The sequence below is a fragment of the Shewanella psychrotolerans genome, assembly GCF_019457595.1.
Classification (GTDB): Bacteria; Pseudomonadota; Gammaproteobacteria; order Enterobacterales; family Shewanellaceae; genus Shewanella; species Shewanella psychrotolerans.
Genome location: NZ_CP080419.1, coordinates 4,094,681 through 4,152,351, shown reverse-complemented (window position 1 = coordinate 4,152,351; position 57,671 = coordinate 4,094,681). Strand labels below are relative to the sequence as shown.

The window sequence follows — 57,671 nt, the reverse complement described above, 5'->3', positions numbered from 1 at the left end:
TCGCTCACTTGCATATGTAAGAAAAAGCGCTCGCGGACATGATCGAGCAACATAATCAACATTACTGCGCCACGCATGATATCAATGCTATTGATCCTCGCTGTACGCTGAGGTGTTTGTGGATGCTGAGCCGATGCACCATGGACACTGTGCGAAAGACTAGAACTCATATTTTACACTCACTTTGAAATTGCGTGGTTCACCTGGTACGGCCCATAGGGCTGAATAACTGTTTGCGATATAGACTTCATCAAGGAGGTTGTCGATATTAACGCCAAGGCTTAAGTTGTCATTAAGGTAGGTGTTGGCAAATAGTCCCACTAATTGATAAAAAGGAAGTTCAAAGCTAGGCATCGCAGAGTCGCCCAAGCGTGAATCAACATAGCGCCAACTTAATCCGATATGGCCATCGATATCGAATTCATTTAGATCTTGTTTTAGTACTAGGCTCGCTGTCTGTTCGGGAACATTAACTAGGGGGCTTCCTGCGGGAATTAACACGCCCCAATCGACATTTAAGGTATCGTTTGCCGTGCGAGTGTTTAAATAGGCATAGGAAACTTGCGCTTGTAAATAATCGCTAATGTCGGCGGCTAAATCGAGTTCAACCCCTGTGCTTTTTGCTTCACCTAGCGTGGCGGAGAAGCCGACGTTAACTGGGTCTGAGGTTAAGATATTGCTCTTTTTAGCATCAAAAATTGCAATGCTGCCATTAATCGGTAATTGATTCAGCCAATGGCCGTTGAACTTCATTCCGATTTCAGTCGATAGACTCTCTTCTGGGTCGAAAGGCATGCCAGCATAGTCAGTTCCGGATAGCGGTAAAAAGCCTTCAGAGTAAGACGCGTAGAAACTGAGGTCATTAGACCACTGATACACTAAGCCAATTTTAGGACTCACTCGACTGTCGGTTTTCTCAGATAGCGTATCTTTGACTAATTCACTGATATCTTGCTCATAGTGATCAAATCTCAATCCTAAATGTAGTTTCCATTGTTCGGTTAAATCCATTTGATCTTGAATGTAAGCGCCCCATGCTTTTTGAGTTTCCTTGTCCTCATACAGCAAGCTTACGTCTGGCTGAGGGCCACCATACTGAGGATCAAATATATCGATGGCATATTCGCCTTTCTTGCCTCGATAGCGATAGAGTCCTGTTTTGAGTTTATAGTGATAAGCATCGGCCCCGAGCAGCAAATTATGGTTAATAACCCCTGTATCCACCATGCCACTTAGTTCCAAGCGCACAGAGTTATCTGCAGATGAATAATCTCGATAGCGGTGCTGTCTGGTCAGTGTTCTGCCATCATCGAATAACGATTGGCGTCCTTTTGCCAACTCCGCATCGGAAGAAAATCCTTTTAATGATGAGTCTCGATAGTTATAGCCAGCGACGAATGACCATTGGTCATTAAGCTGGTAGTCATACGTTAGTTGGTGACCCATAGCCTTGACCACAGTAGGGCCGTCATTGGGTTCGCCTAAGTAACGGGAGCGCGGCAGCGTATTAATATTGTTATCGAGTACAATAAAACCGCGATCGAATAGCTGTTCTTGCTTGAGATACTCAACCTCGTAGAGAAGGGAGGCTTTGTCAGATAATTGCCACCTTACTGAGGGGGTGACGATTTTTTTGTCGCTAAATACGTGATCTCGAAAGCTATCATATTCTTGCCAAGCACCGTTTATACGAAATGCCAGAGCATTGGTTAACCCTGAAGTAAAATCGCCTTCTAAGCGATATTGATCGAAGTTTCCCCCTGTGGCTTTGAGATAACCGCTCGTTTGGTATTGAGGTTTCTTTGTGACGATATTGACGGTTCCACCAGGTTCTGAACGACCGTACAGTGCCGAACCTGGCCCCTTTAGTATTTCGACATAGGCCACATTAGATAGATCGCGGTGCCCACTGAATCCTCGGCCACCGTTAAAACCGTTAATTAAATACCCCGATGGCATATTTTCATTACCTGGAAATCCTCGTAACGAAAAACTGTCCCATAATCCGCCACCATTATTTTGCCGCGCCACACTTGCGGAGTAATCGAGAACGTCTTGAAATCGGGTTAAGCCGGCATCGTTGATCAGTTGCTGATCTAGCACACTGATTGCTTGGGGTAGCTGTTCGCTGGAAACATTGCCTCGATAGGCTTGGCGATAGTGGATAGTTAAGCGTTCGATTGACTCGTCCACATTATTATTGGTTTGAGTCGATTCCCCAGCAAGAACCGTTAAATTTGGGGTAAGTGTCAGTAAGGCGCTCATAAATAGTATGGCGCGCTTAGTTGTAGCAAAGAAAGTCATTTCCACTCCGAAAAACAAGCAAAAGCGTCTTAGTCCAGCCAAGGCGCTAGAATATAATTAATAAATAAAATGAAATGCTTATGCTGTTATCGGTGGGGCCCGACTATTGAAGAAAAAGCGGAATGGTCGGTTATAGGTAATAGCGGTAAACTCAGCAGGAACAAACTGTTGCTGAGTTAAGTGGAAATTAAAAGGGGTACTCGTTATCGCGTTCTGATGCAGGTGCTGATGAATACAAAGCACACACTGATCGGTAGGCTTTTCTTTTAAATGAACAACGCTGTGGATCGATGTGGCTAAAGACAACAGCACCATCACGGCAATAAGCCATAATGTAATACTTCGTCTTGATTGCGTCACATGAGCCAAAAAATTGCTTCCTTAGGTAATTAAGCCGACGATTATATAGTAGTTATAGTCAAAAATAACTAGATTTATATGAATCTCGCAGAAGAGCCCGTCGCCTTCTGCCGTTGATTATAAGTCGTATAGATGACGCTTTGATTTCATTACTTTCAAAGCGTCTGGCATAATGAACAGGCTAATTTTTCAAACATAGAGCTAACGTGACCGAACAACTAAACCCAAGCCCTATCACTGGGATTTTTTTTAATAACCAATATCCTTCACTCGAAGCCATTTGTGAGCGCTGGGGTCTAGTGTTTGATAAGGACTCCTTGTTTGAATTGGTATTTGAGCATGATTGTCTGGTACTCAATAAGCGCGATGAACCTAAGTTAAAAGGTATCGTGGTGGATTTTGTTTCTGGGGCTGTCGCTCATCGACGCAAGTTTGGTGGTGGCCGAGGTCAATCAATTGCCAAAGCCGTTGGTTTAAAGCAGGGAGTTTGCCCAAGTGTGGTCGATGGTACTGCGGGTTTAGGTCGCGACGCCTTTGTGCTGGCAAGCCTTGGTTGCAGTGTCACTATGGTTGAGCGTAACCCTGTGGTTGCAGCCTTACTTGAAGATGGTTTGCGCCGCGCTTATCAAGATGTCGACATTGGCTCATGGATGCAAGAGCGGATGCATTTAGTTCATGGCTCAAGCTTAACTGCATTGGCAGATGTCGGCCATCAGGTCGATGTGGTGTATTTAGATCCCATGTATCCCCATCGTGAAAAGTCAGCCTTAGTGAAAAAAGAGATGCGGGTGTTTCAGTCATTAGTTGGCGCCGACCTAGACGCCGATGGGTTGCTTGCGCCAGCCATGGCGTTAGCCAGCAAACGCGTGGTAGTCAAACGTCCCGATTACGCCGAAGACTTAGACGGCGTCAAACCCAGTACGGTTATCGCTACTAAGAAAAACCGCTTCGATGTCTATGTGAAAGCAGCGATGAAAAGTGGTTAGTGTTTAAGGCATTAGGGGTCAGTCCAGCCTGTCGCTGAACCCATATGATGACATAAAAATGGCTTTTGTAATTATAATACAAAAGCCATTTTCTTTTATATAAGCATGTTGGGTTGGTAATAACCCATATGTGGACTGTAGTCGCAATAGCAAAAAATACCAGTGACGCGATGCAGGCTAGTGCACCAGAAATACCGTTGTCGACAATTTTTTTACACATCAATTGCAATACTAACCCCATCTTAGAACTGTAAAAGTCTATTCCATTTTTATTCACTAGTTCTGAAATCAGTAAGTTCCTATATCTATAAGAAATATTACCAGGCTTATCATAGATGATGTCAATAAAGAAATTGCTTACATATCGTATTCAGATGCATATGACAACGCTCATTCTTTTATGTGCTGTATACTTCGGAACTGTGATGAATTATCCCGTACTGAAGACTATTTTTAATTTGAGTTCGGACGTTTCCAATTCTATCTTCCCTTATACTGCCCCGATATTACTTATTTGTGCGTTTGCCATTATATTTTCGGCTTTTGCTTGGCCTTATGTGTTTAAGCCATTTATATGCTTTGTGGTTCTGACCTCTGCTGGTGCTTTGTACGCAGCGGTAAATTTCCAAACCATGTTTGATTCAACAATGATGGAAAGCGTGTTTGAGTCTAATTCTTCAGAAATTTTGTTCTACCTTAACTTTAGGTCTGTCTTCTATCTGTTTGTTTTTGGTATTTTACCGTGCATTTTTATCGCCGCTGTGCGCATCAAGCCGTATCGGATTTGGAAGCATGCTCTTATCGCTCGTGTAGGTATTGTATTCGTTGCGGTAGTAGGTATCGGTCTTGTCACAGAGACTTGCTATAAGGATTATGTGTCCGTAGGTCGCAATAATAGCTATTTGAGCAAGATGGTTAACCCTGCACATATTTTCAATGGTGCTAAATATCTGAAGAAAACTTATTTCGAAACGAAGTTGGCTTACCAAACGCTGGGAACGGACGCGAAAGTGGCTGAAGTTGAAAATGGCAAACCAACCTTGATGGTCGTCGTTTTAGGTGAAGCAGCACGTGCTATGAATTTTACTTACAACGGATATGACCGAGATACCGATCCGTACACAAAAAATATGAACTTAATTGTCTTTCAGAATGTGTCTTCGTGTGGCTCTTACACAGCTTTGTCCGTTCCGTGTATGTTCTCCAATATGACTCGCAATTCTTATAGTAAACCCCGCGCGGCTGCTCAGGATAATGTACTCAACGTACTTCAACACGCAGGAGTTGATGTTATGTGGATTGATAATGATGGTGGCGATAAAGGTGTTGCTAAAAATCTAACTTACATTGCCATCGATCCATCGCTAAAAAATGACGATTGTAACGGTTCAACTTGTTTTGATGTTGCCATGCTTAAAGATGCCAAACAGTTTATCGATGATGGTTCTCATAACAAGTTGTTGGTTCTGCATACGATAGGTAGTCATGGGCCTACCTATTGGCAACGCTATCCAGATGCTCAAGCACCGTTCCAACCTGCATGTAACCGTAGTGACATTGAAAACTGTAACGACAAGCAAATCGTTAATGCTTACGACAATACACTGGTGTATACCGACTATGTCTTATCCCAAGTGATTGATGAACTGAAAAGCGTGTCGAACGACTATAACGTCATGATGACTTATATCTCTGATCATGGTGAATCACTGGGTGAAGGTGGGCTGTACTTGCACGGTACACCTTATGCGATAGCACCGAAGGAGCAAACACAAGTGCCTTGGTTAATGTGGATGCCAGAAGAGTATGCTCAGCAAAAAGAGCTAAGTACTCAATGTCTTAAAGAAAAAGCACAGAAAGACACATTATCACACGATAACTTATTTCATAGCTTGCTTGGGGTGTATGGCGTTCAGACAGAAGTTCAAGATTCAGAACTGGATATCACATACAGTTGCCGCTTAGATTCATAACCATTTGATAGAGTACCGTAAACATGCAACAAGAAATCATCATTAAACGTGAAGGTATTCATCGTATTATTTATACCTTTGTCCATAGCTTTAACGGCTTCAAATGGCTTTGTAAAAACGAAGCGGCCTTCCAACAAGAACTAATGCTTTTTGTACCGTTATCAGCGTTTGCATTTTGGCTGGATTTATCGGCTATGCATACCTTATTAGTTATGTTAGGCATGGTGTCAGTGCTGTTTGCCGAAATGGTGAATACCGCAATTGAGGCTGTGGTTGACCGAGTAGGGTTGGAGTATCACATGTTATCAGGCGTAGCTAAGAATATCGGCTCCGCTTTAGTACTATTGAGCATGATTTGTTCTCTGGCTATTTGGGGAACGGTTCTATGGTTGCGCTAATTTCAACGCAGAGCAATGACGATTCAAGACTAAGAATGGGCACATTACTGCCAGTGCTGTGCTTTGCTTTGATTGATTTAATATTGTTGAGTGCTTCGCGATTGATGCTTTCGTTATGGCAGAGTGAGCGTGCGTTTGCCTCTGTTGACTCTGGCCAAATTTTTTTCGGTGGTTTTCGCATTGATATTTCGGCAGTGTGTTATTTGCTGGTACCAGCATTGTTGTTGATAATGCTGGCAACGCTGCTAAAAGTGACTCACCACCTTCGCCTACCTCTAAAAGTTTACTTAGTGGGAGGCAGCATGTTGTTTTTGTTCTTTGAACTGATTACTCCCACGTTCATTCTTGAATATGACTTGCGTCCAAACCGACTGTTTATCGATTATCTAGTCTACCCAAAAGAAGTCTTTTCGATGCTGATTTCGGGTTACAAAATCGAAATTTTAGTCACCGTAGCAGGATTATTCATCGCAGCCCGATTGTTGAGTAAAGTGTTCGATATTGTTTGGCCTACAGAGACCAAAGGGTCGCTCTTACAGCAAGTAGGGATGCAACTTGCTGTTGCTTGCCTTCTTATTCTAGGCGCTCGTGGTACGTTAGAGCATCGCCCGATAAACTCCTCATTAGTGGCATTTTCAACGGATCACTTGTTAAATGATCTCAGCCTAAATTCTGCTTATTCAGTCGCCTTTGCGTGGAAACAAACAAAAAATGAAATGTCGAGCGCTGAATTTTATGGCGCTCTGGACCAAGATGAGCTGCTTGAGCAAGTTCGTAGCACTTTACAAAATCCACATGCTGATTTCTCTGATCCTCTTGTTCCAACGAAAACGATGCATACCGCTAGTTTTCCCAATCGTAAGAAGAATTTAGTTATTTTGTTGCAAGAGAGCTTGGGAGCGAGATACGTAGGAAAATTGGGAGGATTGCCACTGACTCCTAACCTAGACAAAATCATGGATGAGGGATGGAACTTTACCCGCTTATACGCGACAGGTACGCGTTCTGTCAGAGGGATTGAAGCTGTTGTGACTGGCTTTACCCCAACCCCAGCACGCGCTGTTGTTAAGCTGGGTAAATCTCAACAAAACTTTTTTACTTTAGCCAGTTTTCTTGGTGAGCAGGGATATCACACACAGTTCATTTACGGTGGTGAAGCGCATTTCGATAATATGAAGACATTCTTTTTAGGTAATGGTTTTCAAGATATTGTTCAAGGTAGTGATTTCGACAAAATTGATTTTAACGGTTCTTGGGGCGCATCTGACGAAGATTTGTATGATCAAGCGGATAAAGAGTTCGCCGAGCTACATAAACAAGGTAAGCCATTCTTTAGTCTTGTATTTACGTCGTCAAATCATGCTCCGTACGATTATCCCGATGGCAAAATTTCACAGTACGACAGTCAAAAACAAACTCGTAATAATGCCGCTAAATATTCTGATTATGCTTTGGGACAATTTGTTGAAAAGGCAAAACAATCGGAATACTGGAAAGATACGATATTCGTGGTCGTTGCTGATCATGATTCCCGTGTATCTGGTGCGAGTTTAGTCCCCGTTGGTCACTTCCATATCCCTGCTGTTATTTTTGGCAATGGTGTGGAGCATAGAGAGGATGCTCGGCTAGCAAGCCAGATTGATCTTGCCCCAACACTCCTGTCACTGATAGGAGCTTCTGGTGAGCACCCAATGCTGGGTAACGACTTCACTAAGCCATTAGATGATTCTCAATTGAGAGCAATGCTGCAATATGATAAGAACTTTGCGTATATTAAAAATGGCAAGGCGGTAATTTTTCAACCAGATAAAACACCAAAAACTTTCTTGGTCGATGGTAAGAAACTTATAGCGACTCAGCTTGATCAAGCACTGACCAAGGAAGCGCATGCCCATGCTAATTTTGGTAGTATGGCTTATCGAAAGGGATGGTATTCCTATGTTGATAAATAATAGTGAATATAAAGGCCTTTGAAATAGTGATTCATTTATGATCCGAACAAAAGCTTCGGGTCAAATTGTTTAAAAAGACTATTCCTATCTATACATAATATCTACACGTGTAATGATGAGCTGCGTGAGTATTTTAGGCCTATCAAGATCACTGAGAGCTAAGCATATAACCATCCGATATGCATAAGACAAAGAACGAGTTGATATGAACAAAGTGTTAATAGTAGAAGACAATAGGGAAGTTGCCGGGATCTTGTTTGACTACTTCGAAAGTGAGGAAGTTGAACTTGATTATGCCGATAATGGAGAGCTCGGTCTTAAACTCGCTTTAGAAATCGAATTTGATGCCATCATCTTGGATCTTATGCTTCCACGCATGGACGGTTTAACGGTCTGTGAGAAGCTTAGAGAGGCAGGGAATGAAACTCCAGTACTGATGTTAACCGCATTGGATAGCCGGAATGATATGTTAAATGGCTTCAATTATGGGGCTGATGATTACTTAACTAAACCTTTTGACCTTGAGATTTTAGAAGCACGTTTAAGTGCATTGATAAAACGCTACAGACGAACCGTAGCCGATACATTCTTGGAGTTTGGTAGTTTACGGATAGATCAAAAAACACATCAAGCTTATCGTGACGGCATTAAGCTTCTGTTAAACCCCACAACGTATTCAATTGTAGAGCTACTTTGTCAACGCGCTCCTGACATTGTCACTCGCAATGAAATTATCAATATGCTTTGGCAAGAAAATGAACCTAATAGCGACATATTACGCAGTCATATCTATCAGTTGCGAGTCCAGTTAGATAAGCCATTTGCTACCGCCATGTTGATTACGGTTCCCAAGGTTGGTTTTCGATTGGAGAACGTATAATGAAAAAAGCTAACTTTGCCAGCACTCGTACTTTAACAAGCCAGTTAGCGATCTTTTTTACGATTGTCGCCCTTGTGATGGGTTTAGTCAGCTATATGATTTTTTTTGCAGCTTTACAGTGGTCTGAAGATAAAGTTGGCGAGCGTCGAATAGAAATAGATAAGAATGAAGCAATACAGCGATTTATGGATGGAGAAAATGGTGAGATTTCCATAGACGTTCTTACTAGTGCATATAACGATATTAGTTTGGTTCCTTCAAGGTACCATAAGTACTTTGAAGGCAGAGATTCTTATGTTGGTGAAGTCGGATATGGAACCGAATCACTCATGCTTTACTTTGGTTACTACACGAATAACGGAGAAAGAAAACCCGTCATATTGCTATCTGATATCAATCAAATTGAATTTGGTGAATATGAAGCAGTGTATGCCAGTCTCATAGTGATCACTAGTATAGCTGGGCTACTGCTTGTCTTTGGACTATTGTTGAATCGTTTAACACAACGCCTGATAACTCCCATTAATCATTTGATAGAGCAATTAACCGAACAACGCGGCAATAGCGCCCATGTGTTTGATATTCCACTAGGTGGTGCCAGTGAATTTCAGATCTTAGCGGATCAGCTCAATCAATATCGTCATGACATTCATACTTTGTTAAAACGTGAACAAGCGTTTGCCCGTTATGCTAGCCATGAATTGAGAACTCCCTTAACCATAGTGAAAGGCGCAAGTAAATTGTTAGAGCGAAAGGTGTCTGAAGAATTTCAAAAGAGACAGGTCGTTCGTATCAATGAAGCTACGTTACAGATGACCACGATGGTTGATGCATTGTTAGGGCTTGTGCGCTATGAACGTAGTGAAGATGAAACCGTTGAAAGAAAGGTAAGCAAAGACGAATTTGAGAACATCATTGAACTCAACAGTGCTCAGGCAAAAGATAAAAATATCGATGTTGAACTGACTTTCCTCCAAAGCCCATCGAGCAAAGCTGCGCCAGCCGTGCTTAACATTGTGGTAGGAAACTTATTGAGGAACGCAATCGCCGCAACTTCGGAGGGAACAATAACCCTAGAAGTATCCGCAGACTCATTAGCTATTAGGGATAATGGTTCGGGTCTAAATGAAGCACCTAACCAAGATGGACATGGGTTAGGATTACTCATCGTTGAAGATTTATGTCGCAGATATCATTGGAGCTTCTCAATTCGTAACCGCTCTACTTCGGGGTGTGAAGCATTAATAACTTTTCAGTAATCTTTAAACTTGTAATAAAAGTACATGCCATAACCATGGGCTGGAAAGGGTTACTCTTATTTGTCAGTTTATGCTTTCAGCGACACAGCCTGTTTATAAGCGATTACGATGCCCATTTGGGGGGATTTGTCTTTCAAGTCGGTATGGAGAAAGTTCGCTTAACATAGTAGACTTTATGGTCACTTGTCTGATTAAGCTAACGAGATTGTCATGAGATTTTTTGTTGATGTTCATGCACATACAATCGCTTCAACTCACGCCTATAGTACCTTGCATGATTACCTCGCTGTCGCCAAAGCAAAAGGGATTAAGTTATTCGCTATTACCGATCATGGTCCCGATATGGCTGATGCACCCCACTTTTGGCACTTTGTAAATATGCGTGTTTGGCCAAGGGTTATTGATGGTATTGGCGTGCTACGAGGTATCGAAGCCAATATTAAGAATGTCGATGGCGAGATTGATTTCTTTGGTGATTATTTACGAGAGCTAGATATCGTGTTGGCAGGCTTTCATGAGCCGGTTTTTCCACCTTCAACCAAAGAGGCGCACACAAACGCATTAATCAACTGTATTGAGAGTGGCGACGTCGATATTATCAGTCATCCGGGTAATCCCGCTTACCCTATTGATATTAAAAGGGTTGCTAAAGCAGCGGCTAAACATCATGTGGCCCTTGAGATAAATAATTCCTCCTTCTTAACCTCTAGAAAGGGCAGCATCCATAACTGCACTGAAATCGTGAATGCGGTAAAAGAGGCTGGTGGGTTATTGGTGATGGGCTCTGATTCCCATATTGCGTTTAGTCTAGGTGAGTTTGATAAAGCCGTTGAGTTAATTCAAACGGTTGATTTTCCGATTGAACGCATACTCAATCGTAGCCCCGAAGCCTTGCTAAGTTTTCTGTCGGCAAGAGGGCATAAAGCTTTGGATGACTATTCGCTCTTGGTGGAATGAGAAGGTGCTTAGTGGAGATTAGCTCAGGTGATATTTTTCGATCATGTTGGCTGCTCAAATAACGGAAATAAATTGGGTATGCTAATCCCCCTCATTTTGGGTTTGGGGCCGTAGCGGTAAAATTTCGCGCCAGTACGTTGGGGTTGCGGCTAATTGATGGTTGCTGTCATTGGTCATCTTAAACTTGTGCAGCCTTAGCCACCATGCCTTGCTGTTTCATGCTTTGAGCAATCGTTTTGACATTGGATACCACCGTTTTCGGTCAGTTCCCTGCGCGTTTTTGGCAACTAACTCAAGGCGAATGGATGCGCGCCCTGAGTTGTTTTCATTGCGGCTGATGTCAGGGGGATTAATTTGAAGGGCTGTTATTCGACTGGCGAAATGCTGCTGACTAGTCCAGAATCATAACTCTATGATTTTTTAATTATTAGGTTCTTATGAATTGGTCTTTGGAATATAAGAAAGCCGCTAAGTGGAGTGGTTATACACTGCTGGTTGGCTTAGTCATTAGTGCTGCTGTGGCGCTGTTGATCCGAGACAATAATTCAACCAAGATCAATAAAGCACTCCAATCGGCTTCTGAGCAAATTAGCCATAATGTCTTAGAGCGCATTACCTTATATCAATATGGTCTTCGCGGTGCGCGAGGCATGATTGTGACCGCTGGTGAAAATGAGGTCACGCGAGAGGCCTTTATTCGTTACAGTTTAACTCGTGATGTGGATAAAGAGTTTCCTGGTGCTCGTGGTTTTGGTTTTATTCGCCGAGTATCTCCTAAGGAGGAGCCCTCATTTATTGCGCAAGCACAGCAAGATGGTTGGCCTGACTTTGCTATTCGCCAGCTAAGTGCTCACAACGATGAGCGTTATGTTATCCAATATATCGAGCCAGTAGAGCGGAATCGTTCAGCCGTTGGTCTCGATATAGGTTCAGAAAAGCATCGTCGAGACGCCGCCACTGCAGCACTGCTTTCGGGGGAAGTGCGTTTAACTGGGCCGATTACCTTAGTGCAAGTGACGGGGAAGCCGCTACAATCCTTTTTGATTTTGATGCCCATTTATCGCAGTGGTTCGACACCTTCAACCATAGAAGCACGAAAAGCGGAGGGCTTTGGTTGGAGCTATGCGCCTCTGGTAACGAATGAAGTGTTAGCAGGGTTAGAGTTAACTTTGCAAACCACCAAGCTAAATCTTATCGATGTAACTCAAGCTGATGATCCCATTAACTTCTTTGAGACTCACGAGGCAGATAGTCGACCATTATCTCATTTTAAGCACATAGTAAATGAGGAGATCTTTGGCCGAAAATGGCAGTTTGAGGTCATAGCTTACCCTGAGTTCATCACTGGATTACACCTTAATCGGCCAAGTTTAATTTTTTTATATGGCGTAATGTTCAGTGTGTTGTTGGCGGCATTAGTCATGATGTGGTCTTTGAATTTACAGCGTAAACAGCAAGTGTTAGCTGAACAGGCTAGACGCGCTAGCATGTTGGAGCATTCTCTAGACGGCATCATTAGTTACGACCTTGAAGGTCGTATTACCAGTTGGAATCGAGGCGCTGAGCTCCTGTTTGGCTACAAAGAGTCAGAGGTGCTTGGGTTGTTAAGTACCGAATTAATCGTTCCTCCGACAGAAGTTGAGATTGAAACGGCTTGGTTTAAGCGAGTGTTTGCGGGCGAAACGATATTAAATCAGATTTCACACCACCAGAGTCAAGATGGCCAGATCTTATCTACGGCGATGACCGCGGTACCCATTATCGATGAGCATGGAGATGTTGAAGGGTTAAGTCAAACCATTCGGGATATTACTCTGCAGCAAGATGCGGAAAGGCGCATTTTAAAATTAAATGAAAGCTTAGAGCTGAAGGTTGCCGAAAGAACTATCGAGTTGCAACAAGCAGTATCTGAAAATAAAGCGCTCCTTAAATCGATTAATGATCAACTGCTCTACTCGGTAACCGATGCTGATGGTGTCATTTTAGAGGTAAATGACTATTTTTGTCGCATGAGTGGTTACTCCCGCGAACAACTTGTAGGCCAGAACTCTTCTCTGCTGTCTTCGGGTGAGCATGATGCTGCATTCTGGAAAGCAATGTGGGCGAAGATAAAAGCGGGTCAATCTTGGCATGGTGAAATTTGTAACCGTGACAAGCAAGGCCGTATACATTGGTTCGATACCGTTATCGGCCCGATAACGGATGACGATGGCGGCGTCGAACGCTTTGTTGCACTGAGCACCGATATTAGCGAACGTAAATTTGCTCAAATAGAAAAAAATAAATTGGGTTCACTTCTTTCTTATGTTCTTGATTCAGCATCTGAAATTTCGATCATTGCAACTGATAATGATGGGGTTATAACACTATTTAATCGTGGTGCAGAGAACCTACTTGGCTACGATGCAAAAGAGTTAGTGGGTATCTCTACTCCTGCCCCCTTACATCTAGCTGATGAGGTTCAAGAGCGCTCGCTTGAATTGTCCCAGCAATCAGGTCTTACTATTGAGGGGTTCGATACGTTTGTTTATATGCCTAAAACTCAAGGCCCTGAGACGCGTAATTGGACCTATGTGCGGAAAGATGGCTCTCATTGCCAAGTCTCCTTGTCTGTTACCGCTATGTACGATGACAATGGTAACTTAATTGGATATCTCGGGATTGCTATTGATATTACGCAGGCCTTGCAACAGCGAGAGGCGTTGATCACGGCCAGTAGCCATTTGAGTAAGGCGGCAGAGGTTGCTAAGCTGGGAATATGGACCTGGAATGTACAAGACAATACGTTAGAGTGGAACGATCGCATGTTTGCGATTTATGAGCTGCCTCTTAGTCTGCGGCAAGACGGTCTGACTTACGAACATTGGCTAATGCGACTTCATCCTGATGATATGGCTATGGCCGAGCAAAAGCTAAATGATGCTATCGCTGGCAAAGGCGAATATGACCCAGTATTTAGAGTGTTAACGGCTGAGGGCGGGCAGCGTTACATTCAGGCGGGTGCCGAGATTGAAAAAGACAAACAGGGTAATGCTCTTCGGGTTATTGGTATCAATATCGATATTACCGAACAGCGTGAACTAGAGGCCACTCTTCGAGAAGCGAAGAAACAGGCTGATGAGGCGAGTGCTGCCAAATCGGCATTTTTAGCTAACATGAGCCACGAAATCCGTACCCCAATGAATGCCGTTCTTGGCATGTTGCAGTTAATGCAACACACCTCAATGTCTACCCAGCAACGCGATTACATCACTAAGACCCACGTAGCAGCGAAATCTTTATTGGGCTTATTAAATGACATTCTCGATTTTTCCAAAATTGAGGCGGGTAAGTTACAGCTGGATTTGCAACCTTGTGAGATTGAGATGCTGATGCGTGATCTCGCGGTGGTGTTATCAGGCAACTTAGGTAATCGAGATGTCGAGGTGATGTTTAGTCTCGATCCTGCTATTCCATCATGGTTACTTATTGATAAGCTTAGATTGCAGCAAATTCTGATTAATTTGGCAGGGAATGCGCTTAAGTTTACTCATCGTGGCCAAGTTATCGTGGATGTTGAGTGCCTTCAATCTGAAGCTGACAAGATAAAACTTCGCTTTGCTATTACAGATACAGGTATCGGGATCAGTGAAGAGCAGCTTGGGCGTATCTTTACTGGTTTTGAACAAGCAGAGTCTTCAACGTCGAGACGTTTTGGTGGCACTGGATTAGGACTCGCGATCAGCAAACGTTTGGTTGAACTGATGGGCGGAGAGTTATTGGTTACTAGCCGAGTCGGTGAGGGGAGTTGCTTCTGGTTTGAGTTGCTGTTGGAATCGTTACCTATGCCGGCAACGTCGAATATAGATATTCGAGGCTGTCGTGTCCTCGTGGTAGATGATAATCAGATTACCACTGAAATTCTACGGAAAATCCTGAGCGATTTTGGCTGTCTAGTCGAGTGCGTGTATAGCGGTTCTGAAGCCATTGAGCGTTGTAAACAGCAAGGAAGCGATCAACAACCTTTCGATATCGTGCTTATGGATTGGAGCATGCCTGAGCTAAACGGGCTTGATGCGGCCAAGCTGCTGCGAGATACCGCTGAAGCTCAACAACGTAAAGTTCCTGCGGTGATCATGTTGACCGCCTATGGGGAAGATGTTGTCATGTTAGAGAATGAGGATTCTAGTCCACCATTTGTCCATTTTTTAACTAAGCCTGTGACCTCACAACTCTTGGCCGAATCCATAAGCCAAGTACTCACTGGGCAGGTCATGGATCGGCCGGTTAAATTAAGTTCACCCAAACGTTTACAAGGCTTAACCATCTTAGTGGTCGAGGATAATCAGCTGAATAGGCAAGTTGTCGATGAACTCCTCACATTAGAGGGTGCCAAGGTCGTATTGGCTGAAGGGGGCGGAGAGGGCGTTGGCGCTGTCACCCAGAGCGGCCAGCCGTTTGATATAGTGATCATGGATGTGCAGATGCCTGATATGGATGGACTCGAAGCCACTCGTCGTATTAGAGCTGATTCTCGTTTTGAGTTGTTGCCTATCCTCGCTATGACGGCTAATGCTTCACATGCCGACCGCCTCGAATGTATTGCTGCGGGCATGAATGATCACATAGGTAAGCCTATTGATATGCAACAGTTAGTGCCTGCTATTTTGCATCTTGTTGGTCGTGAGCCTACTGATTTTTCGATAGCACCAGTCTATGAACTGGAACAAAGCGTTGAGGTATCGGAGTTCAAAGAGCCAGATGAGGATGCGCCGCTATTAGAAGATTATAAGCAGATACTTAAACGTTTTGATGGTAATAAGTCATTTTTTGAGAAAATGGCATTAGGATTTGAGTCTGAAATAGGCAAACTACTTTCGCAATTTAAAGCATCGATCGCAGCGCAAGATCCTGTCGCGATGGCCGCCAATAGCCATGGAATTAAAGGCCTTGCGAGTAACTTTGGCGCAATATCCTTAGCTAATTTTGCGGCTTATTTGGAGAAACAGTTTAAGCAAGGAACACAAGAATCACAGCAAATAGAGGCTTGGGCTGCTAAGTTAGCCTTATTAGCACAACTTAGTGTTGAGCAGCTTATGAGCTACCTATCTGAAGCTACCAGTGAGGCTGTCGTTTTAAGTCGCGGAGTCGATGATTTGTCTCAAGATACACAGGCAGCTAACGAGCAAATTCGGTTGTTAAAGGAATTACTTCAACAGAACAATTTAGATGCCGTTGCCTTAGTTGATGAAATAACGGGGCCGTTTACGTCCCACGTACTGTGGCAAGAGTTACATGCACAGGTTCATGGGCTGGATTTTGGACAGGCGTTGGTTAAATTAGACATTATCGAACAGGAGGTAATCTAATGTTGGATTCTGAAGCGGCGAATCTAGCAAGTCTTGGCAAAGGTAAGATACTGCTTGTCGATGATCAGCCACTAAATATTAAAATACTGCATCAGCTATTTCATCAAGAATTTGAGATGTATATGGCGACGAGTGGAGAGCAGGCTATTGAGGTTTGTCGGAAGGTAAAGCCAGATCTCGTCTTACTCGATATTGAAATGCCAGGAATCACAGGGTTTGAGGTGTGTGAGACATTAAAAGCGGATCCTCTTACAGCCACTACGGCGATTATTTTTGTTACTGCCCATTTTGATGAAGAGCAGGAAGCAAGGGGATTTCAGGTTGGTGCTGTTGATTTTATTCATAAACCTATCAACAGTATTATTACTAGCGCAAGGGTGCAAAACCAATTCTTATTAAAGCGCCAATCTGACGTGCTGCGAAGCTTTGCATTAATCGATAGCTTAACGGGATTACCCAACCGGCGTCAATTTGAGCTAAGTTTGCCGGAATCATGGCGTCACTGCATTCGTTACAATAAGCCCTTAACATTGATGATGCTCGACGTGGATTTTTTTAAACACTATAACGATGCCTATGGTCATCAAAAAGGTGATGATTGTCTTCGTATCGTCGCTAAAGCAATTGCGAGTATCACACGTCGCCCCTATGATGTGGTAGCGCGCTATGGTGGTGAAGAGTTTATCTGTATTTTTCCGGATACAACACTCGATGGTGGTTTATCGATTGCAAAGAAGATGATTAGTGCGGTGGAGGCATTAGCGATTGAACATAAAGGGTCGCGCATCTCATCGTCAGTAACCATCAGCGCGGGGGTTGCCAGCGTCTGCCCCTCACAGAATTTAACTTGGCAGTCAGTGATCGAAGAGGCTGACAAGCAGCTATATCAGGCTAAAGAAAATGGGCGCAATCGAGTCTGTGGTGTTGCAGTTAAATAGCCTTGTTCCAGTTGCTTATATGCAAATAACACTGCATTTATTTGCAGTTGTCCCGTAGCTCAATGCACATAGACCTTACGTTCTGCTTCAATTTAGTATTCCAGTTGTGAATTCACAGATGTAACCTGCTTTGGGAGTAAAGATGAAGCAATTGATTGATTATATAAGGTTAATGCTGTTTGTCAGCGGTGTGTTACTGGGCGTGCAGGTCCCCGCTTTTGTCGATCAGTATGGCCAGCGATTACAAGCCCATGCCACTGAAGCCAAGTTGAGTTTAGGGGAGTTTCAGCGCGATGCTGACCGCTTTTTTGGGGGCGATCTCGATAAACTCATTGCTCATTATCGGCAAAATACTGATGAAGTGGTTAAGGCTGGTGGTGAGAGCATTGAAGGCATTTATCAAAGGTACCTGCTATTAGAGGGGGCGCTACAACGTTTTAATCGGTCTGCTTATAGTGGCTTTCAACAAGTAGCATTTGAGCCTCTTGCCGATATTCGTACAGAAGTTTGGCAGCATTTTAGCCATACCATTATGTTAGATGGTCGTGCGATCGCCATAGGCTTACTGATCGGATTATTGCTTTCTATGCTGAGCGAACTGTGTTTAGTGATTGTTGGCAAATCTTGCCATAAAGCCTATCGCTTGGTGATCCTCAAACGTAGCAGGTTAAATTAATCAGCATAAATTGAGTAACCACAAGGTTCGTCGGTTTTTGTTGGCTCGATTTAAGACTATGCTGAAGGTCATATTTATTGTTATCTATTTTTCATCATTAAGGAGTGACTCATGATCGAACAAGGACAAAAGTTACCATCGGCAACTTTAAGTCAACTGACTAAAGAGGGCATGGTTAATCACGATGTGACCGAGTTGTTTGCCAATAAAAAAGTGGTACTTTTTGCAGTGCCAGGGGCATTTACCCCAACGTGTTCGGAGGCTCATTTACCAGGTTATGTGGTGTTAGCCGATGAGTTTAAGGCCAAAGGTGTCGATATTATTGCTTGTGTCTCGGTTAACGATGCGTTTGTGATGAAGGCTTGGGGCGAAGCGCAAAACGCTAGCGAACTGATGATGCTTGCCGATGGCGACGCCAGCTTTACTAAAGCGCTAGGGCTAGAGATGGATACCGCTGAATTTGGTGGCGTGCGTTCTCAGCGTTATGCCATGGTGATCGACAATGGCGTAGTGACGACTCTTAACGTTGAAGCACCTAAAAGCTTTGAGGTCAGTAAGGCTGAAGCGGTAATGGCTACGCTTTAAAGACATTATTTAACCTGAACTCGGCTCGGGTTCAGGTTAATTCCCCCTATGACTATGCAACGCGCTTTTCTAGCACTGGCGGGGCGTCTATTCCTAGGCTGGCTTCTATATCCGCAACACCTTGGGCGACTTCACTAGCGATCACTTCACTTTGCTCAGCCGAGTGCAAAGCGTGCGTCTTTAAATCGTCCATGGCGTTATATAGTTGATCTAAATGCTGTACTTGATTGCTGCTGTAGCTGCTGCCCTGTTTGGCGGTGTCATTCATCTCGTGTGCTTGCTGCTGTACGGTTTGAGTCACTTGCCAAAGGGCTTGTGCTCCTTGGGACTGTTTAAGGCTGGCAGTCTCTATTCCTTTGACACTCTGTTCTAGCTGATTGTTTGCTGTTGTCAGTTGATTGAGTATGGCCAAGATCTCTTGCAGAGAGTGTTGTGTTCGCTGTGATAGGCTGCGTACCTCATCGGCAACAACGGCAAATCCTCGGCCTTGCTCTCCAGCTCTTGCTGCTTCAATTGCCGCGTTTAGTGCGAGTAAGTTAGTTTGTTCGGCAATATTGCCGATCACATCTATGATGGTCGAGACATCACTCACCGAGGTGTTAAGACTGTTGAGTGATTGGTGGCAATGGCTCACGGCTAGCTGTGTTTCATCCGCCGCCGTCATCACGGCTTTGACCTCATCTTGACTCGACAGCATCTGTTGATGTGTTTGCTGAGCACTCTGTTCCACGAGTAGAGATAGTTCGCTGACGTCTCTTGCAATTGCACGCATCTGCTCCGTTTGTGTCTGAGCAATATCGACAATTTTTAGGGTGGTTTCAGTTCCTTGTGCCAGTTTAGATATTCGCGAGACTAATTGGGAAAGTGACTCTGAAATTTTGCTGATTTTTACCCTTTGCTCGACATCCTCTGACTCGAATCTATCTAATAGTTGATTAAAATGTCCCGCTATTTGACCCGTTTCGCAACGACGATGAATCGCAATACGCTCCCTCTCGTTCGACTCGCCTAAGCGCATAAAGGCGATATTGAGTTGCTTAAGCGGTTTAACCACCCTTTGTTGTTGCAATAACAGGTAAGCTAATGCAAATAGTGCAAGTATCGATACAACGCCATAGAGGATAAGTTGTAATTGTTGTTTGAGTTCACTGGTTTGTGATTGTTGGGCCAACCCAAGTGTTAACAACTGCTGCTCTATATGGGCGATAGCTGTCATCATGGCATCTTGCGCCTGTCTGTTGGCAATCAATAGATTATCGGTATTGGTGACCTCTTTACCGTAGCGATTGCTCAGAGAGAGGAGCTCGCTATAGTAAATCTCACCAATCTCAATTTGCTCTGCTTCATCATCACCAAGGGCAAACTCATCGACCTCCTGAGTTTCATAGATGCCCAGTAAAGGCAATTTGGCTAATTTATCGTGCCATTCGGTTAGCTCTTGCGTAGCCGTCGAAAGTATCGATTTAAGACGCTGATCTTTATCTAGTAAATAACCTTCAGTTAGCTGAGAAAGTTGATAAACCAGAGGAGGCAACTCTTGGGTTAGTGCCATATAGTGCATGGCGAGCTCGGGGTGTTCGTTAAGCCCTGAGGCGGCATATTGGGCTAAGTGTTGATTGTAAGAGAGCATCTCGCTTTCAGCATGCGCCAGTAATTCTCTCGGATTACCGGCGAGCTTACCTGCAGCGCGATATTGGCTATCAAGATCTAAGATAAAGCTTGAAATTGCGTCGACGAGCAGCGGAGCATCTTGATGAGAAAGGCCATCGATCTCCCTATTAATATCATTAAGCTGTTGTTTGGCATTGTCCAATAGCTGGGCATTCCCACTGGTTAAATAACCTTCGAGTTGGCGACGAACCTCGACCAAGAAGCGCTTTTGCACATCGGCAAGCAGGCTTGTTTCATGTTCGATTTGTGTTCTCTGCTGGCCGCTCCAAACGACCACGGTCGCCAGTAGTGCAGCTAAGAGTAACAAGGTTGCAGAAGCCCAGAGTGAGAGAGTAGAAATTTTCATTATCACGCGCCAATAATAATTTTCGCCAGATTATTACGTAAACATGACAAGTTGATGACAGCGATGAGTGATTATCTATCTCGATGAATGGGTTTTTATAGAAGGGGTGAACTACTCTAAAGGTAACCAAACTTGGGCGTGTAAGCCGCCTTCTTTTCGATTAGTTAATACCACTTCACCTTGATGACGATCGACGATACGCTTGATGATCGCCAAACCTAACCCAGAGCCGACACTACCACGAGCAATGTCACCTTGAGTGAAAGGTTGGAATAACTTGGGGATCTGATCTAACGGAATACCGGGGCCATTGTCTTCCACGCTAAAGCCAACTCGTTTTCCGTCGAAGTGTGAGCTGAGTTTGATCCAGCCATTACCGTAGCGAAATGCATTTTCAACTAAATTGGCGATGGTACGTTTAATCGCTACCGCCTGCATGGGGATTTTGGGGCAGAAGGCGAGTGCTATCTCTATTTCACCTTCACGTTTAGATTCGGCTTGAGCTACATCTTCAATCAGATCATTGATCTGCCCCTGTTCACGGTTTGACTCCTGATCTTGCCTTATATAAGCAATAAACTGATTGATGATGGCATCCATATCTTCGATATCGTGGACAATACCGTCTTTTAGGTACTCATCTTCTTCAACCATCATCTCTGAGGCGAGGCGAATGCGGGTCAGGGGTGTGCGTAGATCGTGAGAGATCCCTGCCATCAGCAGAGCCCTGTCTTGCTCTAGCTGTTGCATGCTACGAGACATCTGGTTAAAGGCGTTCGTTACCTCGATAATTTCGGTCGAGCCACTCGGTGGTAATGGTGCGGGATAGTCTCCTCTCGAGACTGAAATAGCCGCTTTTTGCAGTCTTTTTAAGGGTTTATTTTGCTTGCGGGCAAACCACCAACCTCCGGCAACACTGAGCGCACCGATAACCATCAGATAGAGGGTTAGCGGTGATAAACCGAATTCATTAAATCCAGTCAAGGGGACTTTTATCCACACCGACGGCGCTTGCGGCGGACGGATCCAGATCTCAAACTCTTTGCCTTGGGCAATTCTCACCTCAGCCTTACCTCCAAGATGTTCAGACATCTGTGCCGACAATAAAGTGTAATAAGTCGCTCTTTCGACGCCGGCCTCACGGGCCTGCTTGATGTTGTATATGTGCATGCCATCATCGCGTACTTTGGCATTGAGCGCATCGACCATAGTCAAATGTTCGCGACCGACATCGACACCATCGACAAACAGGATTTTTACTTGTCGAGCAATGAGTTGGTTGATTTGTTGGTAAGTGGGTTGAATGAAATAGACAGCGACAGAGAGGTATGACACCAGTTGATTGACTAGCAGCAAGGAGCCAATCAGTAATACTGTTTGGCTAAATGCGCTGCGAGGGAGAAATCGTTTAAGCCACGTCATTGATAGGTGTGCTTTAGCGGCAAATAGATTGCTGCATTAGCGACGAGCCGCACCGTCAGGTACAAATACGTAGCCAAGACCCCACACGGTTTGAATGTAACGAGGGTTAGCGGCATCCTTTTCAATAAGTCGGCGCAGGCGTGACACCTGTACATCGATAGAGCGTTCTAGCGCTGAGTAGTCGCGACCGCGAGCAAGATTCATTAACTTATCACGAGAAAGCGGCTCTCTTGGATGGCTGACCAGTACTTTTAACACTGCAAATTCACCACTGGTGAGCGAGATTGCCTCGTCGCCGTGGTACATCTCACGGGTCGCTAGGTTTAGGGTAAATTCACCAAAGCTTATCTCTTCCTCTTGCTGAGTCGGAGCACCAGGCACTTCGGGTGTTTGGCGTCGCATAACCGCTTTGATACGTGCGAGTAGTTCGCGAGGGTTAAATGGCTTAGGTAGATAATCATCGGCACCTAGCTCAAGACCGATAATACGGTCTACTTCGTCCCCTTTGGCGGTTAGCATGACGATGGGGATAGTGTTGCCTTGTTGTCTTAGACGGCGGCAGATCGAAAGGCCATCTTCGCCAGGGAGCATAAGATCGAGTACCAGTAGATGAAAGTTCTCGCGCTCGAGTAATCTGTCCATCTGCTCGGCATTGGCGGCACTTCTAACCTGATAACCTTGCTCCATCAGGTAACGCTCTAGTAAGGCTCTTAGCCTCATATCATCATCGACGACGAGAATTTTAGAGGTTTCTTGTCCCATGCTTTTTATCCCTTATTTCAGTAGGTGTGGCCAATAAAAGCCGGTCCAACTTGCTGATATTCATTATTAATTTTATATGTTCGCTTAATATAGCTGTTTTGCCGATTAAATGACTAGCGAGAATTTCATTTACATCTTGACCTATGATGATTAGGGCGCGTTTTGTAGTTGTTTAATTGTTTGAAATAAAAGTAGATTATAGTTTATTTACGCTAGCGATGTGAAATTGTAACTAAATTGAATCCTGTGAGCCAATGCTCCTATCTACCCGATAAATAGAATGGCATTAATCTCGAAGAGGTTTTCCTTTCGCTATGCTATTGTCATCTTCCTCTGTCAATGGGTATCATCTGGCGATTGATGGTGGTTGGTCGCTAATATTGCATGGTAGACCAATTAACACGTACATGACTAACTTATAAATGACGAAAGGTTGAGTGATTAAGCTAAATGGAAAACAAATCCAGTAATGATGCGAAAGCCATGTTAATCACCCGTGAAGGCTGGCAAGCCCTCGATAGGGAGCTAAAGTATTTGTGGAAGGAGTATAGGCCAGAGATCACCAAGAAGGTGCAAGAGGCCGCTGCACAAGGCGATCGAAGCGAGAACGCTGACTACACTTATAATAAAAGGCTTTTAAGGCAAATCGATAGCCGAGTTCGCTATCTGGTTAAGCGAGTCGAAGATCTTAAGATTGTTGATTATTCACCCCAGCAAGAGGGCAAGGTGTTTTTTGGCGCTTGGGTTGAACTCGAAAATGAAGCTGGTGAGGTGGTGCGATACCGTATTGTGGGTAAAGATGAGCTAGATACTAAGCTTGGCTATATCACGATTGACTCTCCTATGGCGCGCGCACTCATTGGTAAGCAGGTCGATGATGAAGTTATTGTGAGAACACCCGCTGGTAAAAAAGAGTGGTATGTCAATAAGATCCAATATAAGGCATTTGAAGCCTAACCTAATAGCAGTAAGAGGCGATATGTTCTAAGCCCTTATAACACTGTCTTTTACTGCGAGATTTCTGCGCAATTAATCCTGATTAATTCATTCCCAATCTGCTTCTCGCTGTTCATCTGTTCTAATCCTGTGCTTCCAACTCAGAGGGCAAAAGAGCGCCTTGTAACGATATCAATACAGCTATATTGATTGGTCTGCTTGCCCTTTCTACCAAGGCGTAACGATTAGTTTTCGCAGGACGCTTGGTGAGCAAATTTTCTAAACTGATCTTGATCAACGCATGAATCTCTTAACCCCTCTAGGCTGCTTCCTCTCAAATATAGTTAAGCGGTGATGTGATGAGCGCGACGATACAAGATAATTTCGGTGAACAATATTATAAACAGCTGCCCACGTTGGGGCAGAGTATTGCTCAACAGTTGCAGCTATTTGGTGTGCAGCGAGTCTATGGTGTCGGTGGCGATTTTGTCGCTAACTTGATCAATGCCTTGGCTAAGCAGATCCCGGTGTTACCTTCGAGCAACGAGATGCACGCGGGTTTTACCGCTTGTGCACAAGCGGAGCTCAACCCATTAGGCGTGTGTTTGATGACTTACACTGTGGGCAGCCTGCCTTGCACATCGGCAGCGGCATTGGCCCGTACCGAAGGTTTGCCGGTGATTTTTATTTCGGGTGCACCAGGCGAGGCGGAGATCAACAGCGATGCGCTGCACCATAGCGTTCATCCACATACTGCGTGGCACACTGATCTCGATGCAGCGTTAAATGCGTTTAAAGCCTTAGGTCTTCGTGCCGAACGTCTGCAAGGTCAGCGTCATAGTGGTCAGCCTAACGTAGCTGCTGAGCAGTTTTTAGATCTGTTGACCCATGCTTTTATCAATCGTCAGCCAGTGTACATTGAGATCCCAAGAGACTTAGTGCATCAGCCGACGCAGGCTCTGTGTCTACCCCAAGATCTTACGGCGTTGCAGACTCAGGCACTTAATCTGAGTGGTGCCGAATATATTGCCGCTCAGATTGAGGAAAAATTGTCGCTAGCCAAATATCCTTTGGTTTTTCTTGGAGAGAAGCTGAGGTTAAATAAAGCATTGCTCAGTAACATTATCGACTTTTGTCACCAACAGGGTTTGCCTTATGCAACCAGTTGGTTTGGGAAAGGGATGTTAGATGAATGCGACCCATTGTGTTTGGGCAGCTATAATGGCGTCTTTAGTAAGCTTCAGCATCAAGCCTATATCGATGAGCAAGTTGATTATGTCTTAGAGCTGGGCAGCGCCATTTTCCCCTCTGACACCAACAATGCTTTTAGCAGTCAAACGCACACTATCGACAATCATCCCAATAAGACCATGGTCAAAGGTACCGCAAGATTAGAGCAAGATATCTTAGCTGTGATGACCCAGCTACGCAGCCATTACCGTGATGAATCTAGGCCTAAATTTAAGGCACCGTTATCCAATCAGGGCGAGCCTAGGTTTGAGTGCGACGGTAGTTTGGGGTATCACAATATCGCCGCCTGTATTAATCGGGTGCAGCGACAGTTGCAGCGTTCATTTATTTTTGTGCCCGAGGTTGGCAATTCCTTGTTTGCCAGTTTTGAACTCGAAACGGGCGCGAGTGATATTGGCCGCAGTTATTTGGCGAATCCTTGGTACGCTGCGATGGGAACAAGTTTGCCTTATGCGAGAGCGATTGGTGATCAACTCGCGCAGCTTGGCAGTCAGCAGACTATTTTAGTGCTTACTGGAGATGGCGGGTTTAATTTTCAGGCCAATGAGCTCATCAATCTGCAAAAGCAGGGGGCGAATGCCATTATCGTGTATATGCGCAACAACATTTTCCATTTAGGTAAGGCGGGTGATGCCCCGATTTATGCATGCAATGACGATGGTTTCGATCCCAAGTTACTGATCAGCGCATATGGTGGCAAAGGCCATCTGTGCCAAAGCAGCGGTCAGTTTGTCGATATCTTAGCGACTTGCGTTGAGATGGGCGGATTGCATCTTATCGAGGTGCCCACAGGATTAGATCTGGTCTTGCAAAGTGATACGACTAAAAAACTGAACTGCTATATTGGCTATCGAAATGGCGATCCCGATGCGACAAAACAGTGGCAAGCGCTTTGTCGCTAATTAAGGGGTATTTGTTGAACTGACTGAAAAAGCCTGCGTCTTGCAGGCTTTTTCACATAGGTTGGACGTACAACTTATCTAGCGCCTGTGGTATCTTTGGCGACAATGAAATCTATCAATTTAGGCATGAACTATTCTATGCAAAATATTGCACAAATCATCGCTCAGGAACTCAACGTTCGCGAGCAGCAAGTGACAGCAACAATCACGTTATTGGATGACGGCGCTACGGTTCCTTTTGTGGCGCGCTATCGTAAGGAAGTCACCGGTGGTTTAGACGATACTCAGCTGCGCACATTATTTAGCCGTTTAGGGTATTTACGCGATCTCAACGATAGACGTAAGGTGATTCTTTCTAGTATCGATGCCCAAGGCAAGTTGACGCCTGAATTGCAAGCGGCAATAAATGATGCTGACAGCAAGACTCGCCTCGAAGATCTTTATTTACCTTATAAGCCTAAACGCCGCACTAAAGGGCAGATAGCTATTGAAGCGGGCATCGAACCTTTGGTCGATCAGCTGCTACAAAATCGTCAAGCCAATATCGAAGCCGCAGCCAGTGAATTTATTAATAGTGACGCTGGTTTTGGTGATACTAAGGCTGTGCTAGATGGCGCGCGTTTTATTTTGATGGAGCGTTACGCCGAAGATGCCGAGTTGCTGCAAAAGGTGCGTCGCCACCTAAGTCAAAACGCAGTGCTTGAAAGTCGTATGGTTAAAGGCAAAGAGAAAGAGGGCGCTAAGTTTAGGGATTACTTTGAGTATAGCGAGAAGATGATGCAGATCCCATCGCATCGCGCCTTGGCTATGCTGCGTGGTCGTAACGAAGGTGTGTTAAGCCTGAACATGAATGCCGATCCTGACACCGAGGCTAAGCAAGGTAGCTATTGCGAAGTGCTCATTAGTGAGCACTTTAAGCTTAAGCTGACCGACAGTGATGTCGACCAATGGCTTAAACAGGTCGTTACCTCGACATGGCGGATCAAAATTGCACTGCAAATGGAAACGGAGTTTGTCGCTAAACTTCGTGAACGTGCTGAAACCGAAGCGATTAATGTGTTTGCGCGTAACTTAGGTGATTTAATGATGGCGGCTCCAGCGGGCGCTAAATGCACATTAGGGCTTGATCCTGGTTTACGGACTGGGGTTAAGGTCGCGATTGTTAACAATACCGGTAAGTTAGTGGCTCACTCGACCATTTTCCCCCATGCGCCGCAAAATCTGTGGGACAAGTCGATCCGCACTCTGTCTAATTTAGTCAAAATGCACAAGGTCGAGCTGATCGCTATTGGTAACGGCACCGCTTCCCGCGAAACCGATAAATTGGCTGCAGAACTAATTGCGGCGATGAAGGCGGAAGTTCCCCATTTGACTAAGGTTATGGTCAGTGAGGCGGGCGCGTCAGTTTATTCTGCCTCTGAGCTAGCGGCGGAAGAGTTTCCCGATCTAGATGTTTCGATTCGCGGTGCAGTCTCTATCGCTCGTCGTCTGCAAGATCCGTTGGCAGAACTGGTTAAAATTGAACCTAAAGCGATTGGTGTCGGCCAGTATCAACACGATGTAAGCCAGAGTCAGTTATCTCAGTCACTAGAAGCCGTGGTCGAAGATTGTGTAAATGGTGTGGGGGTAGACTTAAACATGGCGTCAGTGCCTCTGCTGGCACAAGTTGCAGGTTTAAACAAAACCTTGGCTCGCAATATTGTTGAATATCGAGATGAGAATGGTCAGTTTAGTAGTCGTCAGCAGCTGTTAAAGGTTGCGCGCCTTGGGCCTAAGGCATTTGAACAGGCGGCGGGTTTCTTGCGTATTCGCAATGGTGACAGCCCATTAGATGCGAGTGCCGTTCACCCTGAAGCTTATGCATTAGTTGAGACGATTGCGCGCGCTCAGCAACAGGCGGTCGATACCTTGATAGGTAACGGTGACTTGTTAAAACAGGTCGATGCTAAGGCTTTTATCACCGATGAGTTTGGTCTACCCACGATCACCGATATCTTAAGTGAACTTGAAAAGCCCGGCCGTGATCCTCGTGGAGAGTTTAAGACGGCTGTCTTTAAAGAGGGCGTGGAAGAGGTCAAAGATCTTAAGCTTGATATGATCTTAGAGGGGGTGGTGACTAACGTGACCAATTTTGGTGCGTTCGTCGATGTGGGTGTTCATCAAGATGGCTTAGTGCATATTTCATCATTAACCGATAAGTTTGTTAGCGATCCTCACACTGTGGTTAAGGCCGGCGATGTGGTGAAAGTTAAAGTGATGGAAGTGGATGTTGAACGTAAACGCATTAGTTTGAGCATGCGCCTTGATGAAAAAGCCTCGGAAAAGGCAGCTGCACCGCGTCAGGCTGCACCTAAGGCAAATAAAGCTGGTCAAGGTAAACCTGCGCAAAAGAACCATAACAAACAAGCGAAAGCCCCCGCCAATGCAGCGATGGGGAATGCTTTTGCCGATGCATTCGCTAAATTAAAGAAGTAGCACCATAGTTGAAGTAGAAGATTGCCGAGGCCCAATGCCTCGGCATTTTTGTATTGTGGGTGTGCAACCAGACCGAGATCCTGCAGGATTTAAATATGACTTTGGCGCGAAAACACTGGTGCGCCAAGAGCAGAGTGATGAGATGAAACTGGTGGCATTATCTTGGGCATTGTGGGGCAGTATGGCTTATCAAAATCAGCTATACAAAACACCACCGTTAGAGAGTGAAGCGCCTTAAATAAAGGTTGATAACCCAGGCTCTCCCTTGGGGAGGGTTTGAGTTTGATAGAAGCTCGAAATGTGTGCAGATACCGTTTGATAAAAGCTCGCTGCTTGGGGTTCTAATGGCGTCTTGGTGCTCACCACTGGCGCTTGACGTGGCTCGGTCTGAGGGGGGCGAATATCTCGGCGTTGTAGGGCTGGTTTGATTAGTTGAGGCCGAATGATGGCAGGTGCAGTGCGCGGTGCCTGTTCCCGCTGCTGTTTTCCTTCCTGCTGTTGTTGACCGTGCCCTTGCTGCTTAGCCTGAACTTTTTCATGTAGCTTGGCTTGGATATTGGCTTGATCTGCTGCGCGCTCATTTTGTGGGTTAAAAGGGCGCTCTTCGTTTCCCTTCGACAGTTGTGGGGCTGGAATGATAGGTGGGCGTTGTTGGTTTTCCACCCGTGCAGTATCCGTAGCGGGATTAGTCGTCGCTATGGGCACTTGGGGATAGTTGGTAACCACTAACATTGAGTTCACTCCTACACTAGTGTTTAAATAATAAACAAAAAATGCATTAAATTAAAGTGATTCCTAGCTAATCTTATTGAGCCAACTCAAAACGCCGTCAGAAAATGCCTGCTTATGCGAGAAGAACGGCGCGTGAGACGCCTTGGCTAAGATCAAATCTTCTGTCTGATCATTCGCTGGTGGCATTAAGGGTTGTACTCGGCGTGAGACTAAACCATCGAGTCGACCCCATACCCGTAGCCAAGGCAGATCTAGCGTTCCAAGTTGTGGACGTAGGTCTACCTCCTTTAACATAGTGAGTCCCTGTTGAAGTGCTGAGGCCTGTGGTAGCGACTTGGCCATCACGAGATCTCTTAACTGCTTGATGTCCTGCTTGGCCGTTTCACTTCCCATCGCTTGGATCGCTAAGAAGCGCTCTATCATTTTACTTAAGTCTTGATTTAGCTGTTCACCAAATTGATGGAGTACTTGTGGCGAAATGCCCGGCCAACCCTCATCTTCTCTCGCCATAAAGCAGGGAGATGAAGCTATGGTGAGCAATGCCTTTATATGCTTTGGATAACGAATTGCAGCGCGTGTTGCAACGAGTCCGCCCAGTGACCATCCGGCCCAAATCGCATTTTCTGGAGTTTTCTCGACAATGTGGTCAACCCAGGTATCAATATCGCCATCAAGTGCTGGGCTGTCACCAAATCCAGGCAAATCAACATAATAGACGCAATACTGGGACAGCATTTGATGTAGTGGTTCAAATACTGCGCTGTTTACTCCCCAGCCATGAAGCATGACGATGGGGTGCCCCTGTCCTATAGTTTGAATATGCATGGATTGCTGGCTCACCAAAATGCCTCTACCTAAATGGATGTTAACTTATACGCTAACTTTGAAGCGCACAGTCTCTCTACTGGGACGCTTGTTGGGCGCTAGTTTACCGAATCGCTGTTTGATGTGCCAACAGGATATAACAGATGACGGTCGAGGGATCTGTCAGCACTGCTTATCTGCCAGCCTCTATCAAACTCCAACCTGTCTCGGCTGTGGTCGAACCATGTTAATGCAGACGGCGTACTGTGGTCGCTGCATGGTAGTTTCTCCCCTAATGGTGATCGCGCCAGCCAGTTATCACCAAGGGATTGGTGAGCATGTTGCTGCGATCAAGTATCAGGCTCAATTAGCAGGGTTAGAGAGTCTAACCAGAGCGTTAGTGCAACGGGTCATGGAGCTGGAAGTGCTGGCCATTATTCAGCGGCCTCAGGCATTGGTTGTCGTTCCACTGCATCCTAATCGCCTGCGCCAGCGAGGATTTAATCAAGCATGGTTGATTGCCGATAGTCTGAGTCGACAGCTTAATATTCCCTTAGTTGATGATGCAGTGTTGCGGCGAGTCGATACCAAGCCTCAGGCGGGATTAACAGGGAAGCAGCGGCGGCGCAACTTAGCTAACGCTTTTGAGTTAAATGATGATTTTAACTATCAACGTATCGCAATCGTTGATGATGTTGTCACGACAGGAACCACAGCTAATACGATAGCGGCACTGTTTGAAGCTCGCTATATTCATGTCCAGGTGTGGTGCTTAGCAAGAGCCGAGGCGCCAGGGTTACTCGATAACTGACTCAACGCCTTATTCTATAGCTTGCCTCACCGCAATAGTCACAGCCGGTTCGTCTCTTTGCCGTTATGGAAGATAGCTTCTATTGGCAGTTCAAATAGTCGCGCTATCTTAAAAGCGAGTGGCAAGCTTGGATCACATTTATCTTTTCAATCGCGTTAATGGTTTGCCGAGATACGTCGAGTAAACCCGCCAAGTCGGCTTGAGTCCAGCGATACTAACGATGACATAGGAGTTTTTAGATGGGAAGCGTAGAAATTGGAGGCTAAATGGTTAAAAGCTTGATGAACTCGCGTTAATTGCAGTCCATCAAGCGCTTAGGGGGGATTATTTATCTTGGGTATATTTATCCATGATCAGTGCGCAGGCGGCATCGCCAGTGATATTCAATGAAGTACGGATCATGTCGAACACTCTGTCTAAGGCAAATAACAGCGGCAGGCCATCGATAGGAATTCCCGCGGCCATCAGTACGGCAACAACGAGAAAAGAGGGACCGGGTACACCAGCTTGGCCTATGGCGCCTAAGGTCGCGGTAAAAATAATGGCAGCGTAGGCGGTGAGTGAAAGGTCGATACCATACATCTGAGCAAAAAACATCGCCACTAGGCCGTAGTAAATTGCATTGCCACTCATATTAATCGTGGCACCGAGTGGCAGCACGAAAGAAGCGGTTGCTTTAGAGACCTTAAGTTCCTCTTCGCAGGTTTCCATCGTGACGGGTAAGGTTGCCATGGATGATGCGGTGGATAGCGCCATGACCTGAGGCTTCTTCATCACACTGATAAATTCTCTCGCACTGACGCGAGAAAAGAGTTGTACAAGAAGCGGGAAAAATAGGAAACCAAACAGTAAAATAGCAACGACAAACACTGCAAACAGTTTGAATACCACTTCAAGCGCATCGAAACCGAAGGTGCCGACGGAATCTGCCATCAGGCCGAATACACCGATTGGGGCGATGATCATCACACAGTTAATCATCCATACAAACGCATCGACGATGGTATTTAGAGCGGCCAGAATCGGCTTGGCACCATCGCCTTTGACTTTGGTGAGCGCGATACCAAAAAAGATACTAAAAACGAGGATCTGTAAGATGTTACCGCCAGTTAATGACTCGAACACATTCGTTGGGATCATGCCGATAAAGGTATCCATGACTCCAGGTAGCGCACCTTGTTCCTCGGTGACCGTCATTAAATTACTGCTACTGTGAGCGGTAAAATCGACGCCTTGGCCAGGTTGGAACAAATTGCCTAGCAGCAGTGCCAAGCCGACAGCGATACCAGAGGTGACAATGAAAAAGCCAAAGGTACCGATACCAATTTTTCCTGCAGAGGGGCTATCACCTAGGCTTGCAGCTCCTGAGATAATCGAGACTAGCACGAGAGGGATCACTAGCATCTTGATTAAATGAATGAAAATAGTGCCAAGCGGAGCGAAAATGCTGGCATCTTCCCCCATGATGAAGCCGACAATGGCACCAATGATCATCGCAATGACCACCTGCACCCCGATATTACGCATAAGTTTATGGGTTTTGTTTGCCACAATGGCCTCTTAGTTATCGTATTTTTGATTGATCGATTATAGCGATTTTATTAAGGGCAGGAGGCTAGCATTACTGCAAGGCTAGGTCTGTGAATCGTGACAAACCTTGATGATAAAATAGGGCTCTGAAGATTAAAGTAGGATTTAATTGGCGAAAGTGAATTTTTTGTGTGAAAAATTTGCTGTTTTTTCAAAATAATGATGGTGTGGAGGACTATTTATGCGGATGCTGCAATTGGCTCATGGTGTAAATTGATTGAGGAGGCCGAAGCCTCCTCAAAACTGTTGTCATTTTCGCATACTGATGTGGATTAGGGTTGAGTGGTCGTCACCAGAGATGATAGATGTTGATAGAAGCGCTGGTTGAAGCCATCTTCTTCGCCATTATAGGTAATATTCAAGTAGTCATTCTTGGTACCATATCCCATCGCCTCGTTGAGGGTGATCTCAATAATATCAGCGCCAACAATCAAGTAATGATCTGGCAATATAAACTCGGCGAATTTAGCAGGAAGATCCACTTGTTTTATTTGGATCATCGATTGGCCGCTAGGGCTAGTCTGTAATGACCATTCATAGGTTTCCTTTTCACCCGTGATATCGATACTTATCCGCTTAGTATTTTCATCCACTTCAATGTCGTGTGGATAGAAACTTGGCCAAAAGAGCCTCGCTATATCTGTGGTGGTGAGTCGTAGGGGATCTTGATGCGCTGGCATTGGCCAAACATTAAAATCATCTTGAACTCGACACATGACATCTTCGGCCTGTTCAATGGTGTAGCGATAAACAACTGTGGGCCAGTTCAGAGTGCTCAGTTGTAACGCCGCAGGTGTGGTGCTGAGGATGGCTTGCCAGTCGCTACCATTACTTTGGTATTTAGTGAACTCAACGGTTACAGGTACGTTAGTGCCGCTATAAACCGTTTGTAGTTTGTTATTAATAAACTTAATTGCATGAGGTTGATAGCCTTGATCATCTCTATCTGGGTTGATCCATTTCCCCATATCAGTATTCCAGCACTCTTCGATTTGTGCTGTAGCGTCATCCGTAGCAATAACTTGCCCCCATACTTTGCCATCGTTTATTGAGCCTGTGAATGACAGCGCAGGATCCCCGTAATCTAGTGTAAAAAAGTTATTTATTTTTGCTGGAGCCAAGTTGAATTTACTGGGCTGCTGCTCGTCTTCCAGGAAATTGGTGGTGATCACCTGCCAGTCATCTGCTGACATGATTTTTTGATCGATCGGGGTTTCAATATAGCCTTGGGCCAATAAAGCGTTGTTAACTAGGAAGCGTATTTCCATGGGATCGCTGTCTAGGTAAGCCTGGGTTTCCATGCCGCTGTCGCTCACTAATTGCTTGAGCTGTTCTTTGCCCATCGACATCACATCATCGACTGCTAAATAATCGGTAAGCTGATTGCCGATAAGTGCGTCAATGTATTGATGCAATTTGTAGGTATTTTGAAAATTAACATCGACAGACTGGGCTGCAGAGAGTTGATAAGTATCGGCTTCGCCTCTGTCATAAATGGTATGTAAAAGGGCGATAAGAAAAAGTCGTTCAGTGGCGATGTCAAGGGGCGTTTCACTCGCTTGTCGCATGCGATCAATACGTTGAAACTCAATGTTAGTTAGGCTATTGATGGCACCATTGTGCTCCTGTGCTGCCATGAGCTTAGCTTCACCGTTTGATATGACTGAGTTATTAGCATCGACGCCATGCAATGATAGCTCTGGCTTGATGGCTGCTTTTAGGGGGGAGGGTTTACTCAAACTTTGGGATATTTGAACCCATGTGGCGATAAGGTCATAAATGGGTTGCTCATGTTCGCTTTGCCAATCAATTTGATAAAGCCCATCACTGTCGGTTGTTGAACTGGGCTCGGATTCACCACATTGTCCATTTTGATCTAAATCGACACAGACATCGGCGCCTGCGATGGCACCCATATGGATAACATTGCCCGTGATTTGATGATTAAAACTGCTTGGTGGTGTTCCACCATCTGGTGGCGTGCCGCCGTCAGGGGAAGTGTCTGTACCGTCATCGGAGTTGGATCCGCCGCAGGCCGAGAGCAAGCTAGTAGTGAGTAAAATTGATGTGAGAAGCTTTAGACGCATATTTGTGTCCTTACAAATATTAAATAGAAAAAGGGTCAGTGGACTAACCCCTTACCGCAGGGGCTTTATTATCTATAGTTATGATTAAATTACCATTACCCGTTCGGGTAGGTTGGGTGTAAGTCTAAAGTAGTGGGTAAAACGGCCCCTTTACGGAGCCATATTGATAGTGAGGGGGGCTAATCTATTACGCTTTAGGACCTGCCTGTTTAATTGCATCAGAAACATCGTATTTAACGAAGTTAGCGGCAAACTCTTCGGCGAGTTGCTGAGCGTACTTGTCATATTCTGTCTTATCAGCCCAGGTGTTTACTGGATTTAATAGTCGGCTATCTACACCAGAAATCGCAACGGGTACATCGAGGTTAAGCTTATCGATATGCACGGTTTCTACATCTTTTAGCTCACCACTGACAATGGCATCGATAATAGCGCGAGTAGTTGGAATATCGAAACGCTTGCCAACCCCATGAGGGCCGCCAGTCCAACCCGTGTTAACGAGATAAACTTGGCTGCCAAATGACTCAATGCGCTTAATCAACAGCTCTGCATATACCCCTGCTGGACGTGGGAAGAAAGGCGCACCGAAACAGGTCGAAAAGGTCGACTGAATTGCAGAGGTTGAGCCCATCTCTGTAGAGCCCACTTTAGCTGTGTAGCCAGAGAGGAAGTGATAAGCCGCTTGCTCTTTGCTTAGCTTAGACACTGGCGGTAATACGCCTGAAACGTCACAAGTTAAGAACACAACTGCATTTGGCTCTGCGCCACGATTTTCCTCTTTACGTTGAGCGATATGCTCAAGCGGATAAGCCGCGCGGCTATTTTCGGTTAAGTCGGTGTTGGTGTAATCTGGTACACGATGCTCATCCAAAGTCACATTTTCGAGTACCGTACCAAAACGGATAGCATCCCAAATGACAGGCTCATTTTTTTGGCTTAGGTCGATGCATTTAGCATAGCAACCGCCTTCGATATTAAATACGCCGCCCGGTGCCCAACCGTGTTCATCGTCACCGATGAGAAAACGCTTAGGATCGGCCGAAAGGGTGGTTTTACCTGTGCCAGATAAACCGAAAAACAGCGTGGTATCCCCTTCTGTGCCGACATTTGCCGAGCAGTGCATAGGCAGTACGCCCTTGGCCGGTAATAGGAAGTTTTGCACTGAGAACATCGATTTTTTCATCTCACCGGCATACTTGAGTCCAGCAAGTAGCACTTTGCGGTCGGCGAAGTTGATGATAACCGTAGCGTCTGAATTGGTACCATCACGCTCTGGGTCACATACAAATCCGGGGGCATTGATTATCTGCCATACAGGTTTGTTGGCGGCGTTGAATTGCTCTGGGACGATAAATAGATTACGAGCAAATAGCTGATGCCAAGCCGTTTCTGTCGTTACTTGAATAGGTTGGTAATGCTCAACATCGGCACCCACTTATAGGTTGGTAATGCTCAACATCGGCACCCACTTCAAGTTCAGAAACAAAGGTTTCTTTGTTTAATAGATAAGTTTTTACGCGATCCCATAGGGTGTTAAACGCATCCATCTCGAAAGGCTTATTAACAGAGCCCCAATCGATCTCATTTTCAGAGCTGGCTTCTTTGACGATAAAGCGGTCATTAGGTGATCGTCCAGTACGTTCACCTGTTTTTGCCACTAGTGCACCATTCGCCGTTAGCTCTCCTTCGCCACGAGCAAGTGCAAACTCAATAAGTTGTGCCGTTGAAAGATTTGTATGACTTTGCTTAGATCCATCCGCCATCTGTAAGGTCTCCATCATTTTTAGTAGGTTTGAGGTGCCAGTCTTTGCCAGCTTGTTATTATTTTTTCTGCGTGATAGGAGCAGAATCGTGATTGTAACTTAAGCGCTATTGAATATGTGAAGAAGATTGCGAAATTGTTAAAAAAAAGAGGGTGCTCACAGGCACCCTCTTTTAGCTTTTGAACTGGGACTGATTATTTACTGTTTTGTATCTGGTGTTTGGACATTGTTAAACAGGGCTTCGATATCGATAGCGTCGAAACTGTAGTTACTGTTGCAGTATTCACAGCCCATCTCTATTTTGCCTTGCTCTGCCAAAATAGAATCTAACTCTTCTTTTGACACAGTCTTAAGAGCTTGGCCACTGCGTTCGCGAGAACAGGTGCATGAGAAGCTCACCTCGATAGGGTCGAATAGGCGAACCTCTTCTTGGTGATACAGGCGATGCAATACATCAGTGGCGTCTAGTTCAAATAACTCTTCTGCTTTAATGGTGCTCGTTAGTTGCTCTAGATGTTCAAACTCTTCATTGTGCTCGCTCTCTCCTGGTAGCACCTGAAGCAGCATGCCCGCGGCTTGTTTGCCGTTGGCAAATAATCGAATAGTGGTTGGCAACTGTTCCGATTGAGCAAAATATTGCTCCAAGCATTCTGCTAAGGTTGGCTTGTCTAGAGCCACGACGCCTTGATAACGCTCGCCATTGGTTGGCGTTAGGGTAATGACCATATGGCCTTGTCCCATCAGCTTTGCTAGATCCGCATCATTATCTACCTCACCATCCCAGCGGGCTACACCTCGCAGTTGTTGAAGGTTATTGCCATTAATCACGGCTAAGGAAACAGGGCCATTACCTTGTACTTGAACGCTAATATCACCGTCGAATTTTAACGTTGCTGTGAGCAATGAGGTTGCGGCCATCAGTTCACCAAGTAGATGCTGAATCGCTACTGGGTAAGTGTGGGCGGATAGGATTTCTTGGTAACTTTTTTCGAGTTGCACGATTTGACCACGTACATCGGCGTTATCAAATAGGTAGCGGTTTAATATATCTTTGCTCATTTCAGTCTCACAGTTAGCTTTCTTTAAAGCGTATTAGTTGACGACGCTGCTTTTTATCTGGCTTAGTATCTGGTGCCGGATTATTAAGTACATTTAAGCGTCTCGCTTCGGCATAGGTTTCTCTTTTAGCTATGCTTTCAGGCGTTTCTTCGTATAAGGTTTGTGCGATCACCGCTTTTTGGCGTTGTTCGGATAATTTTTTTATGACGACCTCTTTTTCGTCATATCCCTGTCTTACTCTAATTACGGCATTAATTTCCGCAACTTTGCTCGATTTAGCGCGCTGGCCATTGTAATGTACTTTGCCGCCGTTAATCATCTCTTTGGCTATGGCTCGCGTTTTATAAAACCGTGCTGCCCATAACCATTTGTCGAGCCTAACTGAAATCTGCTGATCAGATGTCATGGTTATCGTATCTCCATAGATATATAAAGATGGGCGAGTTCACAAGCTGGACAATAAGTCCGATGCTGAGCGGCGGGATAAGATGATATAGCGACCCACTTCACACCCTTTTTAGGCGCGTAAAGTTAGCATAATTAGTCTTCGTAGGCCAATTTAGCTGCTGTTGTGGGCTTGTTGCCGATAGCAGTGTAGGTTAGCATGAGTCATAAGTTCCTAAATTATCATAACCAGAATAGAGACCTGTATAGAGGGTCCACATAATATGGATATATTAGATAAAGCAATTTCTATCGCCAAAGGCATACCTCATAAGCCTTTGAGTAGCGCTACTTTTGGAGTGGGACTCGTTGTCACCATCTATTTATTAGCTGAGATCACATGGAAGTTGGTTCCTGTCTCTGAGACTCCAGGGGCATGGCAACCTGTTCCGACGAGTAATGGTAACTCCTCTTCAGTCGTGAATCTGACCACCTTGAAGAATTTGTCACTTTTTGGCAAAGCGGATCCCAATGATAACCAACCTAAAGTTGCCCCAGTCGAAGAGAAGATCACCGACGCACCAAAGACCTCACTATCAATTCAGTTAACTGGCGTTGTAGCTTCAACGTCGGAACAACATGGTTTAGCGGTTATCGAATCCAGTGGCAGCCAAAACACTTACAGCTTAGGCGACAAGATAAAAGGTACCTCAGCATCGCTTAAAGAGGTGTATGCAGATAGGATTATTATCTCTAACAGTGGTCGCTATGAAACCTTGATGCTAGATGGTCTCAAATATAATACCGAAAGTGAGGCGAATAGGCAGTTGCAAGAGGCCAAGCGCTCCCGTGACGTTCGCCAAGTTGATCAGAGGGATAATCAAGCCGTTGCTGAAGAGTTAGAGAATTCTCGTGACGAGATACTTGCTGATCCAAGTAAGATCACCGATTACCTCGCTATTTCACCAGTTAACAGTAACGGTGAGCTCCAGGGGTATCGTTTGAATCCTGGGAAGGACAGAGAATTATTTCAACAAGCTGGTTTTAAAGCCAACGATTTAGCAAAATCAATCAACGGCTATGATCTGACTGAAATGAGCCAAGCATTGGAAGTGATGGCACAGTTGCCAGAATTGACCGAGATCTCTTTGATGGTAGAAAGAGAGGGTCAACTGGTTGAGATCATGTTTAGTTTGCCGCAATAAAAAAGGGTTTAGGGGACGTTATTAAATGAACAATAAGAAAATTCGCCGCAATCTTATCGCGAGCGTTGTTATGGGGGCCTCATTATTAGCGCCTTCGCTTGCATGGTCAGAACAATATGCGGCCAATTTCAAGGGCACAGATATTCAAGAGTTTATCAATATTGTTGGTAAAAATTTGAATCGAACCATCATCGTCGACCCAACTGTGCGCGGTAAGATTAACGTGCGTAGCTACGACCTTCTTAGTGATGAGCAATATTATCAGTTTTTCCTCAACGTACTGCAGGTATACGGTTATGCAGTCGTCGAGATGGACAATAACATCATCAAAGTGATTAAAGACAAGGATGCCAAAACTTCGGCAATTCGAGTCGCCGATGATAATAAGCCTGGTTTGGGCGACGAGATGGTCACCCGTATTGTGGCTCTGTATAACACAGAGGCTAAGCAGTTAGCGCCACTACTTCGTCAGTTAAATGATAATGCTGGTGGCGGTAATGTCGTTAACTATGATCCATCTAATGTCTTAATGATCTCGGGCCGTGCTGCCGTGGTTAACAAGCTGGTTGATATTGTGCGTCGCGTCGACAAGCAAGGGGATACCGAGGTTCAAGTGGTACCACTCGAGTTTGCCTCTGCTGGCGAAATAGTGCGAATTATCGATACCCTTTATCGCTCAACGGCAAATCAGTCGCAACTTCCTGGTCAGGCGCCTAAAGTGGTCGCCGATGAACGAACGAATGCCGTGCTTGTGAGTGGCGATGAAAAGAGTCGCCAACGTGTGGTTAGTTTGATTAAGAAGCTCGATGCCGAACAGGCTACGACTGGTAATACCAAAGTGCGCTATCTTCGCTACGCTAAAGCTGAAGAGTTAGTCGAAGTGTTGACAGGGTTTGCCGAGAAGCTCGCCAGCGATCAAGATGGTGGTGCTCAAGCGCAGGGCGGTCGCAGTAAGCGCCGTAATGATATTAATATCATGGCCCATGCCGACACCAATGCATTGGTCATTAGCGCAGAACCCGATCAGATGCGCACCATCGAAAGCGTGATTAACCAGCTGGATATTCGCCGAGCACAGGTATTGGTTGAAGCGATTATCGTAGAGGTGTCAGAGGGTGATGATGTTGGTTTCGGTATCCAGTGGGCCACAGAGGCCGGTGGTGGCACTCAGTTTAACAACCTAGGCCCGACTATCGGTGAGATCGGTGCCGGTATCTGGCAGGCACAAGATCAAGATGGCACTAAGATTTGTACCGAAAACGGTACATGTACCGAAAACCCAACGCAGAAGGGTGATATCACTCTGCTAGCCCAAGCACTTGGCAAGGTTAACGGCATGGCCTGGGGCGTGGCTATGGGTGACTTTGGTGCGCTGATTCAAGCCGTTTCCAGCGATACTAAATCGAACGTACTGGCAACGCCTTCTATTACCACGCTGGATAACCAAGAAGCGTCATTCATTGTCGGTGATGAAGTGCCGATTCTAACTGGCAGCCAGAACTCCAGTAATGGTAACAGTAACCCATTCCAAACGGTTGAACGTAAAGAGGTGGGTGTAAAACTTAAAGTGGTACCACAAATTAACGAAGGAAGTACGGTTAAGCTGACCATTGAGCAGGAAGTCTCTGGCATCAATGGTAAGACTGGCGTCGACGTGACTTTTGCAACTCGTCGTTTAACCACAACTGTGATGGCTGATTCGGGTCAAATCGTGGTGCTAGGTGGCTTAATTAACGAAGAAGTACAAGAGAGCGTGCAGAAGGTACCGTTCCTTGGCGACATTCCTATTATCGGTCACCTCTTTAAATCGTCTTCTAGTGGTAAGAAAAAGAAAAACCTGATGGTATTTATTAAGCCAACCATTATCCGTGACGGCATTACCATGGAAGGCATTGCTGGTCGTAAGTACAACTACTTCCGAGCATTACAGCTTGAGCAGCAAGAGCGTGGCGTTAATCTGATGCCGAATACGAATGTGCCAGTGCTTGAAGAGTGGGATCAGGAGGCATATCTGCCACCTGAGGTGAATGACGTACTGGAGCGTTATAAAGATCGCAAAGGATTAGAGACGCAAATGCGTGAAACCGATCCAGCGCTTAAACATATTTCTGATAACAAAAAGCAAGATGCTACCGATGAGTGATCTGCAAGCCGCTCAAAGTGATGAGCTTGCCCAAGTATCGAGTGAACTTGGGCTGGTCTCAGAGGCCGAATCGGATGAAGTGTTTCACTCAAATAGTCGTGAGCGTTTACCTTTCGCTTTTGCGCATCGATTTCAACTGGTTTTAGATAAAGGCGAAGATGAACAGCTGATCCTTTATCATACTCAAGCAACGCCGCTTGAGGCGATGCTTGAGGTTAGGCGTTATACCGGCCAAGAGTTGGCACTAGTGGTGCTTGAAGCCAATGTATTTGAGGCTAAGTTGACCCAGGTCTATCAGGCGAACTCTTCTGAAGCGCAGCAGTTGATGGAAGATATCGGTAATGAGATGGATCTGTTCACCCTTGCTGAAGAGCTACCGCAAACGGAAGATCTGCTCGAAGGTGATGATGATGCACCGATCATTAAACTGATCAACGCGCTGTTATCTGAAGCGATTAAAGAGGAAGCGTCTGATATTCATATCGAGACCTATGAAAAGCAACTCGTGGTGCGTTTCCGTGTCGATGGTGTGCTCAAAGAGGTGCTCAAGCCAAATCGCAAACTATCGTCGTTATTGGTGTCGCGTATCAAGGTCATGGCGCGTTTAGATATTGCTGAAAAGCGTGTCCCGCAAGATGGTCGTATCTCGCTGCGTATTGCCGGCCGTGCGGTCGACGTGCGTGTATCGACCATGCCATCGAGTCATGGTGAACGTGTGGTTATGCGTCTGCTGGACAAGAATGCCGGTAATCTCGACTTAAAACAGCTGGGTATGACAGATACGATTCGTCATCAATTTGATGAACTGTTACGTAAGCCCCACGGTATTATTTTGGTGACAGGTCCAACAGGTTCGGGTAAAAGTACCACACTGTATGCGGGCCTTACCGAAATTAACTCTATCGACACCAATATCTTGACCGTCGAAGACCCTATTGAATATGAATTGGCAGGTATCGGTCAGACCCAAGTTAATACTAAGGTGGATATGACCTTTGCTCGAGGTCTACGAGCTATATTACGTCAAGACCCTGATGTGGTGATGATTGGTGAGATCCGTGATTTAGAAACGGCTCAAATCGCAGTGCAAGCCTCGCTCACGGGCCACATGGTTATCTCAACACTGCATACCAATACCGCATCGGGTGCGATCACCCGTTTGCAGGATATGGGTGTAGAACCTTTCTTAGTTTCATCGAGTTTACTGGGTGTGTTAGCTCAGCGACTGATCCGTACTTTGTGCCCTAAGTGTAAGACAGAGCATGTCCCCGATGAGCGCGAGCGCGAACTGCTCGGTATCTCTGCTGACGATCCTCGTACCATATTCCGCGCCAATGGATGTGCCGCTTGTGGTCACAATGGTTATCGTGGTCGTACCGGTATTCACGAACTCTTGTTGGTAGATGACAATATTCGTGAGCTTATCCATACGGGCCGTGGAGAGTTAGCCATTGAAAAGCACATTCGTAAATCGGTTCCTAGTATTCGCCATGATGGTATGAGTAAGGTACTCGGTGGGGTGACAACCCTTGAAGAAGTGCTGCGCGTCACTCGCGAGGAGTAATCGATGCCCGCATATGAGTACAAGGCGCTTGATGCCAAAGGAAAACAGCAAAAGGGTGTCGTTGAAGCCGATACGGCGCGTCATGCTCGTGGACAGCTGCGCGAACAGCGCTTAATGCCACTTGAAATTACCGCGGTTGTAGAGAAAGAATCGAAAACCAAGAGCGGTGGTTTTAGTTTTAAGCGCGGGATCTCTGTCGCCGAATTGGCATTAATTACTCGTCAGATAGCTACCTTAGTCGCGGCAGGTTTGCCGATAGAAGAGGCACTAAAAGCGGTTGGCCAGCAATGTGAAAAGGATCGTCTTGCCAGCATGGTGATGGCGGTGCGCTCACGGGTGGTCGAAGGTTATAGCCTTGCCGATTCAATGGCTGAGTTCCCCCATATTTTTGATGATCTTTATCGCGCCATGGTGGCATCGGGTGAAAAGTCGGGTCATCTTGAAGTGGTGCTTAACCGTCTCGCCGATTATACCGAACGTCGTCAGCAGCTTAAAAGCAAGATGACCCAAGCGATGATTTATCCAATCGTGCTTACTGTTGTGGCGATTAGCGTTATCGCGATATTGCTCGCTGCTGTAGTGCCACAAGTGGTCGGTCAATTTGAGCATATGGGGCAAGAATTGCCATGGACGACCCAACTCTTGATCGCTTCATCTGACTTTATTCGAGATTATGGTTTGCTGGTGTTGGTGGCGATAGTTGTTGCTATGGTGGGTGCTAAGCAGTTACTTCGAAACGCTGCGAATCGAATGCGCTTCGATAGTGCATTGTTAAAAATGCCGGTGATTGGTCGTGTCAGCAAAGGTCTTAACACTGCCCGTTTTGCTCGTACATTAAGTATCTTAACCGCCAGCTCAGTGCCTTTGCTTGATGCGATGCGCATTGCCAGCGAAGTGTTAATGAACGTTCGAGTAAGAGCCGCTGTCGAAGAGGCGACGGCAAGGGTGCGAGAAGGGACAAGCTTAGGCGCGGCATTGGCCAACACAAAACTTTTTCCACCTATGATGCTCTATATGATCACCTCAGGTGAAAAAAGTGGTCAACTCGAGCAGATGCTTGAGCGTGCCGCAGACAACCAAGATCGTGAGTTCGAGTCAAATGTGAATATCGCGCTTGGGGTGTTTGAACCTTTGTTGGTGGTGAGTATGGCCGCGGTAGTGTTGTTTATCGTGTTGGCGATCTTACAACCCATTTTAGAACTTAATAACATGATTAGTGGATGATGCAATAGGCGTCAACACTGCAGTAGCGTACTAACTTTGATGGTTAGGCACTTTTATAGAGGATGTATTAATGCAAGCAAGAAACAAGCAAAAAGGTTTTACCCTATTAGAAGTTATGGTGGTTATCGTTATTTTAGGGATCCTTGCTTCTATGGTTGTACCTAATTTGATGGGCAACAAAGATAAGGCCGATATACAGAAAGCGGTATCCGATATTGTTGCCTTAGAAAACGCAATGGACATGTATCGCTTAGATAACAGCATTTACCCAACAACGGAGCAAGGGTTAGAGGCGTTAGTGCAAAAACCAACTATTTCACCTGAGCCGCGTAACTACCGTGAAGACGGCTATGTGAAGCGTCTTCCTCAAGATCCTTGGAGAAATAACTACCTGCTTTTAAGCCCTGGTGAGCAAGGTAAAATTGATATTTTTAGTGCTGGCCCTGACGGTCAACCAGGTACCGAAGATGATATCGGTAGCTGGAACCTTAAAGACTTTCAATAAGTAGAGCCTAGCTAATGAGAGTGTCACGCCAGACAGGGTTTACCCTGATGGAAGTGCTGTTAGTTGTACTGATCATGGGGTTGGCAGCTTCGGCTGTTACTTTTACCACTGGCGGTGCGGATAAACAGCAGGCACTCGAGCGCGTGGCTAGGCAGTTTATGGCGTCGACCGAGCTAGTGCTCGATGAAACGGTGCTTAGCGGCCACTTCATCGGTATTGTGATTGAAAAAGACAGCTATAAATTCGTGTTTTATGACGAAGGTAAATGGAAGCCACTGCAACAAGATAGATTGCTTGCCGAGCGGCAGATGGAGTACGGGGTTCAGATGCACTTAGTGCTCGATGGTTTACCTTTGTCTCAAGATGATGAAGAGCAAGATTCATGGTTCGATGAGCCGCTCATAGAGCCATCGGCTGATGATAAGAAAAAGTTTCCTGAGCCTCAGGTGATGCTGTTTCCCAGTGGCGAGATGAGTTCGTTTGAGCTGACCTTTGTTGGTAAAGATGAACAGGGTAACGAGATTGAAGCCTTAGTGGTGGGTGATGCCTTAGGTCGGCTGACTCTGGGGCGAGAGGAGGAGTTTAATGAACTACCTCGTTAATTTCGGCCAACACATATTACCATTACGTTGGGGGACCTCTTTTTGAATCATAACCAGCGTGGTATGACTCTGTTAGAAGTGATTGTGGCCTTGGCTGTATTCGCCATTGCCGCGGTCTCTATCACCAAAAGTCTTGGTGAACAGATGGCAAACATGCCGATTTTAGAGGAGAGGACGCTGGCGCAGTGGGTTGCAAGTAATCAGATGGTTGATGCCAGATTAGAGGGTAAATTCCCTAATTTAGGCAAGAAAGAGGGGCGCGTCGATTTAGCCGATAAAGAGTGGTTTTGGCGCAAGGAAGTTGTGAAAACCACAGATGACAATTTTCGAATGATACGTATTAGTGTCAGTGATGATGAGCGATACAAGCGCATCATCACTCAGATCAGCAGTTATGTGTTCAAAGATGAATAGGTCAGCTAGGGGTTTTACCCTGTTGGAGATGTTGGTGGCTATCGCCATCTTTGCCATGCTGGGGTTAGCAGCTAACTCGGTATTGCATACGGTCATGAAAAACGATGTCGCTACCGAGGAGTTTGCGGTCAAACTAAAATCCCTGCAGCAGGGCTTTGGTGCATTGGAGCGAGATTTCGGCCAGATGGTGGCTCGCACGCCAAGAATGCTCGAAGGTGGTCGTGGTAGTACGGTACTGCAAACAGGTTCCGATCTCTTTGATTCTGAATCTGAAGCGATCGTTTTTTATCGTATTGGCTGGCTAAACCCCGATGGCATCTTGCCTCGTGGTAGCGTGCAGTCAGTAGCTTATGTTGTTCAAAATAATAATTTAGAGCGCTGGTATTTTCCGTATCCAGAGCCTGAATTTGGCGCAGAGCCGATAAAGACCATAGTGATAAGAAATGTGCTGTCGGTTGAGTACTCTTTTTTCGTGGAAGATAAGTGGCAGCGCAAAGTCGAAGCGACAACTCTTCCTAAAGGGATTGCGATGGAAGTTGAGGTCGAAGGGCTGGGCAAAATCCAACGTAAGTTTCTGCTGCCCGTAGGCGCAATCGCCACGAAAAGTAGCGATGATAACAACGATAGTAATTCTGACAATAATAACTCCGGTAGTAATAATTCAGGTGGCAATAGCGGCGGCAATAATACAGGCGGCGAAAATAACAACCGAGATGATAACGGTAGGAAGATAGACAACAATGGCTAATTTTCCTCATAAACAGCGCGGGGTCGCGTTGATTGTTGTTTTGTTGATTGTGGCGATGATCGCGATTATTGCTACCAATATTAACAGCCGTAATCAGATTTCTGTGCGTAGGACCATTAACTTGGCACAGTATGATCAAGCCTATTGGTATGCGCTCTCTGCAGAAGAATTAGCCAAGAAAGTGCTTAAGCAAGATTTAGAAGATGCCGATGAGGGCAAGATCCACAGACAGCAGTATTGGGCGCAAACCGATGTGGTATTTCCTGCAGAGCTTGGTGAGCTCGGTGGCAACATTAGTGATATGCAAGCCTGTTTTAATGTCAATGCGTTGTCGATGGAGACTAAAGAGGTTGAAAATGGTCAACCTAAATTGTCACTGCCAGCGACACAGTTTAAAGGTTTGTTAGTGGCATTGGGGATGGATGATTTTTCTGCAGAAAGACTGACACATACCCTAAAAGACTACATCGATGAAGATACGGTAGCGAGTCCATACGGAGCCGAAGATGCCGACTACGAGTCGAGAACCGTGCCGTATCGAGCGGCAAACACCTTGATGAGTCATCGCAGTGAATTGCGAGCGGTGCTTGGGTTTAGTCAGGATATTTACCTAAAGTTGGCGCCTTATGTATGTGCGATACCGGGCAATGATCGGCAGGTATTGAACGTTAACACCATAGAGGTTGAGCATGCCGCTTTGTTGGCGGGAATGTTTGATAACAAGATTAGCGTTGGCGAAGCGGAAAGTATTATTAATCAGCGTCCGGGTGATGGTTATGACACCATTGAGGATTTTTGGGCTAATGGTTCAATTTCCGGGCTGCGAACTGAACAAAACTTAGCGTCGAGTTTTAGCCTCAAGAGTCAGTATTTTTTATTAGAAGCTGGCGCTAAAGTGGATAGTGCAACCTTTCGTTTAGAAAGCGTGCTGCGAGTTGCAGGCAAGAGCAAGTTAGAAGTATTGACGCGTCAATATGGCGGGCAGAAATAACCACCTTTGTCGCTCGTGAGCGGCAGGTTAAGTAGAATAAAACGAGTCAATAAAGCGGGACTTTATCAGGCTTGTGGAGAAACACATTGAGTGAACGATTATTTATCCGTTTAGGAAAAAGCATAGAGCAAAACTGCTCATGGCTTGTTTGGTCTGAGCAGGAGCAAGAGATCATCGCGTCGGGCGAATTGGCTGATGCGAGTGCTTTGTCGACTCTGGCAGAGCGTGCGGGTAACCGTCCGGTCGATATCTTGGTGCCTGCGTCAGCGATCACCCTAACGTCGGTGCAGCTGCCTGAAAAAGGACAGCGTCAAGCGTTGAAGGCCTTGCCCTTTATGCTTGAAGAAAATCTGGCAGAGAATGTCGATGCGCTGCATTTCGTTACAGGTCCAAGAGAAGGTGAGTCGTTGAGCGTGGCCGTTGTTGCTCATGAACAGATGCAAAACTGGTTATCGTGGTTAAGCGATGCAGGCATTAAAGCCAAGCAAATCGTTCCCGACTGTTTAGCCTTACCGCTGCAAGAGTGCCAGTGGGCGGCGATGAAATTTGGTCAAGATTATCTGCTCCGCACGGGTAGTGGCGCTGGCGTGTGTCTCGATGCAAATTGGTTTGCTGCGGCGCTACCTAAATTAGCAACACAAAACCAAGATGGCCCTATTACATTGGCCAGCTACAGTGAACTGGATATTGAAGGTGTAGAGCAACAACAGCAGCCACTAGATCTGCCGATGTTAGTGTTAGCCAAGGGTATTTTGAACGCGCCACTTAACTTATTATCTGGCGTTTACACGCCTAAGCGCGAGTACGGTAAGCACCTCATGTTATGGCGTAATAGTGCCATAGTGATCTTAGTTGCCTTAGTGTTGGCTTTAGTTAATAAAGGATTAAATATCCATGAGATGAATACAGAGCGCGCACAGCTACAGGCGCAAAGCGAGCAGATTTTTAAGCAGGTTGTAGGCAGTTCGCGTGTGGTTAATGTGCGTTCTCAAATGGAGAGTAAGCTACGCAGTTTACAAGGATCTGGTGGCGGCACCGCATTCTTTACCATGTTAGATAAACTCGCAGGCGCTTTTACTAAGGTGCCCGATTTAAAGCCGACAAGCCTGCGTTTTGACAGTGGTCGCAATGAGTTACGTATGCAAATAACCGCCAAGAGCTATGCCCAAATAGAGCAGTTTAAAGAGCTTATCACCAAACAGTTTGTGGTCGATTCAGGTGCAATGAATAGTAGCGAAGATGAAGTGACCAGTACCTTAACCCTGAGGAGCAAGTAAATGGATAACATTAAGACTTGGTGGAATGGGTTAATTTTACGTGAGCAGCAGCTTGTCGGTGCCTGTGCAGTTGTACTTGTCATTGGTATTTTCTATTGGGGAATTTGGACGCCAATAAGCGATGCTGAGAGTGATGCTCTACAATCGCTAACAGCCCAAAAAAGTACCTTAAGCTATGTAAAACAAACGGCGAATAAAATTGCTGGTCTTAAACAGTCTGGTGTTCAAAAAGGGTTTTCTGGCAGCTTGAGTACCGCGGTGACTCAGAGTGCAAAAGGCTATGGTCTAGAGATCACTCGGATGCAGCCGCAAGGCAATAAAATTCAAGTTTGGATGGATGAAGTGCCTTTTGACTCTCTTTTAGGTTATTTGAGTGATCTTGTGCAGCAAAAGGGCTTATCGCTGGATAATATCGATTTGGCTCAATCGGATACTCCAGGTTTTGTCAAAGTCCGTCGTATACAGTTGTCGCAGTAATATGCGTTTAAAGGTGTAGTTGTGAGTTTAGTTAAAAAAATTATTATTGGTGTCGCTGTTTACTTGGTTTTTCTGATCGCGCTATTTCCTGCGAGCGTTGCAGTTAAATTAGCCCCGCTACCCAACAATATTGCCATAAGTGGTGTTTCCGGCACTATCTGGTCAGGCAGTGCAGATTTGGTCAAAGTACAGAAGCGTCAATTGGAGTCGATTCAGTGGCAGCTTAGTCCTTGGGGTTTATTTCTAGGCAAGGCCAACCTTGACTTCGTTATTGGTAATCGCGCCAGTGCCGTTAATGGTAAAGGTTTTGTGTCACTATCTATGTCGGGTATTAATGCCAAAGAGTTTAGATTTGATGCCCCAAGTGACTTTTTAATTGGCAATACTCGTCTTCCTTTTCGCGCTGAGGTAAAAGGTAACTTTAGTCTGATTGTACAGCAGCTAGATCAAGGTCAGCCTTGGTGTGAGCAACTTACTGGCAAGTTGTTTGCTCAGCAGTTGCAAGTGAATAACCAGTTTGGTCAATATCCCTTAGGTGATGTTAGTGTCGCGCTGAGTTGTGTTGATGGCAACATTAAGATCGCAACCGATGAAACTATGAATCAATTAGGCTTAACCGGTAATGCCTTAGTGAAAGCCGATAAGCTGTTACAGGTAACTGCTAAGATAAAAGAAACTGATGCACAGCCCAATGACCTAAAGCAGGCCCTGACTTTTTTGGGTAAAAAAGATAGCCAAGGCTTCTATCCTATTAGTTATCAAGGGCGCATTCCCGGTCTATAGTTCTGGTTTTACCTAGTAAAAAAGCACCTTTGGGTGCTTTTTTAGTGGACTCACATTTGAGCGCTATCTATTTGTTTGTTAACAACACGCGTTGACGATAGTCCAATAAGCTAAACACACCAAAGAGTAGTACCGCCAAATAGTGCGATTTCTGTATCGTCATGAGTGATTTAAATAGCATGTGAAATATAAGCACTTGAAAACAGTGCATGACTAGGGTTATCACTAGAAGTATGGTTAATAGTGTGCCGATATTTCCATCAACGGGGATAAATAAGTTGTAGAGCATGACTCCCCACGCAAACAGCGTGATGGCTTTACCCGCTAGGATCATCATTTTCATCTTAAATCTCTCTAGGCTATCAAGGTTGGTATTGGTATAGGCGATAGATTACTTGGCCGGCTTTTTTCTCTTTTAACGGCACCCAATCGGCTGGAACAGTGAGTTGACTTAACTCGCTTTCGGTTTCAACGTAGATCTGTGCATTCTCGTTTAGCCAACGGTTTTCGCTAAGTAGAGTGATACTTTGCTCTGCCAGATTTTTGCGAAAAGGCGGGTCGATAAATACAACATCGAATCCTTCATCGGGAGCTTGTGCAAGCAACGATAAGCTATTGCCTTGGATCACGTCGGCCGTTTCACATTTAAGAGTGATTAGATTCTGCTGTAGCTGCTTAGCGGCACTCGCTTGCAGTTCAAATACCTTCGCGTATTTCGCGTATCGAGAAAGGGCTTCGAGCGCCAACGCGCCACTACCACCAAAACAATCGAGGACTCGAGCACCGACAAGATCGCCAGAAAGCCAGTTAAACAGTGTTTCTCTGACTCTATCAGTGGTTGGACGTAGACCTTCAAGATCGTGAATAGGCAAGCGTCTAGAGCGCCATTGTCCTGCAATAATTCTTACTTGTCCGCTAGCGGGGCGATTCTTAGCCATCTTATACCTGTTGATTGTTTGCTAAATTCAGCGTTAATGTCGCCTCACCTGAGAAAGTGATAGACTGTTGGGCTAAATTGAAGTCGCTATTTTAACTCAAAGCACTCAAAAATGGTGAAAAGACGCTGGTATTAACGAAAAAATGCGGCGTTTTTCTGCATATTTGGCCTCGCTATCTGGTTATAATGACTAGCACAAATTGACTTCATACCGAATTTTAAATCAGTTAGCTGAGTACTGGTATTACACATGGCAAAGAAAGGTTTTTTTTCCTGGTTCCGTAAAGACAAATCGAAAGAGGAAGTCGCGGCTCCAGAAGTAGAAGTAACATCTGCAGTAGAACAAACAGAGCAAGCGGAAGCTGCTCGTATCGAAGCTGAACGTTTAGCAGCCGAGCAAGCCGAACTGGAACGTGTTAACGCACTTAAGGTGGCTGAAGAGGCCCGCTTAGCCGCAGAACAAGCAGAAGCTGAACGTATCGAAGCTGAACGTTTAGCAGCCGAGCAAGCTGAGCAAGAACGTGTTAAGGCACTTAAGGCAGCAGAAGAGGCACGCTTAGCCGCAGAACAAGCAGAAGCTGAACGTATCGAAGCTGAACGTTTAGCAGCCGAGCAAGCTGAGCAAGAACGTGTTAAGGCACTTAAGGTAGCAGAAGAGGCCCGCTTAGCCGCAGAACAAGCAGAAGCTGAACGTATCGAAGCTGAACGTATCGAAGCTGAACGTTTAGCGGCCGAGCAAGCTGAGCAAGAACGTGTTAACGCACTTAAGTTTGCAGAAGAGGCACGCTTAGCTGCTGAGGAAGTAGAGGCTGAACGTCTGGCTGCAGAACAAGCAGAAGCTGATCGTTTATCGTCTGAGCAAGTTGTGGTTGTGGAAGCTGCAGAAGACGCTGTCGAAGTGCAGCCTGAAGCTCGGTTAGAAGCTCAAGCAGAAGCGCAGCCCGAACCTCAGCAGAAACCGAGTAAGGAGGGTTTCTTTGCTCGCCTTAAACGTGGCCTTAAGCGCACCAGTGAAAATATAGGTAGTGGTTTTGTCGGTCTGTTTAAAGGTAAAAAGATCGATGAAGATCTGTTTGAAGAACTCGAAGAGCAGCTATTAATTGCCGATGTGGGCGTTGAAACAACCACACGTTTAATTAAAAGTCTGACAGAGCAAGCAAGTCGCAAGCAGCTTAAAGATGGCGAAGCACTCTATGATCTTATGCGTGAAGAGATGCAGAAGACGCTAGATCCTGTGAGTGTACCGTTAGTGCCAGAAAATGCCGATGGGCCTTTCGTTATTTTAATGGTGGGCGTCAACGGTGTAGGTAAAACGACCACCATAGGTAAACTGGCAAAACAGTATCAAAAACAAGGCAAGTCTGTCATGTTAGCGGCTGGTGATACCTTCCGCGCTGCAGCGGTAGAGCAGCTACAAGTATGGGGACAACGCAATGATATCCCAGTTGTTGCGCAGCATACCGGTGCTGATAGTGCGTCGGTGTTGTTTGATGCGTTGCAAGCGGCTCGTGCTCGTAAAATCGATGTGCTGATTGCCGATACCGCGGGTCGATTACAGAATAAAGCTCATTTAATGGATGAGCTCAAAAAAGTGGTTCGGGTAATGAAAAAGCTTGACGAGTCGGCGCCTCATGAGGTGATGTTAACCCTAGATGCGAGCACTGGACAGAATGCGATCAGCCAAGCGCAGCTATTTAAAGAAGCGGTTGGTGTCACAGGGATCACCATCAGTAAGCTAGACGGCACAGCAAAAGGGGGGGTTATTTTCGCTATTGCTGATAAGTTTGGTATTCCTATTCGTCATATTGGTGTTGGTGAGCAGATAGATGATCTACGACCATTCGATGCCAAAGATTTTGTCGATGCATTATTTAGTCAAGAAGGTGAACAAGAGTAACTTTCTTGCAAGTGCAGCCCTCCATTAGGAGGGCTTTTGCTGGCGCACTTTCTCTAGGCAGACCTTTGCAATAACTAAGATTGGGCATTTATGATTCGATTTGAGCAAGTGAGTAAGATTTATTCTGGTGGACAGAAGGCGCTCAGCGATGTCAGTTTCCACCTGCAACGTGGAGAGATGGCATTTTTAACTGGCCACTCTGGTGCGGGTAAGAGTACCTTGCTCAAATTAATTACCGTGATTGAACGGGCAAATGCGGGGCGTGTTTCGATTAACGGCCATGATATTGCTAATATCCGCCCTAAAGATGTGCCCTATCTTCGCCGTGATATTGGCATGATTTTCCAAAATCATCACTTACTGATGGATCGTAGTGTATTTGACAATATCGCCTTACCTCTGGTTATCGAAGGTTTTGCACTGCATGAGATAAAAAAGCGGGTTCTGGCCGCACTCGATATGGTGGGGCTGTATGGCAAAGAGCGCCATCATCCGATCATGTTATCTGGCGGTGAGCAGCAACGAGTGGGTATTGCTCGTGCGATTGTCAACAAGCCTCCACTGCTCTTGGCCGATGAGCCTACGGGTAACTTAGATCCCAAGTTGTCCATGGATATTTTGCGCCTGTTTGAGACCTTTAACGATTCGGGCACTACCGTACTTATCGCGACTCATGATCTTGGGTTAATCGCGCGAATGAAATATCGTACCTTGACCTTGAAGCAAGGTCGAATACTTGGTGGTGAAGAGCTTTCACCTGCACCTAACCTGTAATTGAGGAGCTAAAGATGAGTCAGAAACCTCAATTAGTTCGCAGCAAACTCCCTTTTACAGGGCGCATTGTGATGTTCTTTATCCGCCATATTCAACATGCTATGGGGAGCATGGGGGAGTTGTGGCGAAATCCTATCTCATCACTGATGACGATGGCGGTACTAGGCGTCAGTCTGAGTCTGCCCGCGGCATTACAAGTGTTGGTTAAGAATGCTGAAACAATTACTCAATCATGGAACAGTGCAGCTGAGATATCCCTGTTTATTAATGAGGGTCGCAGCGAACGTACGGTACAGAGCTTGATCACTCGTATTAGCGCGTATACAGAGGTGAGTGCCGTTAGCTATATCAATCGCGATCAGGCATTGGAGGAATTTCAACGTCTGTCTGGATTTGGTGAGGCGATAGCCTATTTAGATGAAAATCCATTACCCGCAGTGATAACCGTTACCCCAGGGCTTAAATATGCTAGCCCTAATGGCGCCAGAGAGCTGTTAAAAAAACTGGAGTTAGAACCTGAAGTCAGCTTTGGTCGTTTAGATATTGAGTGGCTAGAGCGTTTGCAAGCCGTCGTGAGACTATTAGAGCGCACCGTTTTGGCGATTGCGGTATTGTTGGTTTTGGCTGTAGTGCTGGTGATTGGTAACACCATTCGGTTAGCAATCATGAATCGGCGCACTGAAATTGAGGTGATGAAGTTAGTTGGAGCCACCGAGAGCTTTATCCAGCGTCCCTTTCTTTATACTGGGATCTGGTTTGGAGTGATAGGTGGTATTTTAGCTTGGCTTATTATTAATGTACTGGTGTGGTATCTTGATGGTGCACTTGCCGATCTGTTGGGGCTCTACGGTAGTAGTTTAGAGATGCAATCATTAACATTGGTTGAGTTAGGTCAATTAGTGTTGCTTGCCTCGTTTTTAGGTTGGCTAGGTTCCTATCTTTCTGTGCGCCAACATCTGCGCGCGATAGAGCCATCGTGATCACGTTGTCGTCATCTTTATGAACTATTGTTCACTTGAAATGTCTATAGTTTTGGGTGAAATTGGCATCTGCTTGGCCTAGAATATTGACATAGACTGTCAGATCGTTGATAGTTCATCAGCTTATCCTTGTGTAAAACGACTGCTGTAAAGCGTTGCAAGGCGTCTCGGCTTTCTAAGCTGTTGGCATTTAGAGTTTTAAATTTTTGAAAGATAAGAAGTAGGAGCGTTAATGACAAGTCAAACGCAATCAATGGCACTAGTTGTCCCTCAAAGCAGCGGTAGCTTAGAGGCTTATATTCATTCTGCGCACAACATCAGTATGTTGGAGCCTCAGGAAGAGTATGAGCTAGCCAAGCGTCTGCAAGAGACTGGTGACCTTCAGGCTGCGAAGCAGTTGATTATGTCTCATCTTCGTTTCGTTGTTCATGTCGCTAAAGGTTATTCTGGTTATGGCCTGCCACAGGCAGATCTTATCCAAGAGGGTAACATTGGTTTGATGAAGGCGGTAAAACGTTTTGATCCTGATGTGGGTGTCCGTCTTGTCTCTTTTGCTGTTCATTGGATTAAAGCTGAGATCCATGAATATGTGCTCAAAAACTGGCGTATCGTTAAAGTGGCGACCACTAAGGCGCAACGCAAATTGTTCTTCAATCTACGCAAAGCTAAGAAACGTCTTGGCTGGTTTAGTGATGAAGAGGTGACTATGGTTGCCGAAAATTTGGGTGTCTCTAAAGCCGATGTGACCGAAATGGAATCACGTATGGCAGCGCAAGATCCTGCATTCGATCTGGCGAGCGATAACGATGATGATCAAGATTATTCACCAGTGCACTACCTTGAAGATCACTCTTCAGATCTGGCTTCGCAGGTAGAAAATGATAACTTTGAATCAGATAACCAAACTCGACTGTTAGCAGCGATCAAAACTCTTGATGAGCGTAGCCAACATATCTTACAAGCGCGTTGGTTGAATGATGAGAAAACGACATTGCAAGAGCTGGCAGAAACCTATCAAGTCTCTGCTGAGCGTATCAGGCAGTTAGAAAAGAACGCCATGAATAAGCTCAAAGGGCGGATGGAAGTCTAAGCCACTATTTAATGAAAAAGCCTGCTTATGAGCAGGCTTTTTTGTGTCAAAAAATCAATAGACAGCAGTTATACCAATCAGCAATTAAAGACCTTGCCACATAAGCGCTAACCTTAGTGTTAAACGTCGCTCAGCGATCAGATCTTTATACTAATTGGTATTAGAACTCGCTTATGCCAGAGGGTTAGATACTGCCGCGATAAGCTGTTTTCGGGAGATCTTAAGGCTAGTACTTTCGATATTGGGCCACGCAAAATATTGCCTTGGGCGTTTAAAGCTAGCAACATATTGGCGTATAAAATCATCAAGGCTGCTGGTATCGCTCACACTGCCGTTGATAATCGCAGCAGGAAGGAAACCAAATTCACTGTCTGGTATTGGAAATACAATCGCATCGGTGATCTCTGGATGCCGCTTAAGGGCCGCTTCAATCTCTTCAGGCTGCACATTTTCGCCACCACAAACAAACATATTGTCGGCACGGCCGATAATGACTAAATCGCCATCCGTGTTCCAGTAACCTAAATCCTGAGTGTTAAACCAGCCTTCGCTGTCTGTTGGCCGCCAAAGCATTTCATTATCTTGTGATATATCTCGGTGTATCTCTGATGGTAATTCTTGTGATAACTGCTGAGATAATTCTTGGGGTTTTGGCTGTGGTCTTTTGCAGGGGCTTTTAGGTGTTAGGTAGCCCATAAACAGGGTTTCACCTTTGACATAAATTTGCTGGTCAACAATCTTTAACTCTCGTCCAGCTAATAGCTTACCACTGCTGCCTTTATTGGTGGCTAGCCCCGTGGTGATCTGAGAACTCATTTCTGTCATGCCGTAGCTGGTATAAGCATTTATTCCAAGCGGTTTGAGTTTCTCCAGTAGCGACGCCCCAATTGCCCCGCCGCCAAGGAGTAGTGCCTTTATACCTATCAGGGCATTTTTGTCTTGTTCCAGTAACCTAATAAGCTGGGTTGCAACCAAAGAAAGATGGGTCAGGCGTAGCTGTTTTAGTTGTTCGACTAGCGATAATTTGGTCGCGGGGAGTGTTATCGCCGCCTGAGCGAGGGCACAGCGATTGATGATCGCGAGCCCGCCGATATGAAACAGCGGTAGCGACAGCAGCCAGTTGTCACCTTGATTAACCGCAATGAGCTCGCTTGAGCCTCTGGCGCTGGAGATATGGTTAGCTAAGCAATGCACTGCGGCTTTAGGTTGGCCGCTGCTACCTGAGGTCAAAATGATATTGGCTGGCTGTGAGCTATCAATTGTCTTAGGAGTAGCGTTAAGTACGGTTGTTATAAAATCTATCTCTAGAGATGATTCAGGCAAAAGATGTTGAAATTGTTGCGGGGCCCAGAACCTATCGAACTGATAGCGTTGACTTAACTCACTAATTTGTATTTTTGGAAATCGGGGTGATAAAGGGCAAAAGATGATACGAGCATCGATACATGCCCAATACAGAATGACCATCTCTTTTGAATTATTGTCGATACAGGCTAAACGATCACCTGGTTTAAGCCCTACTTGTTTAAGATGGGTGGCAACTGATGTGACGATGACACTCAGTTCACGATAACTTAGGCTGTGGTATGCCTTATTCTGCCAAAAATTGAGCGCCGTTTGTTTTGGTGCTGTCGCAGCACTGTGGTGCAGAGGTGAAATGAGTAAGGCCACCAACAACTCCTATTTACATTGCTCAATCAGCGTTAAATCGTCGATAGCTAAGCAGCGCGGTTTTCCACTAGAGACAATAAGATCGCTGCTAAAGGCCGATAAAGTATCTAACCCTGGAATTTCATCTGGCGTACATTCCTGGCTTATCGCTTTGAGTGCTTCGATGCCAAGGCTCGTTTCTAGGCTTGAGCTAATAATTGCTCTAACGCCATTAGCATGGGCTTCTTCGATAAGTTGCTGTAAGCGATTAAGATGGCCTATTAACATAGGCTTAAGCACGAGAGCGGTTAGCCCTGGGAGCATGTTAAATTGATAATTGATATCGTTGAGGCTTTCATCTAGCGCAAAAGGAATACCCACAGCTTGGAAAAGTTGCACGTTATCTTTGGCACTGCGGCAAGGCTCTTCAATATACTCAATCGAAGCGAGTGGCAGGCAAGCGCAGAAATCGATGGCTTGCTCTAAGGTAAAAGCGCGATTGGCATCGAGCCTAAGCTTGAGATCGGGACGAATAGCCAAGATTTGATGGATGAGTAGGAGCTCATCTTCCATCGAGGTTTGTCCGACTTTTACCTTTACCGCATGCACCTTGTTACTCAATGCGCTAACGCGTTGCTGTAAATGCGCTGTCGCTTCATCTTGATGGCGGTAAATCAGCGGAATAGTGCTTGCGTTGTCACGGTAAAGGGATAGTTTTCCATCCAGTTTGGTGTGTAACAGGCTTAGGCCATAGGCGAGTGATGCCAGTGGCGTAGTGTCAGCAATATCTAAGAGCTTG

General features: G+C 45.5%; 48 protein-coding genes and 2 pseudogenes (2 of these 50 running past the window's edge). 32 read left to right on the top strand and 18 right to left on the bottom strand.

From position 1 onward, the window contains the following. The 3 genes from K0I62_RS18200 to K0I62_RS18190 form a co-directional block, all read right to left on the bottom strand. On the bottom strand, positions 1-170 hold the 5' portion of the coding sequence (locus K0I62_RS18200) for an acetyltransferase domain-containing protein (RefSeq protein WP_220069424.1). 1,036 nt of this gene lie to the left of the window's left edge; the window shows 170 of its 1,206 coding nt (coding positions 1-170); the start codon lies at positions 168-170; its stop codon lies off the left edge, out of view. Continuing rightward, the gene (locus K0I62_RS18195; protein WP_220069423.1) at positions 160-2,304 is read right to left on the bottom strand and encodes a TonB-dependent siderophore receptor; all 2,145 of its coding nucleotides are present in this window, start codon (positions 2,302-2,304) and stop codon (positions 160-162) included. The genes K0I62_RS18200 and K0I62_RS18195 overlap by 11 nt, the downstream gene beginning before the upstream one ends. A gap of 78 nt (positions 2,305-2,382) precedes the next feature. Beyond that, on the bottom strand, positions 2,383-2,664 hold the full coding sequence (locus tag K0I62_RS18190) for a DUF2946 domain-containing protein (protein ID WP_350354802.1): 282 nt from the start codon (positions 2,662-2,664) through the stop codon (positions 2,383-2,385). Positions 2,665-2,897: 233 nt separating this feature from the next. On the opposite strand from K0I62_RS18190, the gene K0I62_RS18185 reads away from it, so the two are divergent. The 11 genes from K0I62_RS18185 (at position 2,898) to K0I62_RS18135 (ending at position 18,616) form a co-directional block, all read left to right on the top strand. Then, positions 2,898-3,650, top strand: coding sequence for a class I SAM-dependent methyltransferase (locus K0I62_RS18185; protein ID WP_220071453.1), 753 nt, complete (start codon positions 2,898-2,900; stop codon positions 3,648-3,650). 335 nt (positions 3,651-3,985) lie between these two features. Next, complete coding sequence (locus K0I62_RS18180) at positions 3,986-5,623, top strand: phosphoethanolamine transferase (RefSeq protein WP_350354795.1); 1,638 nt, start codon at positions 3,986-3,988, stop codon at positions 5,621-5,623. Positions 5,624-5,646: 23 nt separating this feature from the next. Continuing rightward, on the top strand, positions 5,647-6,021 hold the full coding sequence (locus tag K0I62_RS18175) for a diacylglycerol kinase (RefSeq protein WP_220069421.1): 375 nt from the start codon (positions 5,647-5,649) through the stop codon (positions 6,019-6,021). Beyond that, a complete protein-coding gene (locus K0I62_RS18170) occupies positions 6,009-7,973 on the top strand; it encodes an LTA synthase family protein (RefSeq protein WP_434086819.1) in 1,965 nt (654 codons plus the stop codon). The genes K0I62_RS18175 and K0I62_RS18170 overlap by 13 nt, the downstream gene beginning before the upstream one ends. A 205-nt stretch (positions 7,974-8,178) precedes the next feature. Then, positions 8,179-8,853 (top strand): response regulator transcription factor, encoded by a 675-nt coding sequence (locus tag K0I62_RS18165; protein WP_220069420.1) that lies wholly within the window; start codon positions 8,179-8,181, stop codon positions 8,851-8,853. Beyond that, positions 8,853-10,112, top strand: coding sequence for a sensor histidine kinase (locus K0I62_RS18160; RefSeq protein ID WP_220069419.1), 1,260 nt, complete (start codon positions 8,853-8,855; stop codon positions 10,110-10,112). Before K0I62_RS18165 ends, K0I62_RS18160 begins: the two co-directional genes overlap by 1 nt. A 210-nt stretch (positions 10,113-10,322) precedes the next feature. Then, the gene (locus tag K0I62_RS18155) at positions 10,323-11,069 is read left to right on the top strand and encodes a phosphatase (protein WP_220069418.1); all 747 of its coding nucleotides are present in this window, start codon (positions 10,323-10,325) and stop codon (positions 11,067-11,069) included. Positions 11,070-11,506: 437 nt separating this feature from the next. Continuing rightward, entirely contained in the window at positions 11,507-16,417 is a 4,911-nt protein-coding gene (locus tag K0I62_RS18150; protein WP_220069417.1) for a PAS domain S-box protein, read from the top strand. Continuing rightward, the gene (locus K0I62_RS18145; RefSeq protein WP_220069416.1) at positions 16,417-17,355 is read left to right on the top strand and encodes a diguanylate cyclase domain-containing protein; all 939 of its coding nucleotides are present in this window, start codon (positions 16,417-16,419) and stop codon (positions 17,353-17,355) included. The genes K0I62_RS18150 and K0I62_RS18145 overlap by 1 nt, the downstream gene beginning before the upstream one ends. 142 nt (positions 17,356-17,497) lie before the next feature. After that, the gene (locus tag K0I62_RS18140) at positions 17,498-18,031 is read left to right on the top strand and encodes a DUF2937 family protein (RefSeq protein ID WP_220069415.1); all 534 of its coding nucleotides are present in this window, start codon (positions 17,498-17,500) and stop codon (positions 18,029-18,031) included. A gap of 111 nt (positions 18,032-18,142) precedes the next feature. Then, entirely contained in the window at positions 18,143-18,616 is a 474-nt protein-coding gene (locus K0I62_RS18135) for a peroxiredoxin (RefSeq protein WP_220069414.1), read from the top strand. A 52-nt stretch (positions 18,617-18,668) separates the two neighbouring features. Here the strand turns inward: K0I62_RS18135 and K0I62_RS18130 are convergent, their stop codons facing one another. From K0I62_RS18130 to ompR, 3 genes are all read right to left on the bottom strand, one after another. Then, positions 18,669-20,633, bottom strand: coding sequence for a methyl-accepting chemotaxis protein (locus K0I62_RS18130; protein ID WP_220069413.1), 1,965 nt, complete (start codon positions 20,631-20,633; stop codon positions 18,669-18,671). Positions 20,634-20,744: 111 nt separating this feature from the next. Beyond that, positions 20,745-22,055, bottom strand: coding sequence for a two-component system sensor histidine kinase EnvZ (gene envZ, locus K0I62_RS18125; protein ID WP_220069412.1), 1,311 nt, complete (start codon positions 22,053-22,055; stop codon positions 20,745-20,747). 36 nt (positions 22,056-22,091) lie between these two features. Next, on the bottom strand, positions 22,092-22,817 hold the full coding sequence (ompR, locus tag K0I62_RS18120) for an osmolarity response regulator transcription factor OmpR (RefSeq protein WP_220069411.1): 726 nt from the start codon (positions 22,815-22,817) through the stop codon (positions 22,092-22,094). Positions 22,818-23,267: 450 nt separating this feature from the next. Here ompR and greB point away from each other — a divergent pair, with 450 nt between their 5' ends. The 4 genes from greB to K0I62_RS18100 all read left to right on the top strand — a co-directional run bounded on the left by greB (position 23,268) and on the right by K0I62_RS18100 (position 28,619). Then, entirely contained in the window at positions 23,268-23,774 is a 507-nt protein-coding gene (gene greB, locus K0I62_RS18115; protein ID WP_220069410.1) for a transcription elongation factor GreB, read from the top strand. A 338-nt stretch (positions 23,775-24,112) separates the two neighbouring features. Further along, complete coding sequence (locus K0I62_RS18110) at positions 24,113-25,906, top strand: thiamine pyrophosphate-binding protein (RefSeq protein WP_220069409.1); 1,794 nt, start codon at positions 24,113-24,115, stop codon at positions 25,904-25,906. A gap of 138 nt (positions 25,907-26,044) precedes the next feature. Next, positions 26,045-28,381, top strand: coding sequence for a Tex family protein (locus K0I62_RS18105; RefSeq protein WP_220071450.1), 2,337 nt, complete (start codon positions 26,045-26,047; stop codon positions 28,379-28,381). Positions 28,382-28,415: 34 nt separating this feature from the next. Further along, positions 28,416-28,619 carry a hypothetical protein gene (locus K0I62_RS18100; protein ID WP_220069408.1) on the top strand — a complete coding sequence of 68 codons (204 nt, stop codon included), beginning with the start codon at positions 28,416-28,418 and terminating at the stop codon, positions 28,617-28,619. On the opposite strand, the gene K0I62_RS18095 is transcribed toward K0I62_RS18100, so the two are convergent. Continuing rightward, positions 28,616-29,113: a hypothetical protein gene (locus tag K0I62_RS18095; protein ID WP_220069407.1), complete on the bottom strand. Its 498-nt coding sequence runs from the start codon at positions 29,111-29,113 to the stop codon at positions 28,616-28,618. The genes K0I62_RS18100 and K0I62_RS18095 overlap by 4 nt on opposite strands. A gap of 63 nt (positions 29,114-29,176) precedes the next feature. Then, positions 29,177-29,938, bottom strand: coding sequence for a pimeloyl-ACP methyl ester esterase BioH (gene bioH / locus K0I62_RS18090; protein ID WP_220071449.1), 762 nt, complete (start codon positions 29,936-29,938; stop codon positions 29,177-29,179). Positions 29,939-29,975: 37 nt separating this feature from the next. On the opposite strand from bioH, the gene K0I62_RS18085 reads away from it, so the two are divergent. Then, positions 29,976-30,728 carry a ComF family protein gene (locus K0I62_RS18085; RefSeq protein WP_434086857.1) on the top strand — a complete coding sequence of 251 codons (753 nt, stop codon included), beginning with the start codon at positions 29,976-29,978 and terminating at the stop codon, positions 30,726-30,728. Between the two features lie 38 nt (positions 30,729-30,766). Here K0I62_RS18085 and K0I62_RS19305 read toward each other — a convergent pair. From K0I62_RS19305 to hslR, 6 genes and pseudogenes are all read right to left on the bottom strand, one after another. Beyond that, positions 30,767-30,921, bottom strand: a pseudogene (locus tag K0I62_RS19305) (helix-turn-helix transcriptional regulator). A gap of 131 nt (positions 30,922-31,052) precedes the next feature. After that, the gene (locus tag K0I62_RS18080; protein ID WP_220071448.1) at positions 31,053-32,255 is read right to left on the bottom strand and encodes a dicarboxylate/amino acid:cation symporter; all 1,203 of its coding nucleotides are present in this window, start codon (positions 32,253-32,255) and stop codon (positions 31,053-31,055) included. Positions 32,256-32,590: 335 nt separating this feature from the next. Next, positions 32,591-34,405: a hypothetical protein gene (locus tag K0I62_RS18075; RefSeq protein ID WP_220069405.1), complete on the bottom strand. Its 1,815-nt coding sequence runs from the start codon at positions 34,403-34,405 to the stop codon at positions 32,591-32,593. A gap of 187 nt (positions 34,406-34,592) precedes the next feature. After that, positions 34,593-36,168, bottom strand: a pseudogene (locus tag K0I62_RS18070) (phosphoenolpyruvate carboxykinase). Positions 36,169-36,366: 198 nt separating this feature from the next. After that, entirely contained in the window at positions 36,367-37,227 is an 861-nt protein-coding gene (gene hslO / locus K0I62_RS18065; RefSeq protein ID WP_220069404.1) for an Hsp33 family molecular chaperone HslO, read from the bottom strand. Between the two features lie 13 nt (positions 37,228-37,240). After that, complete coding sequence (hslR, locus tag K0I62_RS18060) at positions 37,241-37,633, bottom strand: ribosome-associated heat shock protein Hsp15 (protein WP_220069403.1); 393 nt, start codon at positions 37,631-37,633, stop codon at positions 37,241-37,243. A 262-nt stretch (positions 37,634-37,895) separates the two neighbouring features. Here hslR and gspC point away from each other — a divergent pair, with 262 nt between their 5' ends. From gspC to K0I62_RS18000, 12 genes are all read left to right on the top strand, one after another. Continuing rightward, positions 37,896-38,816, top strand: coding sequence for a type II secretion system protein GspC (gene gspC / locus K0I62_RS18055; RefSeq protein WP_220069402.1), 921 nt, complete (start codon positions 37,896-37,898; stop codon positions 38,814-38,816). Positions 38,817-38,841: 25 nt separating this feature from the next. Further along, on the top strand, positions 38,842-40,959 hold the full coding sequence (gene gspD, locus K0I62_RS18050; protein WP_220069401.1) for a type II secretion system secretin GspD: 2,118 nt from the start codon (positions 38,842-38,844) through the stop codon (positions 40,957-40,959). Then, positions 40,952-42,523 carry a type II secretion system ATPase GspE gene (gene gspE, locus K0I62_RS18045; RefSeq protein WP_258405043.1) on the top strand — a complete coding sequence of 524 codons (1,572 nt, stop codon included), beginning with the start codon at positions 40,952-40,954 and terminating at the stop codon, positions 42,521-42,523. The genes gspD and gspE overlap by 8 nt, the downstream gene beginning before the upstream one ends. A gap of 3 nt (positions 42,524-42,526) precedes the next feature. Then, a complete protein-coding gene (gspF, locus tag K0I62_RS18040) occupies positions 42,527-43,747 on the top strand; it encodes a type II secretion system inner membrane protein GspF (RefSeq protein ID WP_220069400.1) in 1,221 nt (406 codons plus the stop codon). Positions 43,748-43,817: 70 nt separating this feature from the next. Then, entirely contained in the window at positions 43,818-44,252 is a 435-nt protein-coding gene (gene gspG, locus K0I62_RS18035) for a type II secretion system major pseudopilin GspG (RefSeq protein ID WP_220069399.1), read from the top strand. A gap of 14 nt (positions 44,253-44,266) precedes the next feature. Beyond that, positions 44,267-44,854 (top strand): type II secretion system minor pseudopilin GspH, encoded by a 588-nt coding sequence (gene gspH, locus K0I62_RS18030; RefSeq protein ID WP_220069398.1) that lies wholly within the window; start codon positions 44,267-44,269, stop codon positions 44,852-44,854. A 42-nt stretch (positions 44,855-44,896) separates the two neighbouring features. After that, a complete protein-coding gene (gene gspI, locus K0I62_RS18025) occupies positions 44,897-45,268 on the top strand; it encodes a type II secretion system minor pseudopilin GspI (protein WP_350354794.1) in 372 nt (123 codons plus the stop codon). Next, on the top strand, positions 45,249-46,016 hold the full coding sequence (gspJ, locus tag K0I62_RS18020; protein WP_220069397.1) for a type II secretion system minor pseudopilin GspJ: 768 nt from the start codon (positions 45,249-45,251) through the stop codon (positions 46,014-46,016). Before gspI ends, gspJ begins: the two co-directional genes overlap by 20 nt. Continuing rightward, a complete protein-coding gene (gspK, locus tag K0I62_RS18015; protein ID WP_220069396.1) occupies positions 46,009-47,007 on the top strand; it encodes a type II secretion system minor pseudopilin GspK in 999 nt (332 codons plus the stop codon). Before gspJ ends, gspK begins: the two co-directional genes overlap by 8 nt. A gap of 86 nt (positions 47,008-47,093) precedes the next feature. After that, positions 47,094-48,284, top strand: a complete 1,191-nt coding sequence (gspL, locus tag K0I62_RS18010; RefSeq protein WP_220069395.1) for a type II secretion system protein GspL — start codon at positions 47,094-47,096, stop codon at positions 48,282-48,284. Next, positions 48,285-48,761, top strand: a complete 477-nt coding sequence (locus tag K0I62_RS18005) for a type II secretion system protein M (RefSeq protein WP_220069394.1) — start codon at positions 48,285-48,287, stop codon at positions 48,759-48,761. Positions 48,762-48,782: 21 nt separating this feature from the next. Further along, entirely contained in the window at positions 48,783-49,544 is a 762-nt protein-coding gene (locus tag K0I62_RS18000; protein WP_220069393.1) for a type II secretion system protein N, read from the top strand. Positions 49,545-49,611: 67 nt separating this feature from the next. On the opposite strand, the gene K0I62_RS17995 is transcribed toward K0I62_RS18000, so the two are convergent. Both K0I62_RS17995 and rsmD read right to left on the bottom strand, forming a co-directional pair. Further along, complete coding sequence (locus K0I62_RS17995) at positions 49,612-49,887, bottom strand: DUF1145 domain-containing protein (RefSeq protein ID WP_220069392.1); 276 nt, start codon at positions 49,885-49,887, stop codon at positions 49,612-49,614. A 19-nt stretch (positions 49,888-49,906) separates the two neighbouring features. Further along, positions 49,907-50,482, bottom strand: a complete 576-nt coding sequence (gene rsmD / locus K0I62_RS17990) for a 16S rRNA (guanine(966)-N(2))-methyltransferase RsmD (protein WP_220069391.1) — start codon at positions 50,480-50,482, stop codon at positions 49,907-49,909. Positions 50,483-50,731: 249 nt separating this feature from the next. Between rsmD and ftsY the strand changes: the two genes are divergently transcribed. The 4 genes from ftsY (at position 50,732) to rpoH (ending at position 55,222) form a co-directional block, all read left to right on the top strand. Next, positions 50,732-52,378 (top strand): signal recognition particle-docking protein FtsY, encoded by a 1,647-nt coding sequence (gene ftsY / locus K0I62_RS17985; RefSeq protein ID WP_220069390.1) that lies wholly within the window; start codon positions 50,732-50,734, stop codon positions 52,376-52,378. A 90-nt stretch (positions 52,379-52,468) separates the two neighbouring features. Continuing rightward, on the top strand, positions 52,469-53,152 hold the full coding sequence (gene ftsE, locus K0I62_RS17980) for a cell division ATP-binding protein FtsE (RefSeq protein WP_220069389.1): 684 nt from the start codon (positions 52,469-52,471) through the stop codon (positions 53,150-53,152). Between the two features lie 14 nt (positions 53,153-53,166). Further along, positions 53,167-54,132: a permease-like cell division protein FtsX gene (gene ftsX / locus K0I62_RS17975; RefSeq protein ID WP_220069388.1), complete on the top strand. Its 966-nt coding sequence runs from the start codon at positions 53,167-53,169 to the stop codon at positions 54,130-54,132. Positions 54,133-54,364: 232 nt separating this feature from the next. Then, on the top strand, positions 54,365-55,222 hold the full coding sequence (gene rpoH / locus K0I62_RS17970) for an RNA polymerase sigma factor RpoH (protein WP_220069387.1): 858 nt from the start codon (positions 54,365-54,367) through the stop codon (positions 55,220-55,222). Between the two features lie 171 nt (positions 55,223-55,393). Here the strand turns inward: rpoH and K0I62_RS17965 are convergent, their stop codons facing one another. Continuing rightward, positions 55,394-56,893, bottom strand: coding sequence for an AMP-binding protein (locus K0I62_RS17965; protein WP_220069386.1), 1,500 nt, complete (start codon positions 56,891-56,893; stop codon positions 55,394-55,396). 9 nt (positions 56,894-56,902) lie between these two features. Next, on the bottom strand, positions 56,903-57,671 hold the 3' portion of the coding sequence (gene menC, locus K0I62_RS17960; RefSeq protein WP_220069385.1) for an o-succinylbenzoate synthase. Its footprint extends 263 nt past the window's final position; the window shows 769 of its 1,032 coding nt (coding positions 264-1,032); its start codon lies beyond the right edge, outside the window — the gene reads right to left on this strand; the stop codon is at positions 56,903-56,905.

Excerpts from the sequence above, each read along its gene's own strand:
- K0I62_RS18175 (WP_220069421.1), top strand. The coding sequence starts at position 5,647 with ATGCAACAAGAAATCATCATTAAACGTGAAGGTATTCATCGTATTATT.
- greB (WP_220069410.1), top strand. The coding sequence starts at position 23,268 with ATGGAAAACAAATCCAGTAATGATGCGAAAGCCATGTTAATCACCCGT.
- ftsE (WP_220069389.1), top strand. The coding sequence starts at position 52,469 with ATGATTCGATTTGAGCAAGTGAGTAAGATTTATTCTGGTGGACAGAAG.
- K0I62_RS17995 (WP_220069392.1), bottom strand. The coding sequence starts at position 49,887 with ATGAAAATGATGATCCTAGCGGGTAAAGCCATCACGCTGTTTGCGTGG.
- gspG (WP_220069399.1), top strand. The coding sequence starts at position 43,818 with ATGCAAGCAAGAAACAAGCAAAAAGGTTTTACCCTATTAGAAGTTATG.
- K0I62_RS18075 (WP_220069405.1), bottom strand. The coding sequence starts at position 34,405 with ATGCGTCTAAAGCTTCTCACATCAATTTTACTCACTACTAGCTTGCTC.
- K0I62_RS18150 (WP_220069417.1), top strand. The coding sequence starts at position 11,507 with ATGAATTGGTCTTTGGAATATAAGAAAGCCGCTAAGTGGAGTGGTTAT.
- K0I62_RS18180 (WP_350354795.1), top strand. The coding sequence starts at position 3,986 with ATGATGTCAATAAAGAAATTGCTTACATATCGTATTCAGATGCATATG.
- K0I62_RS18095 (WP_220069407.1), bottom strand. The coding sequence starts at position 29,113 with ATGTTAGTGGTTACCAACTATCCCCAAGTGCCCATAGCGACGACTAAT.
- K0I62_RS18165 (WP_220069420.1), top strand. The coding sequence starts at position 8,179 with ATGAACAAAGTGTTAATAGTAGAAGACAATAGGGAAGTTGCCGGGATC.
- K0I62_RS18100 (WP_220069408.1), top strand. The coding sequence starts at position 28,416 with ATGCCTCGGCATTTTTGTATTGTGGGTGTGCAACCAGACCGAGATCCT.
- ompR (WP_220069411.1), bottom strand. The coding sequence starts at position 22,817 with ATGGGACAAGAAACCTCTAAAATTCTCGTCGTCGATGATGATATGAGG.
- K0I62_RS18110 (WP_220069409.1), top strand. The coding sequence starts at position 24,113 with ATGAGCGCGACGATACAAGATAATTTCGGTGAACAATATTATAAACAG.
- gspD (WP_220069401.1), top strand. The coding sequence starts at position 38,842 with ATGAACAATAAGAAAATTCGCCGCAATCTTATCGCGAGCGTTGTTATG.
- K0I62_RS18145 (WP_220069416.1), top strand. The coding sequence starts at position 16,417 with ATGTTGGATTCTGAAGCGGCGAATCTAGCAAGTCTTGGCAAAGGTAAG.
- K0I62_RS18080 (WP_220071448.1), bottom strand. The coding sequence starts at position 32,255 with ATGCGTAATATCGGGGTGCAGGTGGTCATTGCGATGATCATTGGTGCC.
- K0I62_RS18085 (WP_434086857.1), top strand. The coding sequence starts at position 29,976 with ATGTTAACTTATACGCTAACTTTGAAGCGCACAGTCTCTCTACTGGGA.
- K0I62_RS18130 (WP_220069413.1), bottom strand. The coding sequence starts at position 20,633 with ATGAAAATTTCTACTCTCTCACTCTGGGCTTCTGCAACCTTGTTACTC.
- ftsY (WP_220069390.1), top strand. The coding sequence starts at position 50,732 with ATGGCAAAGAAAGGTTTTTTTTCCTGGTTCCGTAAAGACAAATCGAAA.
- K0I62_RS18195 (WP_220069423.1), bottom strand. The coding sequence starts at position 2,304 with ATGACTTTCTTTGCTACAACTAAGCGCGCCATACTATTTATGAGCGCC.
- gspE (WP_258405043.1), top strand. The coding sequence starts at position 40,952 with ATGAGTGATCTGCAAGCCGCTCAAAGTGATGAGCTTGCCCAAGTATCG.
- gspF (WP_220069400.1), top strand. The coding sequence starts at position 42,527 with ATGCCCGCATATGAGTACAAGGCGCTTGATGCCAAAGGAAAACAGCAA.
- hslR (WP_220069403.1), bottom strand. The coding sequence starts at position 37,633 with ATGACATCTGATCAGCAGATTTCAGTTAGGCTCGACAAATGGTTATGG.
- K0I62_RS18005 (WP_220069394.1), top strand. The coding sequence starts at position 48,285 with ATGGATAACATTAAGACTTGGTGGAATGGGTTAATTTTACGTGAGCAG.
- bioH (WP_220071449.1), bottom strand. The coding sequence starts at position 29,938 with ATGCATATTCAAACTATAGGACAGGGGCACCCCATCGTCATGCTTCAT.
- K0I62_RS18155 (WP_220069418.1), top strand. The coding sequence starts at position 10,323 with ATGAGATTTTTTGTTGATGTTCATGCACATACAATCGCTTCAACTCAC.
- ftsX (WP_220069388.1), top strand. The coding sequence starts at position 53,167 with ATGAGTCAGAAACCTCAATTAGTTCGCAGCAAACTCCCTTTTACAGGG.
- K0I62_RS18135 (WP_220069414.1), top strand. The coding sequence starts at position 18,143 with ATGATCGAACAAGGACAAAAGTTACCATCGGCAACTTTAAGTCAACTG.
- gspJ (WP_220069397.1), top strand. The coding sequence starts at position 45,249 with ATGTGTTCAAAGATGAATAGGTCAGCTAGGGGTTTTACCCTGTTGGAG.
- rsmD (WP_220069391.1), bottom strand. The coding sequence starts at position 50,482 with ATGGCTAAGAATCGCCCCGCTAGCGGACAAGTAAGAATTATTGCAGGA.
- gspH (WP_220069398.1), top strand. The coding sequence starts at position 44,267 with ATGAGAGTGTCACGCCAGACAGGGTTTACCCTGATGGAAGTGCTGTTA.
- K0I62_RS18105 (WP_220071450.1), top strand. The coding sequence starts at position 26,045 with ATGCAAAATATTGCACAAATCATCGCTCAGGAACTCAACGTTCGCGAG.
- hslO (WP_220069404.1), bottom strand. The coding sequence starts at position 37,227 with ATGAGCAAAGATATATTAAACCGCTACCTATTTGATAACGCCGATGTA.
- gspK (WP_220069396.1), top strand. The coding sequence starts at position 46,009 with ATGGCTAATTTTCCTCATAAACAGCGCGGGGTCGCGTTGATTGTTGTT.
- K0I62_RS18140 (WP_220069415.1), top strand. The coding sequence starts at position 17,498 with ATGAAGCAATTGATTGATTATATAAGGTTAATGCTGTTTGTCAGCGGT.
- K0I62_RS18160 (WP_220069419.1), top strand. The coding sequence starts at position 8,853 with ATGAAAAAAGCTAACTTTGCCAGCACTCGTACTTTAACAAGCCAGTTA.
- K0I62_RS18170 (WP_434086819.1), top strand. The coding sequence starts at position 6,009 with ATGGTTGCGCTAATTTCAACGCAGAGCAATGACGATTCAAGACTAAGA.
- rpoH (WP_220069387.1), top strand. The coding sequence starts at position 54,365 with ATGACAAGTCAAACGCAATCAATGGCACTAGTTGTCCCTCAAAGCAGC.
- envZ (WP_220069412.1), bottom strand. The coding sequence starts at position 22,055 with ATGACGTGGCTTAAACGATTTCTCCCTCGCAGCGCATTTAGCCAAACA.
- gspC (WP_220069402.1), top strand. The coding sequence starts at position 37,896 with ATGGATATATTAGATAAAGCAATTTCTATCGCCAAAGGCATACCTCAT.